General features: G+C 41.8%; 42 protein-coding genes, 1 tRNA gene and 1 pseudogene (1 of these 44 only partly in view). 32 read left to right on the top strand and 12 right to left on the bottom strand.

Going from position 1 to position 49,642, the window contains the following annotated elements; all coding sequences use genetic code 11:
- The first annotated feature begins 617 nt into the window (after window positions 1-617).
- From rpmH to ACR63N_RS14955, 8 genes are all read left to right on the top strand, one after another.
- The gene (gene rpmH / locus ACR63N_RS14990; RefSeq protein WP_007394757.1) at window positions 618-752 is read left to right on the top strand and encodes a 50S ribosomal protein L34; all 135 of its coding nucleotides are present in this window, start codon (window positions 618-620) and stop codon (window positions 750-752) included.
- A 229-nt stretch (window positions 753-981) separates the two neighbouring features.
- Window positions 982-1,362, top strand: coding sequence for a ribonuclease P protein component (gene rnpA / locus ACR63N_RS14985; RefSeq protein WP_367111127.1), 381 nt, complete (start codon window positions 982-984; stop codon window positions 1,360-1,362).
- Entirely contained in the window at window positions 1,355-1,729 is a 375-nt protein-coding gene (gene yidD / locus ACR63N_RS14980; protein ID WP_367111126.1) for a membrane protein insertion efficiency factor YidD, read from the top strand. Before rnpA ends, yidD begins: the two co-directional genes overlap by 8 nt.
- A gap of 223 nt (window positions 1,730-1,952) precedes the next feature.
- Window positions 1,953-3,635, top strand: coding sequence for a membrane protein insertase YidC (gene yidC, locus ACR63N_RS14975; protein WP_367104795.1), 1,683 nt, complete (start codon window positions 1,953-1,955; stop codon window positions 3,633-3,635).
- A gap of 209 nt (window positions 3,636-3,844) precedes the next feature.
- Window positions 3,845-5,326, top strand: a complete 1,482-nt coding sequence (gene mnmE / locus ACR63N_RS14970; protein ID WP_367104794.1) for a tRNA uridine-5-carboxymethylaminomethyl(34) synthesis GTPase MnmE — start codon at window positions 3,845-3,847, stop codon at window positions 5,324-5,326.
- Window positions 5,327-5,372: 46 nt separating this feature from the next.
- Entirely contained in the window at window positions 5,373-5,843 is a 471-nt protein-coding gene (gene nrdR, locus ACR63N_RS14965; protein ID WP_367104793.1) for a transcriptional regulator NrdR, read from the top strand.
- Window positions 5,844-5,906: 63 nt separating this feature from the next.
- A complete protein-coding gene (ribD, locus tag ACR63N_RS14960) occupies window positions 5,907-6,977 on the top strand; it encodes a bifunctional diaminohydroxyphosphoribosylaminopyrimidine deaminase/5-amino-6-(5-phosphoribosylamino)uracil reductase RibD (RefSeq protein ID WP_367104792.1) in 1,071 nt (356 codons plus the stop codon).
- A 406-nt stretch (window positions 6,978-7,383) separates the two neighbouring features.
- A complete protein-coding gene (locus tag ACR63N_RS14955) occupies window positions 7,384-8,067 on the top strand; it encodes a riboflavin synthase (RefSeq protein WP_367104791.1) in 684 nt (227 codons plus the stop codon).
- A 31-nt stretch (window positions 8,068-8,098) separates the two neighbouring features.
- On the opposite strand, the gene ACR63N_RS14950 is transcribed toward ACR63N_RS14955, so the two are convergent.
- Window positions 8,099-10,957, bottom strand: a complete 2,859-nt coding sequence (locus ACR63N_RS14950; protein ID WP_472782273.1) for a response regulator — start codon at window positions 10,955-10,957, stop codon at window positions 8,099-8,101.
- A gap of 295 nt (window positions 10,958-11,252) precedes the next feature.
- On the opposite strand from ACR63N_RS14950, the gene fmt reads away from it, so the two are divergent.
- The 10 genes from fmt to ACR63N_RS14900 all read left to right on the top strand — a co-directional run bounded on the left by fmt (window position 11,253) and on the right by ACR63N_RS14900 (window position 23,159).
- Complete coding sequence (fmt, locus tag ACR63N_RS14945; RefSeq protein ID WP_472782761.1) at window positions 11,253-12,284, top strand: methionyl-tRNA formyltransferase; 1,032 nt, start codon at window positions 11,253-11,255, stop codon at window positions 12,282-12,284.
- 54 nt (window positions 12,285-12,338) lie between these two features.
- Window positions 12,339-13,949: a transcription antitermination factor NusB gene (locus ACR63N_RS14940; protein ID WP_472782272.1), complete on the top strand. Its 1,611-nt coding sequence runs from the start codon at window positions 12,339-12,341 to the stop codon at window positions 13,947-13,949.
- 383 nt (window positions 13,950-14,332) lie between these two features.
- Window positions 14,333-15,748, top strand: a complete 1,416-nt coding sequence (gene thrC, locus ACR63N_RS14935; protein WP_472782271.1) for a threonine synthase — start codon at window positions 14,333-14,335, stop codon at window positions 15,746-15,748.
- A gap of 305 nt (window positions 15,749-16,053) precedes the next feature.
- Entirely contained in the window at window positions 16,054-17,151 is a 1,098-nt protein-coding gene (locus tag ACR63N_RS14930; protein ID WP_367109353.1) for a LysM peptidoglycan-binding domain-containing protein, read from the top strand.
- 72 nt (window positions 17,152-17,223) lie between these two features.
- Window positions 17,224-18,474 (top strand): DNA-processing protein DprA, encoded by a 1,251-nt coding sequence (dprA, locus tag ACR63N_RS14925; RefSeq protein WP_367104785.1) that lies wholly within the window; start codon window positions 17,224-17,226, stop codon window positions 18,472-18,474.
- 133 nt (window positions 18,475-18,607) lie between these two features.
- Complete coding sequence (locus ACR63N_RS14920) at window positions 18,608-19,243, top strand: L-threonylcarbamoyladenylate synthase (protein WP_367104784.1); 636 nt, start codon at window positions 18,608-18,610, stop codon at window positions 19,241-19,243.
- A gap of 202 nt (window positions 19,244-19,445) precedes the next feature.
- Window positions 19,446-19,964, top strand: a complete 519-nt coding sequence (locus ACR63N_RS14915; protein WP_367104783.1) for a GbsR/MarR family transcriptional regulator — start codon at window positions 19,446-19,448, stop codon at window positions 19,962-19,964.
- Between the two features lie 489 nt (window positions 19,965-20,453).
- On the top strand, window positions 20,454-21,434 hold the full coding sequence (locus ACR63N_RS14910) for a TIGR01777 family oxidoreductase (protein ID WP_367104782.1): 981 nt from the start codon (window positions 20,454-20,456) through the stop codon (window positions 21,432-21,434).
- 65 nt (window positions 21,435-21,499) lie between these two features.
- A complete protein-coding gene (locus ACR63N_RS14905; RefSeq protein WP_367104781.1) occupies window positions 21,500-21,973 on the top strand; it encodes a thiol-disulfide oxidoreductase DCC family protein in 474 nt (157 codons plus the stop codon).
- A gap of 97 nt (window positions 21,974-22,070) precedes the next feature.
- Window positions 22,071-23,159: a metallophosphoesterase gene (locus ACR63N_RS14900; protein ID WP_367104780.1), complete on the top strand. Its 1,089-nt coding sequence runs from the start codon at window positions 22,071-22,073 to the stop codon at window positions 23,157-23,159.
- Window positions 23,160-23,330: 171 nt separating this feature from the next.
- Here ACR63N_RS14900 and ACR63N_RS14895 read toward each other — a convergent pair whose 3' ends face one another.
- Window positions 23,331-23,513: a hypothetical protein gene (locus ACR63N_RS14895; protein WP_367111119.1), complete on the bottom strand. Its 183-nt coding sequence runs from the start codon at window positions 23,511-23,513 to the stop codon at window positions 23,331-23,333.
- Window positions 23,514-23,727: 214 nt separating this feature from the next.
- Between ACR63N_RS14895 and ACR63N_RS14890 the strand changes: the two genes are divergently transcribed.
- Window positions 23,728-24,897 (top strand): metallophosphoesterase, encoded by a 1,170-nt coding sequence (locus ACR63N_RS14890; protein ID WP_472782270.1) that lies wholly within the window; start codon window positions 23,728-23,730, stop codon window positions 24,895-24,897.
- Here ACR63N_RS14890 and ACR63N_RS14885 read toward each other — a convergent pair.
- Complete coding sequence (locus ACR63N_RS14885; protein WP_472782269.1) at window positions 24,883-26,160, bottom strand: alpha/beta hydrolase; 1,278 nt, start codon at window positions 26,158-26,160, stop codon at window positions 24,883-24,885. The genes ACR63N_RS14890 and ACR63N_RS14885 overlap by 15 nt on opposite strands.
- 243 nt (window positions 26,161-26,403) lie before the next feature.
- Between ACR63N_RS14885 and grpE the strand changes: the two genes are divergently transcribed.
- The 5 genes and pseudogenes from grpE to ACR63N_RS14860 all read left to right on the top strand — a co-directional run bounded on the left by grpE (window position 26,404) and on the right by ACR63N_RS14860 (window position 32,056).
- Window positions 26,404-27,009, top strand: a complete 606-nt coding sequence (gene grpE / locus ACR63N_RS14880) for a nucleotide exchange factor GrpE (RefSeq protein ID WP_472782268.1) — start codon at window positions 26,404-26,406, stop codon at window positions 27,007-27,009.
- A 226-nt stretch (window positions 27,010-27,235) separates the two neighbouring features.
- Complete coding sequence (gene dnaK / locus ACR63N_RS14875; protein ID WP_367104775.1) at window positions 27,236-29,173, top strand: molecular chaperone DnaK; 1,938 nt, start codon at window positions 27,236-27,238, stop codon at window positions 29,171-29,173.
- A 411-nt stretch (window positions 29,174-29,584) separates the two neighbouring features.
- A complete protein-coding gene (locus ACR63N_RS14870; protein WP_367104774.1) occupies window positions 29,585-30,151 on the top strand; it encodes a porin family protein in 567 nt (188 codons plus the stop codon).
- Window positions 30,152-30,392: 241 nt separating this feature from the next.
- Window positions 30,393-30,848, top strand: a pseudogene (locus ACR63N_RS14865) (NfeD family protein); the annotation flags it as partial.
- A 368-nt stretch (window positions 30,849-31,216) separates the two neighbouring features.
- A complete protein-coding gene (locus ACR63N_RS14860; protein WP_472782760.1) occupies window positions 31,217-32,056 on the top strand; it encodes an SPFH domain-containing protein in 840 nt (279 codons plus the stop codon).
- A 93-nt stretch (window positions 32,057-32,149) separates the two neighbouring features.
- Here the strand turns inward: ACR63N_RS14860 and hemN are convergent, their stop codons facing one another.
- A complete protein-coding gene (gene hemN, locus ACR63N_RS14855; RefSeq protein ID WP_367109351.1) occupies window positions 32,150-33,688 on the bottom strand; it encodes an oxygen-independent coproporphyrinogen III oxidase in 1,539 nt (512 codons plus the stop codon).
- 183 nt (window positions 33,689-33,871) lie between these two features.
- Complete coding sequence (locus tag ACR63N_RS14850; protein WP_472782267.1) at window positions 33,872-34,822, bottom strand: arylamine N-acetyltransferase family protein; 951 nt, start codon at window positions 34,820-34,822, stop codon at window positions 33,872-33,874.
- Between the two features lie 778 nt (window positions 34,823-35,600).
- Here ACR63N_RS14850 and ACR63N_RS14845 point away from each other — a divergent pair.
- Window positions 35,601-37,199 carry a YifB family Mg chelatase-like AAA ATPase gene (locus tag ACR63N_RS14845; RefSeq protein ID WP_472782266.1) on the top strand — a complete coding sequence of 533 codons (1,599 nt, stop codon included), beginning with the start codon at window positions 35,601-35,603 and terminating at the stop codon, window positions 37,197-37,199.
- A gap of 44 nt (window positions 37,200-37,243) precedes the next feature.
- Here ACR63N_RS14845 and ACR63N_RS14840 read toward each other — a convergent pair whose 3' ends face one another.
- The 3 genes from ACR63N_RS14840 to ACR63N_RS14830 all read right to left on the bottom strand — a co-directional run bounded on the left by ACR63N_RS14840 (window position 37,244) and on the right by ACR63N_RS14830 (window position 40,390).
- A complete protein-coding gene (locus tag ACR63N_RS14840; protein WP_472782759.1) occupies window positions 37,244-38,995 on the bottom strand; it encodes a formate--tetrahydrofolate ligase in 1,752 nt (583 codons plus the stop codon).
- Between the two features lie 80 nt (window positions 38,996-39,075).
- Window positions 39,076-39,756 carry a phosphoglycolate phosphatase gene (locus tag ACR63N_RS14835; RefSeq protein ID WP_472782265.1) on the bottom strand — a complete coding sequence of 227 codons (681 nt, stop codon included), beginning with the start codon at window positions 39,754-39,756 and terminating at the stop codon, window positions 39,076-39,078.
- Between the two features lie 133 nt (window positions 39,757-39,889).
- On the bottom strand, window positions 39,890-40,390 hold the full coding sequence (locus ACR63N_RS14830) for a DUF4385 domain-containing protein (protein WP_367104769.1): 501 nt from the start codon (window positions 40,388-40,390) through the stop codon (window positions 39,890-39,892).
- Window positions 40,391-40,569: 179 nt separating this feature from the next.
- Between ACR63N_RS14830 and ACR63N_RS14825 the strand changes: the two genes are divergently transcribed.
- Complete coding sequence (locus ACR63N_RS14825; protein WP_472782264.1) at window positions 40,570-40,923, top strand: hypothetical protein; 354 nt, start codon at window positions 40,570-40,572, stop codon at window positions 40,921-40,923.
- A 201-nt stretch (window positions 40,924-41,124) separates the two neighbouring features.
- Here the strand turns inward: ACR63N_RS14825 and ACR63N_RS14820 are convergent.
- Together ACR63N_RS14820 and ACR63N_RS14815 are read right to left on the bottom strand one after the other, a co-directional pair.
- Window positions 41,125-41,200: transfer RNA gene (locus tag ACR63N_RS14820), tRNA-Phe, on the bottom strand.
- 94 nt (window positions 41,201-41,294) lie between these two features.
- Window positions 41,295-41,885: a hypothetical protein gene (locus ACR63N_RS14815; protein WP_472782263.1), complete on the bottom strand. Its 591-nt coding sequence runs from the start codon at window positions 41,883-41,885 to the stop codon at window positions 41,295-41,297.
- 58 nt (window positions 41,886-41,943) lie between these two features.
- On the opposite strand from ACR63N_RS14815, the gene hisB reads away from it, so the two are divergent.
- The 4 genes from hisB to ACR63N_RS14795 all read left to right on the top strand — a co-directional run bounded on the left by hisB (window position 41,944) and on the right by ACR63N_RS14795 (window position 44,716).
- Window positions 41,944-42,582, top strand: a complete 639-nt coding sequence (hisB, locus tag ACR63N_RS14810; protein WP_472782262.1) for an imidazoleglycerol-phosphate dehydratase HisB — start codon at window positions 41,944-41,946, stop codon at window positions 42,580-42,582.
- Window positions 42,582-43,217 (top strand): imidazole glycerol phosphate synthase subunit HisH, encoded by a 636-nt coding sequence (hisH, locus tag ACR63N_RS14805; RefSeq protein ID WP_472782261.1) that lies wholly within the window; start codon window positions 42,582-42,584, stop codon window positions 43,215-43,217. The genes hisB and hisH overlap by 1 nt, the downstream gene beginning before the upstream one ends.
- 36 nt (window positions 43,218-43,253) lie before the next feature.
- Window positions 43,254-43,634, top strand: coding sequence for a hypothetical protein (locus ACR63N_RS14800; RefSeq protein ID WP_472782260.1), 381 nt, complete (start codon window positions 43,254-43,256; stop codon window positions 43,632-43,634).
- Between the two features lie 149 nt (window positions 43,635-43,783).
- Window positions 43,784-44,716 carry a DJ-1/PfpI family protein gene (locus ACR63N_RS14795; RefSeq protein ID WP_472782259.1) on the top strand — a complete coding sequence of 311 codons (933 nt, stop codon included), beginning with the start codon at window positions 43,784-43,786 and terminating at the stop codon, window positions 44,714-44,716.
- Between the two features lie 232 nt (window positions 44,717-44,948).
- Here the strand turns inward: ACR63N_RS14795 and ACR63N_RS14790 are convergent, their stop codons facing one another.
- Window positions 44,949-46,298 carry a valine--pyruvate transaminase gene (locus ACR63N_RS14790; RefSeq protein WP_472782258.1) on the bottom strand — a complete coding sequence of 450 codons (1,350 nt, stop codon included), beginning with the start codon at window positions 46,296-46,298 and terminating at the stop codon, window positions 44,949-44,951.
- Window positions 46,299-46,950: 652 nt separating this feature from the next.
- On the opposite strand from ACR63N_RS14790, the gene ACR63N_RS14785 reads away from it, so the two are divergent.
- On the top strand, window positions 46,951-47,367 hold the full coding sequence (locus ACR63N_RS14785; RefSeq protein ID WP_353105298.1) for a DUF6530 family protein: 417 nt from the start codon (window positions 46,951-46,953) through the stop codon (window positions 47,365-47,367).
- A gap of 56 nt (window positions 47,368-47,423) precedes the next feature.
- On the top strand, window positions 47,424-48,815 hold the full coding sequence (locus tag ACR63N_RS14780) for a PIN-like domain-containing protein (RefSeq protein WP_472782257.1): 1,392 nt from the start codon (window positions 47,424-47,426) through the stop codon (window positions 48,813-48,815).
- Between the two features lie 308 nt (window positions 48,816-49,123).
- Here the strand turns inward: ACR63N_RS14780 and ACR63N_RS14775 are convergent, their stop codons facing one another.
- Window positions 49,124-49,642, bottom strand: the 3' portion of a protein-coding gene (locus tag ACR63N_RS14775; protein WP_472782256.1) for an ABC transporter permease. 2,121 nt of this gene lie beyond the right edge of the window; 519 of the gene's 2,640 nt are visible here — the last part of the coding sequence; its start codon lies beyond the right edge, outside the window; the stop codon is at window positions 49,124-49,126.

Here is a 49,642-nt window from a genome sequence, read left to right as displayed (position 1 = left end):
GAAAAACGCAAGCCTCATTGTATTAAACAGTAAAAATCACTCAACGCTATAAACAACTATCTAGTATTACCAACTACTTAACATGGTCTAGAGTGTTTAGCGAGAATCTTTCGCTATAAGATGATTTGAACCCATCTTTAAACTGAGGCTAATTTAACATAAATACCCTGTGGATAACATCCTGTTTTTTGGGGATAAAGCTGTGGACAGTTTTGTGGATAAGTTGATATGTTGAGTTATCCATATTTCACCCACAGGTTATCCACAGGGTTACCCATAGCGTAGTATATTGATAATAAAGTATAATTTAGACTTAACCACAGATATTTAGCTCCCCAATAACAACAATACTACTATTATATTAATTATTTATTATTATGGAGTACGACAATTTCTGTGGATAACTTTTTAAAACAGCTATTAATTCTGGCAAAAAGAATGTCATTACAGTAAACCTTTCTTGTACTCTTACAAACTTGGTTCTCAATAAACCTATCGTCGAGCAAATAACTACAAAAACCGTAGCAACATAATTGATTGATTTATTGACCAACGTATGATGGAGTGATATAATCCTGCGCTATTACGAATTTAGTCCATTATTTGATAGGTGAGTTATGAAACGTACATTCCAACCAAGCGTGATCAAGCGTAAACGTACTCACGGTTTCCGTGCACGTATGGCCACAAAAAAAGGCCGTCAGGTCTTAGCACGCCGCCGCGCTAAAGGCCGTCACCGTCTTACTGTATAAAATACATAAAGACAGCTATGACCAAGCATGTTGATTATTTTTTTTTATAGATCCCAATTATTCATAAATTATAATAGTAATTGTCTTCCATCATCATGTTGTCATATATTAAAAGCGCCTCTACTGGCGCTTTTTTTGTTTCCATACTTATTGTATTTATTACCAAACACTTCTTTATCTTAACTAGCTCGTTTCATGCGCTCTTCAAGCTCCTATTTGAGGCTTCACTATGCCTAATACTATTCTCACTACCCCTACTAACCGTTTTACTAAAGAGCAGCGTCTGCTCACTCCTAAGGCATTTCGTAACGTATTTGATGCTCCAGAACGTAAACTACATCAAAGTCATTTGATGGCCTTTGTACGCAGTAATGACTCTGAACAACCACGTATAGGTATGGCAATAACTAAACGTAAAGTACCTACCGCAGTAGCTCGTAATTTAATAAAACGGCAAATAAGAGAAAACTTTCGCGTACAATCTTATAATCTACAAAATAAAGATATTGTTTTTATTGTTAAAAAACCTATTAAAGATATAGATAAAAAAGAATTAAAATTACAGATAAATAATATATTTAAAAAAATAGAAAAAAATAAAAATGAGTAGTTTAATAAAAAATATAAATAATACATTTTATATATTTTTCAAAAACACTATTTTATTTTATCAAAAAATAGTTAGCCCTATTATTCCTGCTCGTTGTCGGTATTATCCAACATGTTCAAATTATGGCATTCAAGCTTTAGCATGGCATGGAGTTTGGTCGGGAAGCTGGCTATTGTTGAAACGTATTGCTCGCTGCCATCCTTTGGGGGGTCATGGTATTGACTTCGTTCCATTACCTCTAGCCTCTTATCATTATCAGTATTTATTATCTGATAGCACAAAGCTCGGTAGGTCTCAAGGAATCGGTATCTATCGTGATAATCAGAGCTATGTGGCTTGTTTAAATATATTAATGAGCGCAAGTTAAATTTATTAGACCTTAAGTTCAAGCTGTGATCTTACAACATGTATAAGTTATCCACAGCTTATCAACACTGTTGGTATCATTTAGAGCTGTTTTTTAGTAAAATGATGAACATTTTATGTAAATGACTACTAATACTGTTATCCACTATTAGAGATAGCAGCGATTGGTGGTCATGACACATGCCTTAATTTTTCATTCCCTAATTTTAATCTAGGATAGGTTTATGCAAAAGATATTTCGGGTGATGATCATCATTGCGATGCTAATCACCGCTTATCTGCTAATTTTGGCATGGCGAGATGATTATGCCGATACACCAGTGGTTGATTCAGTACCAGAGACTTCCGTCTCCGTAGGTGCTGATATACCTTCTACCTCAGGGGCAGCTGGTGATATTCCGGTACAAACAATACCTACTGAAGCTGATGTAGCTACTACCTCGCCATCTAAAGACATAGGGCTTATTACAGTTTCGACTGATCGCTATGATGTCAAAATCAATCCAGAAGGCGGGGACATTGTCTACTCTGCGCTGAAAGAATACGATGCAACGCTTGATAGTGATGAAGCCTTTGTACTATTAGAAAACAATAGTAATCGTATTTATGTGGCCCAGTCAGGTCTAATTGGTAGAGACGGTATTGATACTGCAGAGGGCCGTGCTATATATAGCACCGCTGCCAACAACTATGTTATGGAAGAGGGCCAGCAAACCTTAACCGTACCCCTCACCTATCAAAAAGATGGCGTGAAAATCACCAAATCTTTTACCTTTACTAGTGGCGAATATCCAATTGATGTTAGCTATCAGATCCAAAACACTTCTGCCCAGCCATGGCAGGGTCAGATGTTTGCACAGTTAAAGCGTGATGACAGCAAAGATCCTGGCATGTCAGATAAAGGTGCGCTAAGTATGGCCACTTATCTTGGCGGCGCTTGGGGAACGCCTGATGATCCTTATAATAAGCTAAAATTTAAGAATTTTAGTGATGGTGAATTGACGGTTACTAGCGACGAGGGCTGGGTAGGCATCGTACAGCACTACTTTGTATCGGCATGGACACCTGATAATTTCACGGCAAACTTCTTTAGCCGCGAGACTGGAAATGATTATTTCATAGGTTTCAACAGCCAACCTATAAATGTCGCTACCAATAAGCAGGTTACTTTAAGCGCAACTTTATATAGCGGTCCTAAAGTACAATCTGAGCTCAAAGATGTGGCAGTAGGTCTTAATCAGACCGTAGATTATGGTTTGCTATGGCCAATCTCAAAGGTGTTGTTTGCGATCCTTGATGGTATTCACAATATTATCGGTAATTGGGGCTGGTCGATTATTGTTTTAACAATTTTGGTTAAATTTGCCCTGATGTGGTTCTCAAACAAGAGCTACTATTCGATGGCAAAAATGCGGGCTATCGCTCCAAGACTGGCGGCGCTCAAAGAAGAGCATGGCGACGATCGGATGAAGATGTCGCAAGAGATGATGAGTATTTACAAAGAAGAAAAGGTCAATCCAATGGCTGGTTGTTTGCCGATACTCATGCAAATGCCAATCTTCTTAGCGTTATATTGGGTATTAGTTGAGAGTGTTGAGCTGCGTCATGCCCCCTGGATCTTGTGGATTCAAGATTTATCGGCGATGGACCCTTGGTTTATCTTGCCACTGCTCATGGGCGCATCAATGTTTATTCAGCAGCAGCTAAACCCGCAGCCAGCTGATCCCATGCAAGCAAAAGTCATGAAGTTTTTACCAATCATCTTTACCGCTTTTATGTTGTTCTTCCCAGCAGGTTTGGTACTTTACTGGACAGTGAATAACTTATTTAGTATGACGCATCAATATATCGTTAATAAAAAAGTAGAAGAAGAGCAAAAGAAACGTACGGTTAAGGTGCTTAGTTAAGTATCTACTAAGTTTAGGTTTGATGTTTAAAAGAACCATCGCTATAGCGGTGGTTTTTTTTGTAGAGGCTTTGCGTTAATAAAATATATTGAAGTTAAGGGCGCTTAAGTCCCTGATAAAGATAAGAAAGATTGAAAACCACAAAAGATCGCTATTTAAAGTTTGTTTTGTCAGGCCTTGATTAGCTGTTTATAATGGAGTTTTAGCTCATGAGAGTAACTGTGGATTCTGATACTACCTTAACACCAGATGCTTCTTTGGATCTGTCGCCTTCATCTGCATTGAATAGTAGCTCTACTATTGCTGCTATTGCTACCCCGCTTGGACGTGGCGGAGTAGGGGTGATACGCTTATCGGGACCAAAATCCTACGCTATCGCTTGTCAGCTTACTGGAAAATCTGCTTTTACTCCGCGTATGGCAAGCTTTAGTCGTTTTTACCAAGACGACGGTAGCGTTATCGATGAAGGTTTGGTGCTCTATTTTAAAGCTCCGCATTCCTTTACTGGAGAGGACGTGATTGAGCTGCAAGGTCACGGCGGCATGATATTACAAAATCAGCTGCTTATGCGAGTGTTTGAGCTGGGTGCAAAGCAAGCCGTAGCAGGTGAGTTCTCCTACCGCGCTTTTGATAATGATAAATTGGATCTAGTACAAGCAGAGGCTATCGCTGACGCTATCGATGCAACCAGCAACGCAGCAGCTAGCAGTGCCATTCGCTCCTTGAGTGGCGAATTTTCAAAGAAGATCAATACCCTGCTTGAGCAGCTTATTCATTTGCGTCTACACGTTGAAGCGGCAATTGACTTTCCTGACGAAGAAGATGTTGATTTTTTATCAGATGGCATTATACAAAACAAGCTTGAACAAGCGCAGGCACAAGTTAAGCAGGTATTAGCTACAGCGAAACAAGGCCAGCTCTTACGCGATGGTATTCATGTGGTGCTGGCGGGCAGACCTAACGCTGGTAAATCAAGCTTGCTTAATCGTTTGGCGGGTCAAGAGCGCGCTATTGTCACCGAGGTTGCGGGTACTACTCGTGATACTTTGCAAGAAACTGTTGTGTTAAATGGCTTAACTTTGCACCTAACTGACACCGCAGGTCTGCGTGAAACTGAAGATACAGTTGAGCGCATGGGAATAGAGCGGGCGCGAACTGCTATTAATCAGGCCGATATGCTACTGCTAGTCTATGATGTTACTCGTGACATCGAGGGCAATGGAACCCCTTTACAACTGGCTGAACAGCTTTTTGGCAGACTGCCAGAAGCTCAGCGTCTGTTGATCATAGCCAATAAAAGTGATCTATTGGCAGCTCAAGCGACTAGTGTGAGTAGTGAGCAAATATCTTTGGTCTCTTTAATTAAAGATAATAATCAAAGCTATGAACAAGTTAATGTTTCATGTGAAACAGGTGCTGGCATTGATACCTTAATACAAACGCTATGTGACAAGGTAGGTTTTCATCCTCCAGAAAATAGCTTAATTGCACGCACGCGTCATATTGATGCGCTAAGACGTACGGCTGATTATTTGGCCGAGGCGCATGAACAACTGGTAGTATTTCAAGCAGGAGAGCTGGTGGCTGAAAGCTTAAGGCAAGCTCAGCATAGCTTAGGTGAGATCACTGGTGAATTTAGTGCTGATGACTTATTAGGTAAGATATTTGGTAGCTTTTGTATTGGTAAATAGCTTAATCCGGCCTCATATATTGATAAAAATTAATTAGGAATAAACTATGCACTGCCCTTATTGTAATGCGTCAGAGACCAAAGTTATTGATTCACGTCTTGCCGCAGAAGGGGCGCAAGTGCGGCGGCGGCGGCTTTGTAGTACCTGTCAGGAGCGCTTTACCACCTTTGAGATGGTTGAGGTGGTCATGCCGCGCATCATCAAATCAAGCGGTAAGATTGAACCGTATGACAATGAAAAATTGCGCCGCTCGGTGTTATTACCACTACAAAAACGTCCTATCACGACCGATGAGCAAGAGGCTATGATCAGCCGCATCGAAAAACGGGTACGGCATATGGGGGAGCGTGAGATCAGTAGTAAGGTTTTGGGCGAGATTATCATGAGTGAGCTTAAAACGCTTGATGATGTAGCTTATGTCCGTTTTGCTAGCGTCTATCGCGACTTTCAAGATATTGATGCGTTTCACCAAGAGATTGCTAATATTCGTCCCAATGATAAAAAGAGTGACGTTTAATTAGTACTAAATCTTTTATATCAGATTTAGGTGCATCCAAAACAAATACGGTTAATACAAAGTATGGTTGATAAAAATATGTCCAATGTCAGTTATGCTCAAAGCGCGCAAGATAACTATTTTATGATGCTAGCCATTGAGCAAGCTAAACGTGGGCAATATACTACTAGGCCTAACCCCGCCGTAGGCTGCATTATCGTACAGGCAGGAAAAATAGTGGGACAGGGTTTTCATCCAAAAGTAGGACAGCCTCATGCTGAGGTATTTGCCCTAAAAGAGGCGGGTATACAAGCGAAAGGAGCAAGCGCTTATGTTACTTTGGAGCCTTGTAGCCACACTGGACGTACACCGCCTTGTGCCCTTGCGCTTATTGGGGCTGGTATTAAACGCGTAGTGATTGCAGGTCTTGATCCTAATCCGCAAGTAGCTGGACGCGGCGTAGCTATGCTAGAAGCAGCTGGTATTGAAGTTAAGATTGGCGTATTAACTGAGCAAGCAGAATCAATAAATCGTGGCTTTTTAAAAGCGATGCGTACGCAAATGCCTTATGTACGTCTCAAGATTGCCACCAGTCTTGATGGTCGTACCGCGATGGCAGATGGAGAATCGAAGTGGATTACTGGTGTAGCTGCTCGTGAGGACGTACAAAAACTGCGCGCACAGAGCGGCGCTATTATCACCGGTAGTGAGACGGTTATAGCCGATGATCCGCAGTTGAATGTGCGTTCAACCCAGCTAGCAGTAGCGTCAGATCAAATTCCTACGCCTCTGGTCGTTATACTTGATAGGCGCAGACGCTTAGCTCATGATGTGCAATCAGATTATAACTTATGTCGCCGCAAGGACACGCTGTATTGGCATAAAGATGACTTAACTGAGCTGCTAAAAAGTTTGGTAAGTGAGCATCAATGCTATGATGTTTTAGTTGAAGCTGGGGCTAGTGTAGCAGGTAGCTTTCTTAGCCAAGAGCTAGTAGATGAGTTAATCATTTATCAAGCGCCTTGTTTTTTAGGATCGCAAGCTCGAGCTATGATTGACTTTCAGCCCTTATCTTTAGCACAGCAGCTACGCTTTAATTATCAAAGTTATGAGAGAATTGAAACAGACTTAAAGATTGTTTTGACCCCACTATAAGACAGCTAATGATAAGACAACTAATAGTATCAACAACTTATCCACAAGCGCTAATAAACGCTACTGATTGTGGATAACTATACAAATATTGGTTAGGTTTCATGTGAAACTGTGCATAACTTTGTTTCATGTGGAACTAACTATCTATCGCAACACTAGTATATTTTAAAGTAAAGCTATTAGAATCAGTAACTTAAGTTGATATGATGCAGTTTTTTAGTCTATAAGTAGAAAAGCGAATGTATTGTGGATAACTTAGGTAGGAAGTTATTATTTCGACTAATTTAAATTAAAAAACGTTACTTATCCACAGTTTATCCCCTTTATAGTACTTAAAGATTAGTAACCACATTATATGTTTCATCTACCAAAATGTTTTACCTACTAAATAACTAAAGAGGTTCATATGTTTACTGGAATTATCGAAAGTGTAGGTCATGTTAAAGCTGTGCAGCCCGTTGGCGGAGATATCCGTCTTATTATCGAGTCTAATGACTTAGATTTTGACGACGTAAAATTAGGCGACTCTATCGCTTCTAATGGTATTTGTCTGACCGTCGTAGATTTTGGTACTAATTATTACGCGGTTGATGTTTCACGTGAAACTATAGCTCGTACTGCCTTGGAGGATCTAAAAACAGGTGATATCGTAAATCTAGAAAAGGCAATGCTACCAACTACTCGTTTTGGCGGGCACATTGTAGCTGGCCATGTTGATGGCGTAGGTGTAGTGAGTAAGCTACAACAAGACGCGCGCTCGATCTATATTGAGATTGAGATCCCAAAGGAGCTAGCCCATTATACTGCCACAAAAGGGTCGATTACTCTTGATGGTATTAGCCTCACCACCAATTTGGTACGCGACAATATCGTTAGCCTAAATATCATTCCCCATACGGCCAAAGTAACTAATATTGCCAAACACTGGCTCGTAGGCAACAAGGTCAACGTTGAGGTGGATATCGTTGCCCGCTATTTGGAGCGTCTATTGACTAAAACATCAGCGGGCGCCGTAGACACTATGAACAACCTATCTTCACAAAGTATGATTACAGAGAGTTTTTTGGCAGAAAACGGTTTTATGAAGTAAATATTGTTATCTAACAACTAACCATAAAATACTATAGATCAGCGCCAATAAAACCTTTTAACATTGTTAGTAGTTTATCTAGATTTATAGGTTTTTCTAAGAATCCATTCATCCCTGCTCTATAACAGGCTTCTTGATCCTCCTTAGTGCTATTCGCTGTTAAGGCAATGATAGCAATATTATCTCCCTGCGCGCGAATAGCCTTAGTCGCCTGTATACCATCCATAACTGGCATCCGGCAATCCATCAAAATAAGGGTAATATCTTGGCGCTGAGTCTCTAGCTTCTCAAGCGCTTGTTTACCATCGACGGCTACGATGCTGTTATAACCAAGTTTATCTAACAGCTTACAGGTGATTTTCTGATTGGTTATATTGTCATCGACGACTAAAATTAACGGTTGTCCTGATCCGCTTACGGATACTTTTTCTATACTTTGCTCTATCTGTTTTTTGCTCAATGGTTTTTTATTAATGTGATCCACGTCATTCACGATATTTTTGACAGTGTCATTACGCTTTTGAGTGTTTGTTTCAGACTGAGTGAGACGTATCAACTCAGATAGCAATAAAGTGACGTCTAAAGGTTTATTTAAAAAGCTATCGAATTGATCTAATAAAGTAGAGGGAATATTACGCTCCGGCTTCATACTAAATAGAATTTTCGCCAAAGTGCTATGATTCAACAAACGATTGACTACATCATAATTGTCGTTATTGTGTGCTACGCTGGTGCCTTCTTTTGTTGATGTCTGAGTAGACATTGAAGCATGAGGAGCTATTGCTATATGGGTTTCGTAATACTCATAATCGAGTAACAATACAGAAGTCAGCTCTTCGTTATCGTAAGCTAATTGGTTATTTAGCTGATTTATACTTTTATCATCTAAACGGGTATAAATGGTAACTGGAATAGATAGATACTCGCAAATAGGCGCTATAAAGTTTGCACATAACTCGTTTTCTACAATAAAAATTAGCCGAACACGTGTCAAATGGCTATGAAAGTGGTATATCGGTTGATAAATTGGCGACTGACAAGGCAGGTAAAGCGCAAAATCGCTACCTTTATTAAACTCACTATTTAGTTGAATAAAACCACCTAATAATTGAGCAAAACTATTGGATATTGCCAGTCCTAAACCCGTACCGCCAAAATTTTGACTAATGTTTATATTGGCTTGGTTAAAATATGAGAAGAGCTTGTGTTGTTCAGTGGCTGCGATACCGATTCCAGTATCTTTAACGCTAAAACGTATCCACTGATGAGTAGAGTCTTTCTTGAAGGTCGTAGTAGCTAAAGTACGAGCAACTTTAATATCGTCTATTTTATACATTTGCTCGTAGCTAAGCGGTTCAATAACTAATGCTACGTAACCTGATGAGGTAAATTTGATCGCATTGTCTAGTAAATTAAGTAAAATCTGCCGTAAACGACTGCTCTCGGTATGAATATAGCGAGGACATTCAGGAGCAAAGAAATAGAGGAGATCAATACCTTGCCGGCGCGCGCTACCGATCATAAGATCGCTTATATTCTGACCAAGCTTAAAGATGTCGGTGGACTCGGTAATAAGATCAGACTTGCCAGCGGTAATCTTAGCAGTATCAAGCATGTCATTTAGCATGGTTAGCATAGATTGGCTAGAGTAGGTTAGGGTGGCAAGAACCTCTTGCTGCTGCGTAGATAGTTTGTGCGCATCAATCAATCCAAGCGTACCAATAATGGCGTTTAGTGGCGTACGTAGCTCATGACCTACAATAAATCGGAGCTTGGTCGACTCTTTCAATTGTGAATGCAAGTGTTGGTTCTCAAGCTGCAAGTGGTCTATTTGTTTGTTAAGTTTATGAATGTTATTGAGTAGTACCGTAAACCCATGTACTTGTCCATGGGTACCGAACCACGGGGTAATATGGAGCTGGTAGGCTTGTTTATCTACTAATCCATATACCAGTAAAGTGCGAGTCACTCGCAGGGTTGCCAACTTTTGCAGCAGCTGCTGGGTTGCTTTGTCACTACCTGTAATAAAATCCGTTAAACTATAGTTGAAGTCGCGCTGAAAAGTGGTCGTAAAAACCTGTTCAAAGCGCTGATTAAAAAAGCTGATCTGGCCTTGACGCATAACCATAAGCATAGGTAGCGGCGCTTGATTTACCAGATGCTCTAAGCGTTGGCGAAGTGTCTTAATACGACGATGGTAATTATGCAACTGATAGCTGACGCGGCTTAGCGCATGGCCTAGACGCAAAAACTCAGGTGTGGTCTCCTCACTAATAAAAGTGGGGGACGTATAGGCTTCTTTAGCAGCCGTAGTTAGACTCTCAGTATAGCGTAGCAATTGATCCCAGTTGCTACGCCGTTTGAGCATATAAAGTAGTGCCAATCCAAAGAGTAAGATAGCGCTCATAAGCGGCAACCAAAGCTGGTACGATAACCAGTTGATATCAACAGGCTGATGACGCAATACCACGTATACTTGGTGACCATTTTCAAGTTTGATTTGACCGATCAAGCCATGACTGTCTATCTGATATGAGTTGCTATTAGCACTAGGCAAGTAGTTGGTTGCAGGAAAAGTAACGTTAGTAAATTTACGTTCATCAGGCTGCGTATGTTGATGAACGTAGGTCTGGCCAGAAGGTAATATAAAAATCAGCTGATAACTTATGTCTTGAAAAAAGGGTTTAGCGAGTATCTTTTCTATGTCGCTATCGGTCGTTGCATTATGTTCAGTTACTTCATGGTTCAAGGCCCTGAAAACGAATTGACTGTGCTGTTGATTTTGGTTTTTTAATGCTAAAAACATCATAACGTAGTATAAAGAAAGCATGATCAGCAGCGTCAAAACATAGAAAATAAGCAAGCGGCTTAATGACTGAAACTGTTGCATGAGAGTGTGATCCTATACTTGCATGATAATACCATCAGCTATGGTAACAAATTTGCCTTTATCTCACACAGTTACTGTTACTACGAGCAACTAAACATAGCGACTTGCCAGCTCAAAGCATGTTAATAGTCTAAATGCCAGCCATGGCACAACGCTGTAAACTCACCTATAATGTCACGACTATTCATGCAATACGTAATATGAGGCTATGCTTATGAATGACTTGGCTTTTAACAACGATAATCTAACCAACGCATCTGACAAAGAGGCTGGCGCTGATAAAGAGCGGCTATCGATTAATAAGCTCCAACCACTACGCATAGTATTTGCTGGTACGCCTGAATTTGCCGCAACAGCGCTTAAAGCCTTAATTGAGCAACAAGACGCGCTAAATATAGAGATTGTCGCCGTTTATAGCCAGCCGGATCGTAAGTCTGGCCGTGGTCAAAAGCTAACCGCTTCTGCCGTCAAGCAAGTAGCCCTTAACTATGATATTCCTGTGGAACAGCCCGCGACCTTTAGCAAGTCGAGTACCGAGGGCATGGCAGCGCGGCAAACGCTGCGTACTTATCATCCCGATGTCATGATAGTCGCTGCTTATGGACTTATTTTGCCGATTGGGGTACTAAACATACCTACGCATGGTTGCCTAAATATTCACGCTTCACTCCTGCCACGTTGGCGCGGTGCGGCGCCCATTCATCGGGCGCTATTAGCTGGCGATAACGAGACGGGCATTACTATTATGCAGATGGATAAAGGACTCGATACTGGCGATATGCTTTATAAAGTAAAATGCCCTATCGAGAATGATGATACTGCTGCCAGCTTACATGATAAGCTAGCTGATTTGGGCGCAGCAGCCACCGCGACCGTACTACAAGACTTACCAAGCTATCAAGCAAAGGCTATTTCTCAAGACGAAAGCCAAGCTAATTACGCCGAAAAGTTAGTCAAAACTGAGGGCGAGATTAATTGGACACAGCCTGCTGCAGTGATTGAACGCCAAATTCGTGGCTTGAATCCATGGCCGGGGGCTTATACTTTTCTTGATGGTCAGCGGGTAAAGGTTTTAGCCAGTATGCCCGTCAATAATACTCAATCAACCGTAAAACCTGCTGGCACTGTCATTAGTGTTGGCCGCAAAGCGATATTAGTTGCTTGCGGTAAAAACGATGATAGCGACACTGATAATAATACTGAGGCCAGTACTTTACGGATAACCCAATTACAATTTGCCGGCGGCAAACCAGTAAGTGCTGAGCAAGTTTGTCAAGGTAATCAGCTTAATGATGGTGATGAATTTACCAGTGAATCTGACCATTAATCAGAACAAATCAATCCATACAGACGCTGTAAAGCGAATTGGAAATTAATAAATATGAGACATAAAGCTACAACGTCTAATAACCACAAAAACAATAAAAACAAACCTTCAAGCAACCTTAAAATGACCGGTAGCGTACGTATACGTGTGATTCGCACCTTGCTTGCTATTCAACAAGGTCAATCACTATCAAGTGTGCTTGACCCACTACTCAACAGTCTGCACGAAGGCGACAAAGGTTTTGCTCATGCGCTACTATTGACCACATTGCGCCAGTGGTATGCATTAGCACGCTTGCTCGATAGCTTGGCAGACAATCCTATTGATGAGATTGAAGTGCGCACCACCATTCAAGTAGGATTGGCACAGCTATTGTATTTAGAAGTCGCGGATCACGCGGCGATTCATGAAACCGTTGAGGCAGCAAAAGAGATTGAGTTTGCAAGGGCGGCTGGTCTTATCAATGCTATTCTGCGCAAAGTCGCCAAAAACCCCAATAAATTCCGCAAAAAATGTGACAAAAACCACAGTCTGCCCAATTGGCTGGCACGTCAGCTTAAACAAGATTGGAGCGAGCAGTATGATGAATTAACTCAAGGTTTACGTCAGCCTGCGCCGATGTTTTTGCGAGTAAATACTACCTTCAGCTCAACCGAGGATTATCACAAGCGTTTAGGAGATGCCGATATCAGTGCTGATTCGGTTAAGTTATCAAGTGGTTTACAATTACCTAATTCAACAGATGCTTCTAGCGCTACGATATCCACCATATCAACACCAGTACTACGCTTGGCACAAAGTACAGCGGTAAGTTTTTTACCAGAATTTGCTGAGGGCACTGTCAGTGTGCAAGATATGCACGCTCAACTTGCGGCACCGCTGATTCAATTGGCGCTAAGTAATAAGATAAAAGCTGACGATATTAACGATGAACCTACTTCTGAGCTGCACCTATTAGATGCCTGCGCAGCGCCGGGTGGTAAGCTTGCGCACTGGTTAGAGCTACTAAGTAGCGATAAAGAACAGTCATTGTTTCATGTGAAACAAAATGATTTAGATAATGATTCAGAGTTAGACCCAGCTAATAAAATTACTAATATTAAACTAACCGCTATCGATAATGAAGCGCCGCGGATTGCGCGTATTCATGAAAATTTAGCAAGATTAAATTTGGAGCAGTCGCAGCAACAAGAAGGCAATAAGAATATCAGCCTCGATATAGTTTGCGCTGATGCGACTAGGTGGCAAAAAACCCAGCAAGTTAAAGCTGACAGCGCTGAGGATTTAGCTGTATTTGACGCTATTCTACTCGACTCACCTTGTACGGCAACTGGCGTGATTCGTCGACATCCGGATATCAGTATCTTGCGTAATGAAGAAGACGTCGCGCAAACGGCATTATTACAGGCGGATATTTTGCATAATTTATGGCCACAATTAAAAGTGGGTGGTTATTTGCTGTATATCACTTGCTCAATCTTGAAGCAAGAAAATGTGGAGCAGATGCAAGACTTTTTAAAGCATCATGATGACGCTACCGCTATAGAATTTACCGATGATTGTAATTGGGGTATTAAGCAGGCGATTGGTCGTCAGTGCTTGCCGATAGATAGCGAGAGTGGTGATGGGTTCTATTATGCGTTGCTGCGAAAAACGGCTGAATAAATAGCTCTAGTCTCTAGTTTTAATGATTGAGGTTTTGGGGTAGGCTGGCGCTTTTAGCCCAGCAGCGACTTTATAAATTGTTCAATGCGTGGCTTGAAATATAACTTTATTATGGTTCCAAAGTAGGTTGGCGTGGAGCTTGCGACACCTGAGAGCTGTAAAACGAAGCACTGCTTTGTTAGGCTCGCAAGAGAAAATTCCTTAAAGGGGATTTTCTGATAGCGGTTATCTAGATGAGCTACCAATACATCTACAAAACTTACCTTAGAAACCGATAAGCCGTTTATTTAATAGAGCTCACCATCAAAAATATGCTACTCTTTTGCTATTTCTCCTTTTTGTATTTCACAGATAAATAAAACAATTCTTTGACAGGATAAACCATGAAATATATCAGTACCCGTGGTCAGACGCAGCCGATGGATTTTAGTGATGTGTTATTGATGGGGTTGGCGCCCGATGGCGGTTTGATGCTGCCTGAGTATTATCCAGAGGTGGATGCAGCGGTTTTAGAAGAATGGCGGGGGCTTAGTTATCCAGAATTAGCGTTGGCAATTATGCAGCGTTTTGCCACTGATATTCCTTATAGCGACTTAAAAGATATCGTTGAGCGCACTTATACTATTGAAGTATTTGGTGATAAAGAGATTGTGCCCGTACGCAAGCTTGAAGATGATTTATATATTCTAGGATTGTCTAACGGCCCAACTTTGGCGTTTAAAGACGTAGCGATGCAGTTTTTGGGCAATGCGTTTGAATATGTGCTCAAACAACAAGGGGCGCGTATTACCATCATAGGTGCGACTAGTGGTGATACCGGTAGCGCCGCTGAATATGCCTTGCGCGGTAAAGAGAACATCGAAGTCTTTATGCTATCGCCGCATGGCAAAATGAGCGAGTTTCAGCGCGCGCAAATGTATAGCTTGACCGATGACAATATCCACAATATCGCTATCAAGGGGATGTTTGATGATTGCCAAGATATTGTTAAAGCACTGCAACAAGATGCTGAGTTTAAAGCCGCTTATAATTTAGGTACGGTTAATTCTATTAACTGGGGACGCATCTTGGCGCAGATCGTCTATTATTTTAAAGCTTACTTTACCGTCACCACTAGCAATGATGAACAAGTCAGCTTTAGTGTGCCTTCAGGTAATTTCGGTAATATTTGCGCCGGACATATTGCACGTGAAATGGGTTTGCCGATTGGACGCTTAATCGTCGCCACCAATGAGAACGATGTTTTAAACGATTTCTTTAACAAGGGTGCCTATCAGCCACGAGCAACCGATAAGACCTATGTGACCTCCAGTCCTTCAATGGATATCTCCAAAGCCTCTAACTTTGAACGTTTCGTTTATTTGCTATTAGAAAAAGACAGTGCTCGCGTTCATGAGTTGTTTGAAGGAGTGAAGTCGGGGCAAGGTTTTGATTTATCCGATGTGATGGAGAGCGTTAATTCGCGTTATGGTTTTGCCGCCGGCAAGTCCACGCATAGCGATCGTTTGCAAACCATTAAGTCTCTTTATGAGCAATATGGTGAACTGGTGGATCCGCATACCGCTGATGGCATCAAAGTCGCTAAAGAGTTGCAGCAAGATGGTGAGGTTATCATTTGCGCAGAGACTGCTTTGCCTGTTAAATTTGCCGAGACTATCAAAGAGGCTATTGGACCAGTAGATATTAACCGTCCGGCTCATACCGAAGGTTTGGAGGATTTAGAGCAGCATGTGACAGTGCTGGATAATAATGCTGAGTTCGTTGCGGAGCAGATTCGACAACATGTGAAACCAAATTAGGAATATACCAACGTTTCATGTGAAACTATATATTATTAAGTTTATTATATTAATATAATTAATAAAAACTAGTTTATCTCAAGGCTGCTATTGACTAATACTTTAGTTGGTAGCAGCCTTTTTAATGTAAAATTTATGTAAATAAGTATCTAAATTTATACTATTATGTATATAATTGTAAAAATAGCTATTCTAATAAATAATAAATCAATTAGACGTTTTTCTGGATTCAATCTTGCAGAGATAAATTATAGAACGGTTACAAAACCTACTTGCGGTATATCTTAAAATTTGTGGACAAAACAATGAAACTAAGCCTAAATGCTATGACAAAAGGGCTATTTATCACAGCTCTTAGTAGTGTCATGTTGATAACAACTGCTTACGCTAATAATCCAGCACCAACTATCAAAGCGGATGCACCCAACCGTTATATTGTAGAAAAAGGCGATACTTTGTGGGATATCTCAGGGCGTTATCTGGATAGCCCATGGCGCTGGAAGGAGATTTGGGCGACCAATAAGCAAATTAAGAACCCCAATTTGATTTATCCCAATGACGTTCTAATTCTATGTGTGATTCAAGGCAAAACCCTTGTTGGTGTCGACACTGGTGAAGGCTGTGCAGGCGTTGAGAAACAGTTGACTGGTAGTACAGTGGCCAGTGCGGTAACCGTTACCTCGATCGCTAATAGCATTCCACCGATTCCAATGTCCGCTATTCAGCACTGGTTAGATAAGACACTCATCGTCAATCCAGAAGATTTCAACACTACTCCTTACGTTTTAGCATCCAAAAAGCGTAACCTAATTACCGCAAGTGGAGACAAGGTCTATACGAAAGGCGTGCCCCTTATCGTCGGTCAGCGTTACGGGGTCTACCGCGAAGGTGAGAAGTACGTTGAGCCTAGAACCCAAAAGGTGATCGGGCTTGAAGTGACGCAAGTAGCTACAGGCTTAGTCACTAGTGTCGAGACTAATGGCGTCAGTAGCCTACAGCTTCTTGATTCCTACGGTAAAGAAGTACGTGAAGGCGACCGAGTTTTTGTAGAGCTGGACGATTCAATCCCTCCTGTCTTTTACCCCAAGCCTGCAACTGTCAGCCGCGGCGGGATGATTGTCCGCGTCATGGATTCAATCAATTCAGCGGCGCGTGGTAGTGTGGTTGCGATTAATTTAGGCAGCATGCAAGGCGCCAAACCTGGCGACGTATTGACGGCCTATCAAAAAGGACCTTTGGTACGTGACACTATGGATAACGATATGCCAGTGCGTCTGCCCAGTGAGCCTGCTGGTATGGTAATGGTATTTAATACTTTTGACGATATCAGTTACGCTTATGTTTTAAGCTCAGAGCTGCCTTTGAGCATTGGCGATCAGCTATTACCGCCGCCTTATCTATAATGGTTTGTGCTTTATTGTATAAAGATTATCTATAAATTAGCCAAAAAAGTCCGCTAGAGAAGTGAAGCAATTATGACGGAATCTACAATGTCTTTATCACCAGAACAGCGTGCGGTTTTAGCACTATGGTATGAGGTAAATGCATCGTTATCCGCCTACTATAAACTTATAGGCTTTTTTGATAGTGCTCAGTTGGCATGGCAAGCCAAAGTGGAGACATGGCGGCAGTTAGGTATCCATCGTACCCATCTCAAACGGCACGAACAGCCAGAGCAAACAACAGCCAGTATCGATAACATCGAGCAAGCGCTAACCCAAGGCAGTTATAGCTTGCTGTTTGCCAATCAACCGGATTATCCTACGCAGCTATTACAGATCTACGATCCGCCGCCCGTTTTGTTTTATCGTGGCGATAGCGCGCGCCTGCATCAGGCGCAAATCGCTATGGTCGGTAGCCGCAAACCAACAGCGCACGCGCAAAAAACTACTTTTGATATGGCGCAGTATTTAGCACAGGCAGGTTATATTATTACTAGTGGTTTAGCGATGGGCGTTGATAAGCGCGCACATTTAGGCGCTTTGGCTCAGGCAGATCTTGAAAGCCAAGGTCGCACCGTTGGCGTCATGGGGACGGGTATTGATATTCGTTACCCTAATCATCACGATAAATTATTTGAGCAGATTGTTGATCAAGGCGGCTGTATTATCAGTGAGCTTCTACCGCATACTCAGCCGCACAAACATACCTTTCCGCGCCGTAATCGCTTGGTAGCGGGTCTTAGTTTGGCGACGATCGTCACAGAAGCAACTGTTCAGAGTGGCTCACTGATCACCGCGCGTCTGACCTCTGAGCAGGGCAAACAAGTCTTCGCTATTCCCAGCCATATTGATAACAGTAATGCTGAAGGTTGTCACCACTTAATACGTGAAGGGGCTACACTTATCTATCACCCTCAACAAGTGATAGAGGATGTTGATAATCAGTTGAGTTGGAACAATAGAAGCCATCCGGGAACAAACGTATCAACATCTAAGTCTAGTACTAATCAGCCCTTGTCTTTCAATGACTCACCTTCTAATACATTGCTTTCCAACACGTCAACTTCTAGTATATTACCTTCTAATATCAAATCTCCTCGTAGCGCAGTGATCGTACCTAAACATCTAAACGTCGTTTATGAGCAGCTTGATTGGCATGGTCAAGATTTGGATGCTTTGCTGCTCAGTACCAAACTAGCTACGCCTGAGCTGATTAGTCAATTGATGGAGCTTGAACTATTGGGCGCTATAAATGAGCAAGGCGGACGCTATTTGCGCGTTTAGTAGCTATATTTTAAACTTGCTATTCTTTTTAAACCTATGCAAACTAACTTATAACTCGTTCCTGTATAATAAATATTATTAATGGCTATTCTCTTTTAGCCTCTCAAGTTTATTATCCCAAAGCTCTTACCTTATGTCCCAATCAAAATCTTTCATTACTGATTCTATCATTCAAGCCGCTGACTGGCTGCAACAAGGACAGCTGCTCGCTTACCCGACTGAAAGCGTATGGGGTATTGGTTGTGACGCTTACGATAAAAAAGCTGTTCAGCATGTTCTCGAAATTAAACAGCGTCCGCAAGCTAAAGGGATGATCGTAGTCACTGATAGTGTGGATCGTATTACACCGCTACTAAAAAGCTTAAATCTCCAGCAGCGCCAGACAGTATTGAAAAGTTGGCATCATTTAGCTAATACACCTGTACGGCAAGCCTATACTTGGGTGTTGCCGCTAAATAAAGCACTTGCAGCCCCTATTCCTGAATGGGTGACGGGCGCGCATGCTAGTATTGCTGTACGCGTCATTGCGCATCCGCTTATTCAACAGCTATGCGCGCAGATGGTCTCACCAAATAACCCTTACGGCTTTATCGTTTCGACCAGCTGCAACCCTTCAGGTCTGCCGCCTGCAAAATCATTAATCGAGGCACAAGCATATTTCGCAGCCAGTGAGTTTGTTGAGCAAGTAGGCTACCTGCAAGGAGAGACCCTAGGTTATCAGCTACCAAGCCAAATACGTGACGCCCTGACAGGACAAATTATTCGTTAGAATCAAAGAACGGATCGAATAGTTGGTACAATGTTATTTCAATTTAATAAAGTATTTTCGCATTTCACTATTGACAGAAATAAAAGAATACCGCACTATGACTTAACAGAAGTGTAATTTAATAATTAGCTATGTCAGTAAGCAATAGTTTTGTTAGAGTAGCTAAAATTTACAAACGGAAAAGAGCGGGCGTATATCAATTATGAAATTAAATCCTGTGACCGAAAAGTTTATTCTACATTGGGGCGAGATGGGCTCTAAATGGGGGGTCAATCGTACCATGTCACAGATTCATGCTTTGCTATATATCATTGGTAAGCCACTAAATGCCGAAGAGATTACAGAGACTTTAGGCGTGGCGCGCTCTAACGTCTCAAACAGTATTAAAGAACTACAAAACTGGGGTCTGGTGCAAAAAGTATCTATATTAGGCGATCGCCGTGATCACTTTACCACCAACACTGATGTATGGGAGCTGGCACGTATTATTGTCGTTGAACGTCAAAAGCGTGAGCTTGACCCAACCGTGCAGTTCTTACAAGAGCTGATGGACAGTCCTGAATTTGAGCATGAGAATAGTGAGGTAAAAGCGCGTATTCGCGAAACCCAAGAGTTTGTCGATACGGTAACGACGTGGTCATCTGAGATGCTAAAATTACCAACCAGCGCCCTTAAAAAAGTACTTAAACTCGGTGCTAGTATTAAAAAGGTGCTGCGTTAGCCATAAATGCATTGTTTTAGAGTAAAAATTTAGCTGCATATTTCTGTTTTGACAGAAATTATTGTAAAGATATCTAGTTTATTAGTATGGTCTTATTGACGGTATAAGTTACTTAGTATTTTGGGTAATGGCTATTGCAGGTAGTAGAAAAGTAAATATAAAAGGAAGAAGTAAAATGAAAATCGACAACTTAGATAGATAAACGACATTTTTAATTGGATTTTTGGTATCGGCACTTTATAGCGTTGCTATCATTATTTATTTGGGCATCAACTCACCAATAGAGCTTGGAGTGATGCTAACAGTTATAGTCCTAGTAAGATTATTTGGTGGGATCAACGCTATTATTATATGTCCTATAGCCTTACCAAAATCCTGCAAAACCAGTTTTGACAAGCTGCCCAAAAAAGAACACGATATTTATAAAGAGTTACATTTATAAAAAGCTACGTTCGCGTAGACCGTAATAAATAACACAAGGATAGCAATATGAATATATTAATCAGCGGCGGTTCAGGGTTTTTAGGTAGTGCATTAACTAATGAGCTGCTAAAGCGTTATAAGAGTAACGATCAGGAGATACAGATTACGTGGCTGACCCGAGATAGCAGCCAGCAGCACCCTAATAATGTCAACATGATGACTTATGAGGAGCTTGCTACATCGAATGACAGTTTTGATGTCATTGTGAATTTAGCAGGGGCGGGGATCGCTGATTCGCGCTGGAGCGATGAGCGTAAACAAACCCTGCTTGCCAGCCGTATCAAGCCCACAGAGTCTCTACTAGATTTTATTGCTCGTACCAATGACAAACCTAAGCTTATGTTAAGCGGCTCAGCTATCGGTTGGTACGGTACCCAAGGGGATAAACCACTCACTGAGAGTAGTGATTATGAGACCGATTTTTCGCATAAGTTATGTGAAGAGTGGGAGCATCTGGCGCTAAAAGCGACCGACTACGAGGTACCTGTTGCTATCGTACGTACAGGCGTAGTCATCCACCCTGAAGGCGGTATGATCGGTAAGCTGTTGATGCCTTTTAAAATGGGTGTGGGTGGCCAGTTGGGCGACGGCAAACAAATTATGAGCTGGATCAGCCGTGAAGATTGGGTAGGGGCCGCGATATTTATTATTGAACAGCATTTAGCAAGAGCAGCTAATACTCAGTTAGAAAGTCAAGCGGCAGCTGACAACAATACTTTGCAGACCGCAAACGATACGCCAGCAATCGTTTATAACTTGACCGCCCCCAATCCGGTGACCAATCATACCTTTACTAAGGAGCTTGGTGCATGGCTTAATCGACCAACCTTCTTTACTTTGCCAAGCCCTTTATTGAAGCTTATGTTTGGAGAGATGTCGACCTTGCTTATTGATGGGCAAAAGGTGCTACCGCAAGCGTTGCTGGATGCTGGTTATGAATTTAAGCAGCCGACACTTAAGCAAGCGTTAGAAAATCAGAAATCATAGATATCTAGAAAAATTGTTTCATGTGAAACAGTGTTTCTTATCTTCGAATAGCTTAGGAGGCATACATGATTATACAAAGCCAAACTGGTAATCGGCTTCAAGATCATTTGGATCAACAAAGTGCGTCAATCACCATGTACTACGACGATACTTGCGTACTATGTAGTACTGAGGCGTACAATATGCACGAGCGTAATCCAACAGGTATCAAGTTGGTACCGGTAGACGAGGGGATGAACGCTCTGAAAGCTGCAGGGTTTAGCCGCACTGATGCCATGACGTATTTATGTGTGCAAGATAGCAACGACAATTGGTACACGCATATGGATGCTATTCGATTGCTGTATAAAACGGGCGGTCTAAGATGGGCGCCGCTACTGTATTTGCCAGTTATTAAACAGCTTGGCGACTTTGCTTACCCTTATGTTGCGCGCAATCGCTATCGAATCCCAAACTGGACGACCAAACTGATCTATGGCAAATCGCTTGCAAAAGCTTGTGAGAACGGCATTTGTAAAGTGGCGCCAGATAAGCGCTAAAAGAGCTTAGTGTATGAAATTTCAATGAAAACTAAGTATGAGTATTCAAGGTGTAAGAATGATGGCGTAAGATGGTGACCTTTTAAGCTGACTAAATATGGTTATGTGGTTCTTTATTGTTTTTACGCAAATGCTAGTACTCATAACTAGTACTATTTTATGGTGGCTGATCAAACCTAAACGTTCGAGCAGCAAAACGGCGCTAGTATTGGTAGTCTTTATTATTAACAATGCAGTACTGGTTTACGGACTAACTGAGTTTTGGCGTGATCGCTTTCACCTCTATTTGGTCATCGGTATCTTGCAAGGGTTTATGATATACGCATCATTAATCACGGTTTTGCTTGCTTTTATATACTACCGATTGTTCAAGCGGACTCATCGCCCTAAGCTTATACGCGCTATTGGCGTGGTCATCTATATCGGTATCGTAAGTCTAGCGGTTTTTAATGCTTATTCGCCTGTAGTCCATCACTTAACGGTTACCACCACCAAACCGCTTGATAAACCTATGAACATTGCTTTGGTATCCGATACGCATTTGGGCAAATGGTTTGGTAATCGGCAACTTGATAAACTGGTCGATCTTATCGATGCGCAAAACCCAGATACGGTGGTTATAGCAGGTGATGTGATGAATGACACCACTGTTTATTATGATAAATATAATATGCACGAGCACTTATCAAAGCTAAGTGCGCCTTTGGGAGTCTATGCTGTTTTGGGTAATCATGACTTTTTAGGCTACGAAGAGGCTATCGCTAAAGCGGTAAAAGAGGCGGGGATAACGGTGCTTGATAATGAAAGTGTGTTGCTAAACGATGCTGTGTGGCTCGTTGGCCGCTCCGATGAAAATGATCCTAATCGTCTGCCAGCTACGCAGTTGTTAGATGATGTTGATACAAATAAGCCCGTGGTTTTTTTGGAGCACCGGCCGCTCTCTTTTGAAGAGATAAGTGAACTACCTGTAGATCTACATCTAGCCGGTCATACCCACGGCGGGCAGATATTTCCATTAACGATTGTAATGAAATGGTTTAGAGTACTAGGTTATGGACCAAGAAGTATAGAAGATACTCAGTTTTTAGTGACCTCAGGCTATGGGTTTGGTCCGGTTCCGTTTCGGTTAGGTACTCGCTCTGAGATTTGGATGATTACCTTACAACCTGCTACCTCTAGAGACTAGGATTGGGCTTATATTTGGGGTTGGTGGCCCAAAAAAAGCCAACTGTAGCAGTGGCTTTTTGAGTATTTAAAAACCTTTTATAAAAACGGTTCAACATATTCTAATATAGTGCTAAAAAAACACATTATGACAGCCTTTAAACTTAAAGGTCTCTATCAAGCGTCTGTAAAACTATAATCCTGCTGTTGATTTAAAAGCTGCTTCGTCGTAGTCTTCGCTATGAGTTACGACAATAGTACCTTGTTCGATATTAACATTGACCCATTTAACACCTGATATATTATTAGTATCAGCGACCAATTTATCAGCAGCGTCTTTATTAGCAATCGAGGTTTTGTAGCTTGTTTGTGGCATTGAGATCTCCAAAATATAGGCGATGAATTGATTTAAAGCCTTAGTGAATAGCTGTTTTAGTAGCCTTGTCACTGTCATATGAACTTTAACAAAACCTTAATAGCAGTAAAAGACAGCTTATCTGTAAATTAAGCGTTTTGTCCTATTTTTGCCTTTCTACACCTGTTCAGAGCTTGATTAATATCAGCGCCAATGAGTCGACTTTAGGATATTTATGCGCTATACGTTTTTGATTATCATCATTACGCTACTACAGTTGTTCAGCGTAGGTGCAGCTTTGAGCTTACGGTGGTGGCTACAACCTTGGGATGAGACAGTACCGCTGCTATTAAATGGCGTTACCATCGGCGTATTTGTAATCAGCAATGGTTTGTTGTTACTAAGCCGGAGTAAGTTAATCGCTAATAGCTATCGCTGGGTGAGTGGCTGGATGCTGGTTATGCACTTTTTAGTACTGAGCGCTTTAGTAACCAGTTTGTTATACGCCGTTTATTGGCTGGTAATGACGTTGATGGGCGCTACTACTGAGCTTTCTGGTATGTCTGCGTTTGGACTTCGAACGTTTTTTCTATTCATATTTATAGGCTTGTTTATTTACGCCTTATACAGCGCCTATATTCCCGTTGTTCGCAGACAAACTATAAGTATTGATAAGCCTATGATAGAGGAGCTACGTGTTGCAGTAGCTAGTGATCTGCATTTAGGACGGCTGTTTGGTAACCGCGCTATAGATAAGCTGCGTTATCTTGTCGTCCAATCCAAAGCAGATATGCTGCTCATGCCTGGCGATATTATGGATGATAATACTCAGGCATTTGTAGACTACGATATGCAAAAAGATCTCATTAAACTCTGTGAGAGTTTGCCTCATGGGGTCTATGCCACTTTAGGTAATCATGATTTGTATGGTCATGAAAAGCCTATTAGCGACTCTCTACGCGGCGCAGGCGTGCATTTATTAAACGATGAAGTGTGGCGCTTTATTCACAACGAGCAGCCGATTTGGCTGGTAGGGCGCTTTGATAATCACAAACGTGCACGGGTAGCAACAAGTGAGCTGTTAGCGCAAGTCAATCCTAGCGAGCCGATTATCCTTTTAGACCATCGGCCAAGCGATATTGTAGAGCACAGCCAGATGCCTATTGACTTGCAGGTTTCAGGGCATACGCACAACGGACAGATATTCCCGGCCAATTTTATTGTAAAAGCTATCAACCGTCTGGGCTACGGTTATGAAGCAATCGGACAGGGCCATTTCGTAGTGTCCTCAGGTTATGGCTTTTGGGGTATACCGTTTCGCTTAGGCTCACGCTCTGAGATATGGCTAATCACCATTAAGAGCAATATGATCAAAAGCAGTGTCAGCTTACTAGGCGACCAGTAATTGCCGTACAAAGTGGCTAAACTCTTTAATAATATAGTCCGTCTCGCGACCTATGCCTTGATGAACACTCAGCAGATGAATAAAGCCATGCGGCGCGCCAAGGACCGTATAAGTCTTAACTTCAATATCTTTTTCCTGTAATTGCTTGGCGTAGACAAGCGCCTCGTCACGCAAAATATCTAGCTCGGCGGCAATGATATAGCTGGGACATATTTGGGCATTGTTACCATGCATGGGCGAGACCAGCGCATGCGACTGAGCTAACAGGCTTTGCTGCATATAAGCGGCGTCAAACACTTCCACATCATTGTGATCTAAAAACAAGCCTTGACCATACAGTCCCCAGCTTGGATGTTCAGCTTCGATATCAGTGACTGGATAGAGCGGCAACTGCGCCAGCGGCCGCGGCAAATCTTGTAGCATTGTAATTATTCTATCTTCATCCAACCCTAGGTTTGCCCACTGCGTAGCGTCGGGTGCAGAGAGTTGCTGGGCGACCGAAATGGCTAAGCAGCCGCCTGCGCTATCCCCTGCCAAGACGATGCGCGATGGTAATGCGCCCAAAGTATGGCAGTGCTCAGCCAGCCAAGCGTAAGCGCTCAGACAGTCCCTAAGCGCTGTTGGGGCAGGATGCTCTGGTGCCAATCGATAATCAACGCTGACCACCGACCAGCCTGTGATTGCGCAAACGCGATAACAAAACTCATGATGAGTATCAAGATCGCCAATACAAAACCCGCCTCCATGAAAGAACAACATGACGGTTTGATCAGCCGCCTGTTTATTAAAGCCTTGTATCCCACTATCGTGTTTAGACTGCTGATAACAGCGTATAGTCATATCGCCGCCGTCAGCGTCCGCTATTAACTTGTCTTGCCAATACACCTTATCACTAGTTGTGAGCTTTGACGCTCCATTAGACTGCTTCCAAACCTTTGGGTCCTGCATTGAGACCATATTTGTCGCAAATTCTTGTCGCAGTTTGGGTAGTTTCTCTAGCGTTAATGGCTGCTTAAACTTATTACTCATGGCCATTATTAAACGCAAATGCGCGTCAGCGTGAGGGTACTGATCAGCAGTTGATGCTTCTAAGGAGCGATTGATACGCTCAAGCATAGGGGCTGGCAGACGGCCAAACCCATTTAAAGTATAGTGCATAGTGTGCATTTTATCTTGCTGGCTAAGAGCAGCCGTTGCTTTTTTTCTCGCTTTGATGGTTTTGGTTATCAGAGCATTGAGGGAGGGGAGTGGTAAAATAGACATAGGTCCTCATTTTATATGTGCAGCGAATGTAGTTAAAGTAAAAATTCCTCACAGATAGGCTTGAAATCTGCACCTATCACCTTTATCAATCAGCTATTAGCCACTGTCTATAAAAAGCTTATAAAAGTAGCTGCAGAAGTACAAATAGAGCTATTAATAGAAACATATTATGAGTGAGCATAGTGTGTTTTTATTTTAAGCGCTAATTTGACAAGTCATTATTGAAATTTATAAGGAGTTATCATGAGCGAACAAGTCCCTAATCAAAAATTCGAAGAAGATGAGCAACAAGCTGTACATAGTAATATTGAGCGTGATGAGAGTGTTTTGGCAGAGACTATGAATGAATTTGATCCCAACAAAGATTCAAATGCGCAGACTACCATCAACAATGAGATCGACGTTAGTGTTTTTGAAGCTCGTATTGCAGAGTTAGAAGGCGAGGTTAAGCAGGCCAAAGAAGGTACGGCTCGTGCTAATGCCGAAGCTTATAATGCCCAGAAGCGTATGGAACAAGAAGCGGATAAGAGTAAAAAGTTTGCTTTACAAAGATTCGCTAAAGAGCTCTTAGAAGTAGTCGATAATTTAGAACGCGCTATTGAAAACGCCAATGAACAAGACCCAGTTGCTGAAGGGGTAAAATTAACCCACAAAGCACTATTAGATGTCTTAAATAAGAATGGCGTAGAGGTTATTGATCCACAAGATGAAACCTTTAATGCTGATTTTCATGAAGCTGTTGGTATTGATCCTGAAGCCAAAGCAGATACCGTAGGTACAGTACTACAAAAAGGTTATAGCTTAAATGGTCGCCTGCTGCGTCCGGCTATGGTGCGTATTGGTCAGTAAGAGTTTACAGATTAATACAAGTAGTATGGGCTAATCCTTATCAAAAATGAGGGTATTCACAAAAATTCACACAAAACAGAAAAATTGAGTATTTGTTGCCTTGAAAAAATAAAAGATAAACCGATATAAAGCAACAAGTGACCAATTAAGGTCTGATAAACAGCAATAACCACAAATATTTGCGATGTTAAATTAAAACATCGAAACAAATTAGGAGTAATAAATTATGGCTAAAGTTATTGGTATTGATTTGGGTACAACCAACTCATGCGTCGCAGTAATGGAAGGCGATAGCGTCAAAATTATTGAAAACGCTGAAGGTACCCGTACAACACCGTCAATCGTTGCCTATAAAGATGATGAAACACTCGTAGGTCAATCGGCCAAACGTCAAGCAGTTACCAACCCAAATAACACTTTGTTTGCGATCAAACGTCTGATCGGTCGTCGTTTTGATGACAAAGTGGTACAAAAAGATATTGGTATGGTGCCTTATAAAATTGTCAAAGCCGACAATGGTGATGCTTGGGTTGAGATAAATGGTAAAAAACTAGCGCCGCCGCAGGTATCTGCTGAAATTCTAACAAAAATGAAAAAAACAGCAGAAGACTATTTAGGCGAAAAAGTAACAGAAGCGGTCGTTACCGTACCTGCTTATTTCAACGATTCTCAGCGTCAAGCGACTAAAGATGCTGGTAAAATCGCTGGTCTTGACGTAAAACGTATTATTAACGAGCCAACAGCGGCAGCGCTTGCCTATGGTATGGATAAAAAGCAAGGTGATAGCACCGTTGCTGTTTATGACTTAGGTGGTGGTACTTTTGATATCTCAATCATTGAGATCGCTGATGTTGATGGCGAGCAACAATTTGAAGTATTAGCAACTAATGGGGATACTTTCTTAGGTGGTGAAGATTTTGATTCAGCTTTGATTGATTATTTAGTTGCTGAATTCAAAAAAGATCAAGACGTTAACCTAAAAGGTGATTCACTAGCTATGCAGCGTCTAAAAGAAGCTGCTGAGAAAGCGAAGATTGAATTATCAAGTGCGCAAAGTACCGAAGTAAACTTGCCGTACATCACAGCAGATAGCAATGGTCCTAAGCATTTAGTGATTACTATTAGCCGCTCAAAACTTGAGAGTCTAACTGAAGATCTAGTGAAACGTACGATGGGTCCTTGTAAGATTGCTCTTGAAGATGCTGGGCTTAAGAATAGTGACATTGATGACGTTATCTTAGTTGGTGGCCAGACCCGTATGCCACTAGTTCAAAAGCATGTACAAGACTTCTTTGGTCAAGAGCCGCGTAAAGACGTGAACCCTGACGAAGCAGTTGCAGCGGGTGCCGCTATTCAAGGCGCGGTATTGTCTGGTGACAAAACTGACGTCCTACTACTTGACGTGACCCCATTGACGCTTGGTATTGAAACGATGGGCGGTGTTATGACGCCAATCATCGAGAAAAACACGATGATTCCGACTAAGAAATCACAGGTGTTCTCAACTGCTGAAGACAACCAGCCTGCGGTAACCATTCAGGTTTATCAAGGTGAGCGTAAAATCGCTAACCAAAATAAACAGCTTGGCCGTTTTGATTTAACTGATATTCCACCAGCACCGCGCGGTCTGCCACAAATCGAGGTCACCTTTGACATCAACGCTGATGGTATCATGAACATCTCAGCGACCGATAAAGGTACCGGTAAAGCACAAAGCATTCAGATCAAAGCTGATTCTGGTTTGTCGGATGAAGAAGTTGAACAAATGGTTCGTGATGCTGAAGCGAACGCTGCCGAAGATGAGAAATTTGCTAATCTTGCGCAAGTTCGAAATGAGGCAGATGGCCGTATCCATGCAGTACAAAAAGCATTGAAAGATGCAGAAGACAAAGTTACTGACGAAGAGAAAACTTCAGTAGAAACGGCGATCTCTGATCTTGAAGCTGCGGTTAAAGAAGATGATCATGATGACATCAAAGCTAAGCTTGAAGCTTTAGATAATGCTTTCTTACCTGTTAGTCAAAAAATCTACGCTGATAGTGGTGCAGGTAGCGAGGGCATGGATCCAGGTCAGTTCCAGCAAGATACGGAATCAGCTGACGCCAGCCAAGATGATGACGTAGTTGATGCTGAGTTTACAGAAGTAGACGAAGATAGAAAATAATAGTCCGTATATTAAGATTATTTACTAAGTAACTAGCTAGTATTAAAAACGCACTCTTTGGAGTGCGTTTTTTATTGGACTGGTTTTTCGGTAAGCTAGCTTTTTGTCGAATTAATTTTTATTAAGCTATCAATATACTAACAATTTTCATTTAGCTAAGTTTATGTTCTTGATTTAGCACATACTACAAAGCAAAAAGCTATCAATGTAACAAGAAGTTTCATATATATACCTATCTACCCTTATTACTGACAATACTTGCAAATCTTAACCCCTAAGCCATCAAACACTGACATAGGATACGAAGTATTTTGTTACTATATATACATCGTTAGCAAACAAGGCGATGAAAATATAATTCTAAAACTAGTAAATAACTTGTTTGTCAAAATGTGTTCTAAGGAGATAATAATGAAAACTTTACAGAAAACTCTATTAGCATTAGCGGTTGGTTCTTTAGTAAGCGTAGGTGCCCAAGCGGCCATTACTTATGGTAATGGTTATACTGGTACTCCCTATGTCGGTGTAAAAGTTGGTCAATTCGATTTAGATACCAGCGGTGCAGATGATCCAACAGCTTACGGTATTTATGGTGGTTTCAACTTTGATCCTAATTTTGGCGTAGAAGCTGAGTATATGGGTTCAGATGATGCTGACTATTATAACGGCGAAATTGATGCCAAGACTTATGGTGTTTATGGTACTTATCGCTATTATGTCCCTAACACCGCTTTATATGGTAAAGCCAAACTAGGTGTAGCTCGTACGAAGATTGATGGTGATAGTAATGAGCTTATTACCAATGCTAATGGTGATATCGTTAGAAGATTTGATTCTGTCTCAGATAGTGATACTCGAGTAGCAGGTGGTTTAGGTCTAGGCTATGCTGTTAATCAAGATATTGGTATTGAAGCTGAATACGACATCGTTGGTAGCGATGCTGATCTATGGACAATTGGTGCTCATTTAAAATTCTAAGCACCTAGTCAATAATGTATATTATTAATAGTATATATTACAAAGCTTAATAATTAATAGAAACGACTACATCATGTGGTCGTTTTTTTATGCTTTTTATTAAAACAATAACTTTTAGGTTCTTATTTTTGGTAAGCTATAAATAACAGTATATTATTGATTTTTAAGACAATGTTATCTGAAAATCTATGCTACATTGGAATATGAGAAGAAAGGTAGAAAGGCATAAGGGGATAAGACAATGATTGAGACTATTTGGATGATTGAACCTTGGCATTGGTTGGTACTGGGCTTTTTGTTGATGATTGCTGAGATATTTATTCCAACTTTTGCAAGTCTTTGGTTTGGTGCTGCTGCTATCATTGTCGCCGCTTTAGCGTGGTTATTACCCGTTCCTGTAGTGATACAAATATTGATTTGGTTAGGGCTCTCAGTAGTATTTATGTTTGCATGGGTCAAGTACATGAAACCTTTATCGATAAATCGTACCAAAGCTGGATTGGGTGCCAGCGTCATTATCGGTGAGACTGGCATGATAGTACTTAAACCACAAGCAGATGCTTTAGGACTGGTACGCTTTAATGTACCAATTGTAGGCGCAGATGAATGGCTTTGTCGTACTAACGATGAAAGCGTTGAAGTTGGTGATCGAGTAGTTGTTACTGGTGTTAGTGGCAATGAGCTGATCGTAGCACCTACCAAACGTATCATGGCTCCCAGCTCTGCTGCTAACCGTCCTGATATTACCCCTGCGGTTGCCAAGCATAGCGTTACCAGTAAAGTTAAGGCTAGTAAATTAAACCTAGATAAACCTGACTTAGATAGAGCTCGTCTCAATAAGAAGTTTATAGATAAATAAGCAGTTAAAACCCTTGAGTGATAAGAGGTTATGCCAAAGTTTCTATTCAGTATTATCAAGTCCTGCCCAGCTCAGTAAAGTAAATTATTAGTACACAGAGTAAAAGAGATCAAATAAACAGGGCATTGCTGCAGAATAGTTAGTAATAGTCCAAGGAGAGTGTTATGAACAGTATTTTAAGTAACCTAAATAGTATCAGTATTGTCATGCTGATATTAGCAGCCTTAGTGATCTTTACCGTCTTTAAAGGCGTACGTATTGTACCGCAAGGTTACAAATGGGTGGTTCAGCGTTTAGGGAAATATAATCAAACGCTAGAACCAGGCCTGACTTTAATTATTCCTTTTATCGATAGAGTGGCATACAAAGTAACTACTAAAGACATTGTATTAGATATTCCGTCACAAGAGGTGATTACTCGCGATAACGTGGTAATAATTGCCAATGCTGTCGCTTATATTAATATCGTTCGCCCCGATAAAGCCGTTTATGGTATTGAAGATTATGAGTATGGTATTCGTAATTTAGTACAAACGTCTCTACGTTCAATCATCGGTGAGATGGACCTTGATAATGCTTTGTCTAGCCGCGATGAGATCAAAGCCCTGCTCAAGCACGCCATCTCAGAAGATATCGCAGATTGGGGTATCACCTTGAAGACGGTTGAGATTCAAGACATCAATCCTTCGCAAACCATGCAAGCATCGATGGAAGAGCAAGCAGCGGCAGAGCGTCTACGCCGAGCCACAGTTACGCGCGCCGATGGTCAAAAGCAAGCGGCTATCTTAGAGGCTGATGGTCGCCTAGAAGCCTCACGCCGTGATGCTGAAGCGCAAGTGGTACTCGCCAAGGGTTCAGAGGAGTCTATTCGTCTGATCACCGCTGCTATGGGTGATGAAGAGATGCCAATTGTCTACTTACTAGGTGAGCAGTATATTAAATCGATTCGTAAGCTAGCAGAGTCTGATAACTCAAAAATGGTGGTATTACCTGCTGATATTTTGAGCACCGTTAAAGGTATGGTGGGCGACAAGCTTAAAGTCTAATGGATATATTGTAGTTATTTAAAGCAAAAAAGACCTCAAGTGAGGTCCTTTTTGTTTTTAGATTTTGAATTGGTCTTTAAACTTTAAGATGTCCTAAATCACTTTAGAGAAGCGATTTTTATGCTTTTTATCGAGGTATTCATCAAATACCATCGCCACATTTCGTCCTAGCAAGCGCCCCTTTGGCAACACTCGAATGCCTGCGGCATCCATATCAATGAGCTTATCGTCTTGCATGGCGCCAAGCTGCCTGATCTCATCAATAAAGTAGGTGATGGCGTCGATACCGAATTTTTGATTAACGTCTTTAAAATCGATATAGTCATGACAGAGCAGATTCATAATCACATATTCACGCAAGCGATCTTTGATAGAGGTTTTGATATATCTGACCGCTGGCATAACGCTTGGATTGCTACGCGCCGCATTAATACGATCTTGATACACTTGTAGATCGGTATCATTTTGCAAAATATAACGAGTATTGCTATTGGCAATCTGACTGATCGCTGAAACTCCAAAACCTAATAAATCACAGTCGCCCATGATGGTATAACCTTGAAAATTACGATGCAGATGGCCTTCACGCTGGGCTATTGCCAGCTCATCATCAGGCTTGGCAAAGTGATCAATACCGATGTATTGATAGCCTGCCTGAGTTAAAGTATCGATGGTATCTCCTAGCATTTTGAGCTTGTCACTAGGACTTGGTAGATCTTCATCTTTAATCTGGCGCTGGGCTTTAAAGCGTTCAGGCAAATGCGCGTAGTTAAATACCGACAAACGATCAGGCGACATCTCGATAATACGGGCGACCGTTTTCTTAAAAGTCTCTGGCGTTTGATGCGGCAAACCATAAATCAGGTCGAGGTTGATAGAGTGAAACCCTAAAGCGCGTGCCTCAGTTAATACATTCTCAATCAGCTCGGCTGAATGCACACGATTGACGGCAATTTGTACCGTTTCATCTAGATCTTGTACGCCAAGACTGACCCGATTAAAACCTAAGCTACGCAGCGTTTTAAGGGTATTATCTCCCAGCTCACGTGGGTCGATCTCAATAGAATAATCGCCTTCGTCTTCTGGCAAAAAATCAAACTGTGTACCTAAAAATTCCCAAAGCTGTACCATCTCCTCATCGCTCAAAAAGGTCGGTGTCCCTCCGCCTAAATGTAGCTGTTTAACCAGCGGATTGTCTTCTCCTTTTGGATTAGATAATAGACTGCGCTTATGCTTAATCTCGCTAAAGAGATACTCTAGATAATCGCCTGAGTCGCTGTTCTTTTTAGTAATAATTTTATTACAAGCACAGTAGTAGCAAAGATGACGACAAAAAGGAATATGAAAATAGAGCGATAACGGCGCGTGCGCCTCACGACTTTTTAGTATTTTATGCTCTAAACCATCGGGTATCTCCGAGAATTCTAAAGCGGTCGGGTAGGAGGTATAGCGTGGCCCTGAGCGATTGTATTTATTGATAAGCGCTTCATCAAAGCTTGGTAGCTGTTTGCTCATTATACTACCGCGCGTACTAGCATAAGGATTGGTCGGCTGAACAACAGGACGAACCGTACTGGGCTGCTCACCAGCGTGATTATAAGGCTGCTGAGGATAGTTATGGGACTGGGTCATAGAGACAAATTCCTTATACTAAGTTTATAGGTCTATAAGAGCTAATAGTTATCATAAATTGTGGCTCATATACGTTTTTAGCTTAGTAATAATGGTTGGATATACGACCGTTATTATAACAAATCCTCAATGCTAGTGGGGTGGTCGCTCAGTTTTGTTTTCTGTTTAGAATCAATTTGCTAGCTAGGTTTTATCTAAACTGTTCCAAAAGTTCTGTAAGTGTTGACGTTCACTGCTGGTTATCTCGTCTTTGAGGTTCATAAAAAACACCTCTTTTAGCTGTACTAAAAGCTCATCGACACTAGCAAGTATTTTGGTTTGACTGGGCTTGCCCAATTCATGCTTGTGATATTTACTATTAAATAACGTATGTTTGACCCCATTTTCCTCAGCTCTTGATACCATAATCTTATCTTTAAAAGGCGATTTTGGATAAGTAGAGATATACCAGTTACCAACGATCATATCTATTTTAATCTGCGGTAATAGATCAAAGACGTAGAGCATCTGCCACTCTGATTTGACCTCGCTGCACAGAATATAGCGCTCATAATTCACTTCGGCATGAGTAAGGATCGGATTCTTAGATTGATCATCAAAGCTCTCATCTCTAATAATCTTGTAGTTGCCATGTGGGGTGGTTTGTATCTGTGCCGCCTTGTTCTCCTGAGCACTACTTTGATCTTGGTTCTGTTGATTATAAGCAAATACTAAAGGCGCAGTGGGTACCTGACCACCAAAACCGACATCGACTAAATAGTTTCGCTCCTCAATAGTCACTATGATAGCCATATGAGTACGAGCATTACGGCGCTCAATCTGGTTGTCAATAATGACAATGCCGGTCACGATACGGGCCTCGTAGCCCAAATGACGTAGTAGCGCTAAAAATAAGCCATTAAGCTCATAACAATAACCTCCTAAGCGGCGCTCTATTACTTTGTTATAGATACTAGCTTCTTCTAGGTCAACCGGCCGATCTAAAACGGTAGTTAAGCTTTGAAAAGGATACTGGGTTAAATGCGCTATTTGTAAGCGTTGTAGAGTCTCCAAATCAGGTGTAATTGTTTTATTGATTTCAGTCTCTGTAAACCCAAGCTGCCCAAGATAATGGGTGTAATTAATATCAGTCATAAAGAATCCTAATTTATCTTTTTTGTTGCAGAACAAAGAGTTACTCAACAATATAGGGTTTGTAACTCTGAAATTCTAGATCTACAAAATAGCATTTTAATCTCAACGATAAATGAGACGACGAGCGATTTTTCTATTTTAAATGAACAATTGTTATGAACCAGTCAATTAATAATGCTAATATTAGCAATTAAGTTTCGTAGTAAAGTCAATCCTAGATAGGATTGGCACACTTTATGCGCTACTAGTATTACTCTTCCTTGCGTACTGTGTCGTTGCAGCCAGAGGCTGCGCGAAATTAATACCAGCAGCACTTTGCCTATTCCAAGGTGTGTCAACTATAAAGTGCGTTGTCGATAAAAAGCTTGAGTTTTTAATAGCTAGTTTTATGGAGTATGTAGCTTTGATAAGTTGGTTGATTTTTTATCTGTTAGTCAGTCTATTCAACTATTGGATAGTATTTTGGGGCGGCGCTCACAGAATTGAAGGTTGGTTGTCTTTTATTTTGGTAGGCTGGTTTGCTTGGGACTGGAAGGCAGAACAAATAAGATTCTATGTATCCATTATGTGGTTTGTCTTTACCTTATTATTTATATATGGCTTATTTAACCAAGATTTTCGTAACGAGTATCTTTTTTACTATTTTAATTAGCTGTATTTTCTAGATGATTTTCTCTAGGTTACGATTTCTAGGTCACATTTCAAATAATAAGAGACAACATTTGCGCACTTATAATTAATACTTTATTATTAATAGACCTCTTATTAGGGAACGCTCATGTCGTTTGCGCAAGTTTATACCCGCTCCGTTGTCGGTCTCCATGCTCCAAAAGTTATTATTGAAGTGCATCTATCACAAGGCTTACCCGCTTTAACTATTGTCGGATTGCCAGAAGCAGCCGTTCGCGAAAGCAAAGATCGGGTACGCTCCGCTATTCTCAATTCAGGCTTTCAGTTTCCCAATCGCCGCTTAACCATTAATTTGGCGCCTGCTGATTTGCCAAAGGACGGCGCGCGCCTTGATTTGCCGATAGCTATCGGTATCTTGGCCGCGAGCGATCAGCTTAATCCGGAAGTATTATCGAAGTTTGAGTTTATCGGCGAGCTGGCGCTTAATGGTAATCTACGCCAAGTAACTGGTAGTCTAGCCGTAGCGCGTGCAATAAAAGCAGAAGCTTTAGCTGCTAAAACGGCGAAAGTAGCAGCAAATAACAGCGCGCAAAACCAGCAATCGCAACCACAGTTACATCCTCAGTTACATCCTCAATTACATCCTCAGTTAATAGTACCAATGGATAATGGGGCAGAGGCCAGCCGTGTTGAGGGAGTAGAAATTCTAAGTGCTGAGAGTCTAAAAGCGGTCTGTGATCACTTGCAATCGTTAGCTGATCCAAACGCTAGCGATCAGCGTTTAGCAGTGGTCATTCCCAACACTACTCAAAAGCACGTAGGTTATAAAGTTGATCTTGCTGATGTTAAAGGTCAGCACCATGCAAGGCGAGCGCTTGAGATTGCCGCAGCTGGCGGGCATTCATTGTTATTCACTGGACCACCGGGCTCTGGTAAGACCTTAATGGCGTCACGCCTGCCCACTATCTTGCCGGATTTAAGTGACGAAGATGCGCTTGAGGTCGCCAGTACTTATTCGGTCGCCGATAGCGATTATGATTATGGTACACGTCCCTTTAGGCAAGTGCATCATACTATATCTGCTGTGGCCTTGGTCGGTGGTGGTTCCCGTCCCAAACCGGGTGAGATTACCCTTGCCAATCGTGGAATTTTATTTTTAGATGAACTGCCCGAATTTGAGCGTAGCGTGCTTGAGGTATTGCGTCAGCCGTTAGAAGCTAAGCAAGTCACTATCAGCCGTGCTAACTCACAAATGACTTTTCCGGCTAATTTTCAATTGGTAGCCGCGATGAATCCGTGTCCTTGCGGCTACGATGGTGATGCCTCTAACCGTTGTCGCTGCCGACCTGAACAGATTAAGCGCTACCAAGATAAGCTCTCAGGGCCGCTACTCGACCGTATCGACTTGCATATTACCGTACCAGCGCTACCCATTAGCGATCTGCAAAACGCGCAAGTAGGTGAGGCATCCAAGCAAGTAAGAGCTCGAGTATCAGCTGCGCATCAGCGTCAATTGGCACGGCAAAGCAAAGTCAATAATGAGCTAAGTCCTAGCGAAGTTGATAGTTATGTGCCATTAGGTGAGAGTGAGCAGCAGCTACTACAAATGGCGCAGCAGCGGCTCAACTTATCAGCGCGTGGTTATCACCGCGTACTGCGAGTGGCGCGTACCATTGCTGATTTAGCAAATAGTATTGAGGTCACAAGCGCCCATGTGTCTGAGGCGCTCAGCTATCGCAGTAAGTAAGTTATCGCAGTAAGTAATTTGTTAATTTAAAATGAGTCTTTAATCTAAAATAAGCCCGTAATATTACCCGCATCATCTACATTTATACGCTCAGCTGAGGGCACTTTTGGCAAACCTGGCATCTTCATAATAGGGCCACAAATTACCACGATAAACCCGGCACCCGATGAGATACTGATATCACGCACGTGAATAGTAAAGCCCACCGGTCGTCCCAGCAGCTTGGCATCGTCGCTGAGTGAATACGGGGTTTTGGCAATACATATTGGGATTCTGTCTAACCCTAATACTTCTAACTGGCGTATCTTGGATTGGGCTTGGCTACTGATATCGATATCAGCAGCACCATAAATGCGCTGCGCCACCATACGAATTTTATAGGCGATGCTATGGTCACTATCGTAAGCTAGCTTAAAGGTACTAGGATTATGCTCCTGCTCAGCGAGTAAAGTTAACAAAGTATTGGCTAAGTCCTCCCCGCCAGCGCCGCCCTTTTCCCATACTTGCGTAATAGCAACTTCTACTCCCTTTGACGCGCAAGCCTCGCGTACCAGCTCAACCTCAGCGTCGGTATCGCTGATAAAATGGTTGATCGCGACTACCACAGGTAAGCCGTAGACTTGTTGCATATTTTCGATATGTTTAAATAGGTTTGGCAGCCCGCGTTTAAGAGCGGGTAGATTCTCTTGCGTCAGCTCATCTTTGAGCACACCGCCATTATATTTTAGCGCCCGAATAGTAGCTACGATGACCGCAGCGTCAGGTGTTAGACCTGACAGTCGGCACTTGATATCACAAAACTTTTGCGCGCCCAAATCAGCGCCAAAGCCAGCTTCTGTCAAAGTATAATCAGACAGATGCATGGCAACGCGAGTAGCAACGACTGAATTGCAGCCGTGGGCGATATTGGCAAACGGGCCGCCATGGACGATAGCAGGTGTGCCCTCAATGGTCTGTACCAAGTTGGGTTTGATAGCTTCTTTTAGTAGTGCCGCCATGGCACCGTGTGCATTAAGGTCACGAGCATAAACAGGCTGTTTGTCGCTATTAAGAGCGACTAAGATATTACCCAAACGCTGTTTTAGATCAGCAAGATCGGTAGCCAGACAAAAAATGGCCATAACCTCTGAGGCCACGGTAATATCAAAACCATCTTCACGCACTACGCCATCAGTGCGCTTGCCTAAGCCGCTAATGATATTGCGTAGCTGACGGTCATTCATGTCCATTGCGCGTCGCCAAAAGATTTGCTTGGGGTCAATATCCAAAGCATTACCTTGGTAGATATGATTATCAATTAGCGCTGCTAGTAGATTATTGGCCGCGCTAATAGCATGCAAGTCACCGGTAAAGTGCAGGTTGATATCTTCCATTGGCAGTACTTGCGCGTAACCGCCGCCAGCGGCGCCGCCTTTCATACCAAATACAGGCCCTAATGACGGCTCACGTATGGCCACGGTGGTTTTTTTACCATTGTTTTGTTGTTTGTGCAGGCGGTTTAGCGCATCAGCGAGGCCAATAGTAACGGTGGTTTTGCCTTCACCAGCTGGCGTCGGGTTAATGGCGGTCACTAAGATCAATTTACTGCGCGCGGTTTTTATAGGTTTGGCAAACACAGCAGTTGGGTCTATTTTGGCTTTATAATGGCCATAGGGTTCTATATCTTGCGCCAACAACCCCAATTGCTCGGCAATGGTATGGATAGGTTGGAGGATGGTATTTTGGGCAATAATGATATCGCTTGGCACTGCTGTATTTGCTAAGTTTATGCTAGGTGTTATATTGGCTGCAATCATATTTGATAATGTCATCTTAAAGTCTCTTTTGGTATTACTCTTTAAGTCAAACAAAGGTTGTTATGCTCAATAAGACAAAGCTAGTCTGTTAACAGATAATCAATGAGTGCAGCGAAGTTATCAAAAGTTTTAGTCGGATGAAAGTCGCGAATATCTTGTCCGTAGTTATAGCCATAGGATAGACCCAAAGTATCCATATGAGCGTTTTGTCCGGCTAAGATATCGTTCTTGGAGTCGCCAATCATCACCGCTTCGTCTGGGTGGATCGCTAGTTTCTCACAAACGTGCAACAGCGGCGCGGGATCAGGTTTTTTAGTCGGCAGACTATCGCCGCCCATCACTTCTGCAAACAAGTCCTGCCAGCCAAATGACTGCAAAATTTTAGGCACAAAGCGAATAGGTTTATTGGTCACTAGTGCGAGCGTAAAACCTGCATCGCGGAGCTGTTTAAGACCACTATCAACATCGGGGTAGGCTATAGTTTTGCTGGTTTCAATATTGCTATAAGCCTCAAGGAATATTTGCTCAGCATAATCGGCTTCTTTAGTTGTCAGATCTCCTGCTGCAACCTCAATTTTGCCTACCAAAGCGCGCTCAACCAGTACTCTTGAGCCATTACCGACCCACTTTTTTATCGTTTCAAGAGAGTAGGTAGGTAGGCCCAGCTGCTTAAGCATCGTATTGGTGGCATCAGCCAAATCAGGCACACTATCGATCAAGGTGCCATCAAAATCAAATATTAAAAGCTGTTTATCTTGCATAAATTATAGGCTCGTTATTCTAGTTTTAAGTTTAAAAACACTGTTTTTAGCTTCTCATACCTTAGCACAACAATCGTTTGAATCTAGAACCATTTTGGCTATGTTTTTCTAATATCGATTTTTCAATATTGATTTAATCAACTTCCTTATAGCGTTCGCGGTGCTCTTTTTTCATTCTCAAATAATCTTTATTTTCGCGGCACAGATCCCATTTAGCTTTAAATATCCGCGCCGATTCTGCTTTGATAGGGTCTTCCTCCTGACGCGGCAGCTCCTCACGACCATGAGCGCCGCTTTGACCTTTTTTATCATCGGGCACAGGCCCTTTGTATTTTTTACCGCCTTTGTGATTGGCGTAACGACGGGCGCGAGTATAGCCCATCTGAATAAACTTGCGTGCCATGTCCGCGCCGACAAAGTCATCATCATCTAGATAGTCTAAAAACATCTGATAAATTTTCTCGCTACTCTCGGTTGCAATATCAGGGGTCGCAAAGCGCCAGTGCGGCAATATCTCCGACTTATACGGTTCAACCAATAGCACGCCTTGTTCACCGCGGCCCACCCGATACAGTTCGGGGTGCTTACGCAAATCTAGGTTTTTATAGTCCAAATCATAATCAAACTCTCTCATAACGCTTCCCCTCGCTGACATTTATAGCTAGTATACTGAGCGCGCAGGCACAATAAACAGCACAAAAATGTTATTTGGCCGTGACAATGAAAGTTTACTATAGCTCAAAACTATCATGTCAAACATGTCAAAAAAATAGGCGCAGCTGTCAGTAAAGATGATAAACAGGATGTCTAGTAATGAATAAATTTAATATACAAAAGTCCCTACCATTCTCATTTTCCAATACTACGCTATTGACAATGTTGGGGTTGCTTCTAATCGCTATGTTAAGCATGAGTCACGCGCATAGCGCTTGGTTTGAGCGCCTGATACCAAAAGGCGAGACCTATACCGTCGAAGCCGTTGATCGCGATGTAGCGTTTGTCATCGATGACTTTATTTATGATGCACGTCAGTTTTGTTATATGGCAGTAGGCGATCGCGTAGTATTTTTTGAAGGGCGTTACGGTATTGACTACAGAGCTACGGTGTATAATTTAGATGCCAACGAGCGCTGTGAGCTATTACTGCGTGATAGAGTGGAGGGATAATTGAGCAAGTAGACATCAAAGTAGAAATCAGTACTTAGAATAGATCTTGATATAATAGTTGAGACACTTCAAAACAGGCGCATGGTAAAAGGTATGCTAGTTTTGATTAGAAGCGACTATACAGACACAAAAAAGCCCCAAGCATTGCTGTTCGAGGCTTTTCACTGTAATTCTAATATAACTAAAATGGGGTCAACGAAATGGTGGCTCGAGGCAGGATCGAACTGCCGACACACGGATTTTCAATCCGTTGCTCTACCGACTGAGCTATCGAGCCGTCTTCGTTGAGGACGCTATTAAACTAAATATAGGCGCTAGTGTCAAGTCATTTTTATCTTTTATGGCATAAATAATTAAATTCAATCATAAAGTTAATCTTTAACCCGTATTAGTTCATAGTCGCTCATAATTTGATGAATATCGCGATCAACAGGCACAAACTGACGCACGCCTTTTTTGACCTCAGCATCATAGACGAGCTTGATAAACTTGGCATCAATAGCGCGGCCTTTATTTTGCGGATGTACGGTTAAATATTGCAAGCGCCGGCTATCTGTTTGCCCGTCATCGAAGCAGCCAACTGCCGCGATAGGCTTATCATTAAACATGCCCACATACAGATACTGCCCACGTTTAAAGCCTTGCTTGATAATATTTAATACCTCTTCACCACTCGGCTGGCTATCGTCGCTATCATACAAAGCTTGCAAACGCTCCGCCAACTCATTCTTACGGGCAGGCTTTTTAATCAGCGGCGCAGTTAAATCGTTGATGGCGATGGCTTCTAAAGGCATGATAGCTCCTACTTCAAATCTTGCTATGTTGGGATAAAAGGGCGATTGATAATACTTAAAACCATATTTTAGCAGACTAGAGCAAATAAGGGCGTGCTTTAGCGTCCTGCCGTAGCCGTTATGACACCATTTTGCTATGATAAGGGCATCAATCCCTTTAGTATTCATTTAATACCTATTTAATAGTCATTATTTAGCATCCATCCTTTGTTTATAGAGAGTCGCTATGTCTGCTGATAACAATCAAACTCAAAATTTAAACCAGTACGGTCGCCCAGCGCGTATCGCTACGGTCGAGCGCAACACCGCTGAGACGCAAATCACGTGTACCGTTAATCTTGATGGCACCGGTCAAGGCAAAGTCGATACTGGCGTGCCGTTTTTGGATCATATGATTGATCAGATCAAGCGTCACGGTCTCTTTGATTTAGACATCAAATGCGTTGGCGATACCTTTATCGACGACCATCATAGCGTTGAAGATACAGGCATTACTTTGGGTCAAGCTTTTAATAAAGCCCTTGGTGATAAAAAAGGCATCCGTCGTTATGGGCACTTTTATGCGCCGCTTGATGAAGCGTTAACGCGCGCCGTCGTCGATCTCTCAGGTCGTCCTGGTTTGCATATGGACATCCCTTTTACCCGCTCGCATGTGGGTACCTTTGATGTCGATCTATTTAGCGAGTTCTTCTACGGTTTCGTCAATCATTCATGGATGACGGTGCATTTGGATAATCTTAAAGGTAAAAACAGCCATCACCAAATCGAGTCTACCTTTAAAGCCTTTGCCCGTGCCCTGCGTATGGCATGTGAGTATGATGAGCGTGCTTTGAATACCTTGCCGTCGACGAAAGAGGCGTTTTAATGACCAAAATTGCACTCTTAGATTATGGCATGGGTAACTTGCATTCGGTAAGCAAAGCGCTTGCCAACGTCGGCGCAGAGGTGTCTATCACCAATGACCCGAAAGTCGTCTCTAGCTCAGACAAAATCGTCTTCCCTGGTGTCGGTGCGATGCGTGATTGTATGATTGGTATGCACGCGGCAGGCATTGATGACGTCGTACGCGAGGCTATTTTTAACAAGCCCGTTATGGCAATTTGCGTCGGTATGCAAGCGCTGTTTGAGCAATCCTCTGAGAACGGTGGTACGGCTTGTTTGGGTATCCTACAAGGCAGCGTAGAAGCCTTTGATCCCACGTGGACAGATGAGCAAGGGGCGACGATTAAAGTGCCACATATGGGCTGGAATACGATTACGGAGATGGATCTTAATCATCCGCTATGGAATAGTATTGAGGACAATGCGCACTTTTACTTTGTGCACAGCTATTATTGTGATCCTGCTGATAAATCGCAAACCGCTGCCATTTGTGATTATGGTCAGCCGTTTTGTGCCAGTATTATTAAAGACAATCTATTCGCTACTCAGTTCCATCCTGAGAAGAGTCATACCGCAGGCTTGCAGCTGTTGAAGAACTTTGTAGAGTGGGATGTTTAAATAAATCTTATTAAGCTAGAAACCTGAGAAGAAGAATTGGACTTTAATACCTTTAAAATACATATCATTGAGTTAACGGGCCTTGCCAAAGATGCTTTGCACATCTATGTCGGTGTTGGCGTCTATTTGCTTTGTCTGCTGGTACTTCGTCCCGTCATCAAAAAGCAAAGTCTCAGAGGATTCATTGCTTTAACCGTCGTGATAGGCGTTGCTTTGTTAGGTGAGTATTTGGATAACCGTCATATCATTTTGCCAAAAGGTATCTGGGCATTGAAAGGCTCAGACATAAAAGCCAGCATTCATGATCTTATTAATACGTGCTTGCTGCCTTTTATGCTGTTTGTGGTAAATAAGTGGACAAAGGTTTTTCAGGCTACCAGCTCATCGAGTAAGATGTTAAAAAAATCACGAACTTAACAACCCAAGCTTTACAAAGCTTACGAAACATAAAAACTCTTCTCTATTTAACGTCGCTTCCTTTTGTTACTTTGGATTTATAATTTTAGTTATGCAATATAGCTGTTAAATCCACATAGATAATAAAAAACATATAAAAAGGAGCCACTATGAATATCCAAAACCTATTAGACAAAGCCAAAGATACTTTAGATAAGGCCAAAGACACCTTGGGTTTAGAGCCGCAAGAGACTGAGTCAGGCGCTTATATCCCTTCTAAGTCCTCGCTAAAGATAGCCGCACCGAACAAAACCAACTACGATAATACCAAGTACGATAATCCCTATACTGGCAATAAGAAAATTATGATGGTCTGTACCGAGCGCCAGTACATGAACATGGTCAATGATAAAAGGTTCGAGACAGGCAATCATCCGGTAGAGATGATGGTGCCGTTATTACACTTTAAAAAAGCGGGATTTGATGTCGATGTGTTTACGCCAACGGGGAAGCCTGTCAAAGTTGAGCAGTGGGCAATGCCAGAGGACGATGACGACGTCAAACAAATCTATAGCGAATATGAGTCCAAGCTTAATAACCCAAACAGCATCGCTGACTTCGTCAAAAATGATATGGCAGATAGCGATGAATATGTGGCAATCTTTATTCCCGGTGGTCACGGGGCGATGCTTGGCTTACCCGAAGATTATAATCTTGGCGAATTGTTACGTTGGGGTTATGACAAAGATTTATTCACCTTAGCGATTTGTCATGGGCCTGCGGCTTTATTGGCGGCTGACCTAAATAGCCCTGACAGCTCTGACAATGACAGCAACTCTGAGCGCGACTTTATCTTTAAAGGTTATAAAATGGTGGCGTTTCCAACCGCGATGGATAAGCAAATGCCTAAGATCGGTTATCTACCTGGACCAATGCCGTGGTATTTTGCGGAGAAGTTAGAAGATTTAGGCGTTACTATCGATAATAAACTGGCATCTGGACAGACCCATCAAGATAGAAAACTGATCTCAGGTGATGGGCCTCTAGCGGCGAATGACTTTGGTAAAATGAGTGCTAAGGCTTTGCTAAAAGAGCTTAATTAAAAACGTTTTGATATAACCATTTCTAAATAGGATGAGCACAAGCTATCTACACTAATTACGTACTGCTGGGATGAATTTTGCGCAGCCTCTGGAGTGATGAAGTCGCACAGCAAGCAAGGAAAATTTATACCAGCAGTACTTTAACAATTTTAGATTGAGTCAGCTGTATGTTTACTCCATAAAAAAACGGACTATTCATTAGTCCGTTTTTTGTTTTTAAGAGTAAAGGGTTTTACTTAGCCTTATCATATAACCCACGCACCACCTCACCAATCACCGCAATCCCTTTCTCCAAAGTGTCTTCATCCGCGGCAATACTCATACGAATACACTCATGCGCGTGTCTGTAGTCGCTAACATCAACACCCGGGAAAAAGTATTCACTCGGTACGATAAGGGTACCTTTGTCTTTTAAGATTTCATACAGCTCAGAGGTACTAATCGGCAAATCCTTAAACCATAACCACAAGAATATCGCGCCCTCGGGCTTATGAATAGCCAGCGGATAGTCGCCCAGCTCTTTTTTCAGTAGCGCAACTGCGGTTTTCGCTTGCTGCTGATAAAACGGCTTAATCTCGTTATCAGACAAGTCTTTGATAGCGTCGTTTTGAACTAAAGGCGTGGCTATAGAAGCGCCAAAACGTGTGGGCGAGAGATTGACCACCGCATTCATTGCGCTGACCGCTTCGATCACCTCAGGCGCGGCAACGATAATTCCCGTACGTACCCCCGGCAAACCAATTTTCGACAGGCTAAAACAAAGAATGGTATTGTCATCCCAATTAAGGGTAACGTCTGAGTAAATGATATTAGGGAAGGGCATGCCATAAGCGTTATCGATAATCAGTGGTACATCGTAACGCTTAGCAATCTCCGCCAAATGCGCCATTTCCTCATCGGTCAGCACGTTACCTGTCGGATTGGTCGGACGCGAACAACAAATCGCCCCAATGCGCTTCTCTTTAAGCTCTGTCAAGTTTTCCAGTGCCTCAAAATCTACTCGGTATTTAAAAAACCCTTCTTCGCCATCATGAGTAACTTCATCGATATGCGGCAACACCGCCATAAAATGCTGACCCTCCACATGCACATCGCTATAGCCGATATACTCAGGAGCGAGCGGTAGCAAAATCGACTTATCTATCGACTTATTGTCTTTATCTTGACTGGACTCATCAAGCTCATCATCAACGAAGGCCCCGCCAAACAAGTTAAACAAATAAAAAAACGCATTTTGCGAGCCATTGGTCAGCGCGATATTCTCTGACGTCAAATTCCAGTCATAATGACGATTAAAGAACCCTACCAAGGCGTCAATAAAAGCGGCATCGCCTTGCGGATTGGAGTAATTCGCCATACTACTAGTCGCCGTGCTGTTAATGTCCTCACGAAAGCTACCATCGTTACCCAGCGCTTGATAGGTCTCCAAAAACAGCTCATTGACTGCCTCAATACGTGCCGGATTACCACCGCCCAGCATATTGACTGGCTTATCGCTTTTGAGCGCATCGCCCAAATCATCCATCAATTGCGAGATGCCCGTAGGCTGAATAAACTTTTGACCAAACTTAGAGAATTTCATAGGATTACCGTGCGCTTGTCAGTATCTGACTGTTTGATTAGGTGAGTGTGCGGGTTCGCGTGGCGCTAGTATAGCAAATGCCAGCTTTGATGTGCGCCTTGTCAAGCGTTGATCGCCGTTTATCTTTCGTATATTTAACCCACGAATAAACCAAAAAACGCCCTCTATATCAATAGCGAGCGTTTTGGTTTGCGGTTTTAGAGATTGGGGCTTTGGAGCTAATCTCGCCATCCGCTTATATCTTATATGCCCACTGGCGCGGTGACTAAAGGCTGATAGTGTTCCTGTTGCCTCGATAACCCTCTCAGCTAAGTCCCCGCAAGCCTGAGGAGGGAAATAACAAAGCACTGCTTTGTCCCGACGCAAGAGAAAATCTATGATTTTCTGGGTCACATAAGTATACCCGCTATTGTCGAGGCTAAACCGCGCTTCAAGGCACTATTGATAACTGGATGAAGAATGAGTAGGTATAATTTTTGGATTAAGTTGACCTATGGCTGCTTCACATCAAATTTATTAGTTTAAGTCGCATATAATATCTGTTGACAAAAGTTCTTTTTAAAAGTATGTTTTACTAACTGATTTAGTAAATAAGTTAGTAAGTCAGTTAGTAAAATAAAATATATCTCTCATGAATATTAAGGGTCTAAATATGGATATACCTACTCATCTAAATCACAAACCAATTATAAAGCTAGAGAATTATTCAAGAATTGATGGTGCATATAGAAATGCTACAGATGTCCAAGGTTTATCGCTTGGAGTGTCGCAGTGGAGTGATGAAGATTTATCAGTAAAGGTTTGGCGTCATTCAGGTAAAAAGTGGTCTCGTATGTCTGAAGAATTGCCACTACATCGCGTTCTAGATTTAGCTAGCTTAGTTTGTTCAGCTTTGTCTTATGCTCAAAGAGACGTTTTATTAAGCGATGATAAATTCAGTATTACGACAAGTAATGATGCAGAATTAATAAATACTTTAAAACAAAAACTAAATACTGAATATGTAAAAAATAATCTAAACGAACCTCTTACACGCTTGTCACGTTTGTTAAATAACCTAGGTTATTAGTTAATTAGTAGTAATCGCGGGTTCAAATCAGTTATAAAAAAGGATAGATTAACGATATGAAAGATAAGTTTAAAAGCTTCTACCAGTTGAGTGATGAAGAGCTGAAAGCTATATGGTCTGATGAAAATACTATTTTTATATTCGATACTAATATTTTGTTAAATTTATACCAGTACTCTCAAGAAACTAGAGACGAGTTTTTCAAGGTACTGGAGGCGATTGAAAGCAGAGTTTGGATACCTTTCCATGTTGCCTTAGAATATCAAAGAAGAAGACTAGATATAATTAAGGATGAAAAGTCAGTATTTACTAAAATCAATAAAAAACTTGAAAATATAATAGGAATTGTAGAGAAGGATTTTTCTGATTTTAATCTAAAAGATAGAAACCCAGTTCTATTTGAAATGAAAGAGAAATTTAGAAAAGATATTTGTGGCTTAGTAGAGGGTTTCCAGCAAGATGTAAATATGCAGGATGATGCTCAGCCTTCTGTAAGGAGTGAAGACGAGGTAAGAGTCAAGCTAGATGAGTTGTTTATGAATAAAGTTGGAGAAGAGCCAAATGAGGAGTTCTTAAGAAAAACCTATGAAGAAGGTGAAACTAGATACAAGAAGAAAATTCCACCTGGCTATAAAGACAGTAATAAAGAGAAAAACCCTGAAGAAGCCAACTTTTTATTTAATGGTATTGAGTATCAACGTAAATTTGGAGATTTAATAATCTGGAAACAAATAGTTTCTTATTCTAAAGATTCTGATACATTAAAAAATGTAATATTTGTTACAGATGATTCAAAAGAAGATTGGTGGGAGATTATTGATTCTCGTGGTGAAAAAGTAATTGGTGCTCGACCTGAGCTTAAAAATGAAATTTATAAGGAAGCTGAAATAGAAAGTTTTAAAATGTATCACACCAATGATTTTCTTACCGATGCTGAAAAGTATTATGATATTTCCATTGATGAAACTGCTATTGATGAGGCGAAAGAGCATTTAAACTATTCCAAATATTTTGAATTAGATTTAATAGATGATTTGAATTCTGGTCAGAATATTGTAGATACGAGTAGTGCTGCTCAGAAACTTTGGAGTACTTTAAATGCTAGTCGAAATACTATAGATACTCGTAGTGAAATGCAGAAAATTTTAGATGATTTAGAAGCTAGTAAAAATATGCTAGATGGTCGTAGTGCTGCACACAAACTTTTTGATACTTTGAATACCAGTCAAACTGTTGTAGATACTCATAGCGCTGCACAGAAACTCTTTGATACTTTGAACGCTAGTCAAACTGTTATAGATACTCGTAGCGTTGCTCAGAAACTTTCAGATGCCTTGAACGCTAGTCAAAATGCTATAGATACCCGTAGCAATATCCAGAAAATTTTAAATAATCTAGATACTAATCAAAATACTATAGATAAAAAAAGAAATGATGAAGATGATTAATTATAAATTGAAGGGTGTTCTGAAAAGTATGCTGTCGATAAAAATTAAGTAGGAATTCATAATTAATTTTCTGATTCTACAAGGCTTTCAAAGCTCCAAGAGTTGTTCAAGTTTTAATTGGTATGCTTTTCGATACACCACCATGGATTTAACTAATTAAAAATAGCTCTACAATATGAGAGTAATCAAAAAATTGCTTGAATTACTCTCATATCAATTTTTAAAATTGATTCAATCGTTGAGCATTTAACCTATCTAGAAAGCTTTTCATTGACTATTACAACATTGTAAAAGTCTTAGCTCAACCACTAAACCATAGCCCGAACCCGAGCCATAATCCCGCGCCCAATCACCAATCTCACATAAATAATCGCAATACCCAGCAGTAAGGCTAGGAGCAATCCGCCACCAATAGCTAAGTTCGCCCACGGTACACTAAAACGTAAATCAAACCACTGGGTAATCGCAAACCACGAGCCAGCGCTGGCAATCGTCATCGCAAACACCGCGGCGCTAACGCCAAGTACGCCAATCTCCAAAATATTAAGCAGGTATAAATCACGCTTTTGCATACCGAGCAGGCGAAACGAGGCGCTCTCTTGCATCCGGTCTTGTGAGGTGGATAGTAAGGAGCTAATCAGTACCATAATGCCCGTAAGCAGTGCTAGCAAGGTAAAGACATAGACCAAGCGGCTCATCTGCTGCACCAGTCCTTGGATTTGCTCAGCGATAGCCGTACCATCAACCGTGGTGACCGCAGGGAATTCGCGTACCAGTTGACCTTGCACCTCAGCGATACTGTCCTCAGGGATATGCGCGGTGGCAAA

The sequence above is a fragment of the Psychrobacter sp. M4 genome (assembly GCF_055699795.1).
The sequence above is the reverse complement of the archived record's forward strand: the minus strand, read 5'-3'. Positions and strand labels throughout refer to the sequence as shown.

Bases quoted from the DNA above. Each gene is read 5' to 3' on its own strand.
- rpmH (WP_007394757.1), top strand. From the start codon at position 618: ATGAAACGTACATTCCAACCAAGCGTGATCAAGCGTAAACGTACTCAC.
- rnpA (WP_367111127.1), top strand. From the start codon at position 982: ATGCCTAATACTATTCTCACTACCCCTACTAACCGTTTTACTAAAGAG.
- yidD (WP_367111126.1), top strand. From the start codon at position 1,355: ATGAGTAGTTTAATAAAAAATATAAATAATACATTTTATATATTTTTC.
- yidC (WP_367104795.1), top strand. From the start codon at position 1,953: ATGCAAAAGATATTTCGGGTGATGATCATCATTGCGATGCTAATCACC.
- mnmE (WP_367104794.1), top strand. From the start codon at position 3,845: ATGAGAGTAACTGTGGATTCTGATACTACCTTAACACCAGATGCTTCT.
- nrdR (WP_367104793.1), top strand. From the start codon at position 5,373: ATGCACTGCCCTTATTGTAATGCGTCAGAGACCAAAGTTATTGATTCA.
- ribD (WP_367104792.1), top strand. From the start codon at position 5,907: ATGGTTGATAAAAATATGTCCAATGTCAGTTATGCTCAAAGCGCGCAA.
- ACR63N_RS14955 (WP_367104791.1), top strand. From the start codon at position 7,384: ATGTTTACTGGAATTATCGAAAGTGTAGGTCATGTTAAAGCTGTGCAG.
- ACR63N_RS14950 (WP_472782273.1), bottom strand. From the start codon at position 10,957: ATGCAACAGTTTCAGTCATTAAGCCGCTTGCTTATTTTCTATGTTTTG.
- ACR63N_RS14940 (WP_472782272.1), top strand. From the start codon at position 12,339: ATGAGACATAAAGCTACAACGTCTAATAACCACAAAAACAATAAAAAC.
- thrC (WP_472782271.1), top strand. From the start codon at position 14,333: ATGAAATATATCAGTACCCGTGGTCAGACGCAGCCGATGGATTTTAGT.
- ACR63N_RS14930 (WP_367109353.1), top strand. From the start codon at position 16,054: ATGAAACTAAGCCTAAATGCTATGACAAAAGGGCTATTTATCACAGCT.
- dprA (WP_367104785.1), top strand. From the start codon at position 17,224: ATGACGGAATCTACAATGTCTTTATCACCAGAACAGCGTGCGGTTTTA.
- ACR63N_RS14920 (WP_367104784.1), top strand. From the start codon at position 18,608: ATGTCCCAATCAAAATCTTTCATTACTGATTCTATCATTCAAGCCGCT.
- ACR63N_RS14915 (WP_367104783.1), top strand. From the start codon at position 19,446: ATGAAATTAAATCCTGTGACCGAAAAGTTTATTCTACATTGGGGCGAG.
- ACR63N_RS14910 (WP_367104782.1), top strand. From the start codon at position 20,454: ATGAATATATTAATCAGCGGCGGTTCAGGGTTTTTAGGTAGTGCATTA.
- ACR63N_RS14905 (WP_367104781.1), top strand. From the start codon at position 21,500: ATGATTATACAAAGCCAAACTGGTAATCGGCTTCAAGATCATTTGGAT.
- ACR63N_RS14900 (WP_367104780.1), top strand. From the start codon at position 22,071: ATGGTTATGTGGTTCTTTATTGTTTTTACGCAAATGCTAGTACTCATA.
- ACR63N_RS14895 (WP_367111119.1), bottom strand. From the start codon at position 23,513: ATGCCACAAACAAGCTACAAAACCTCGATTGCTAATAAAGACGCTGCT.
- ACR63N_RS14890 (WP_472782270.1), top strand. From the start codon at position 23,728: ATGCGCTATACGTTTTTGATTATCATCATTACGCTACTACAGTTGTTC.
- ACR63N_RS14885 (WP_472782269.1), bottom strand. From the start codon at position 26,160: ATGTCTATTTTACCACTCCCCTCCCTCAATGCTCTGATAACCAAAACC.
- grpE (WP_472782268.1), top strand. From the start codon at position 26,404: ATGAGCGAACAAGTCCCTAATCAAAAATTCGAAGAAGATGAGCAACAA.
- dnaK (WP_367104775.1), top strand. From the start codon at position 27,236: ATGGCTAAAGTTATTGGTATTGATTTGGGTACAACCAACTCATGCGTC.
- ACR63N_RS14870 (WP_367104774.1), top strand. From the start codon at position 29,585: ATGAAAACTTTACAGAAAACTCTATTAGCATTAGCGGTTGGTTCTTTA.
- ACR63N_RS14860 (WP_472782760.1), top strand. From the start codon at position 31,217: ATGCTGATATTAGCAGCCTTAGTGATCTTTACCGTCTTTAAAGGCGTA.
- hemN (WP_367109351.1), bottom strand. From the start codon at position 33,688: ATGACCCAGTCCCATAACTATCCTCAGCAGCCTTATAATCACGCTGGT.
- ACR63N_RS14850 (WP_472782267.1), bottom strand. From the start codon at position 34,822: ATGACTGATATTAATTACACCCATTATCTTGGGCAGCTTGGGTTTACA.
- ACR63N_RS14845 (WP_472782266.1), top strand. From the start codon at position 35,601: ATGTCGTTTGCGCAAGTTTATACCCGCTCCGTTGTCGGTCTCCATGCT.
- ACR63N_RS14840 (WP_472782759.1), bottom strand. From the start codon at position 38,995: ATGATTGCAGCCAATATAACACCTAGCATAAACTTAGCAAATACAGCA.
- ACR63N_RS14835 (WP_472782265.1), bottom strand. From the start codon at position 39,756: ATGCAAGATAAACAGCTTTTAATATTTGATTTTGATGGCACCTTGATC.
- ACR63N_RS14830 (WP_367104769.1), bottom strand. From the start codon at position 40,390: ATGAGAGAGTTTGATTATGATTTGGACTATAAAAACCTAGATTTGCGT.
- ACR63N_RS14825 (WP_472782264.1), top strand. From the start codon at position 40,570: ATGAATAAATTTAATATACAAAAGTCCCTACCATTCTCATTTTCCAAT.
- ACR63N_RS14815 (WP_472782263.1), bottom strand. From the start codon at position 41,885: ATGAATACTAAAGGGATTGATGCCCTTATCATAGCAAAATGGTGTCAT.
- hisB (WP_472782262.1), top strand. From the start codon at position 41,944: ATGTCTGCTGATAACAATCAAACTCAAAATTTAAACCAGTACGGTCGC.
- hisH (WP_472782261.1), top strand. From the start codon at position 42,582: ATGACCAAAATTGCACTCTTAGATTATGGCATGGGTAACTTGCATTCG.
- ACR63N_RS14795 (WP_472782259.1), top strand. From the start codon at position 43,784: ATGAATATCCAAAACCTATTAGACAAAGCCAAAGATACTTTAGATAAG.
- ACR63N_RS14790 (WP_472782258.1), bottom strand. From the start codon at position 46,298: ATGAAATTCTCTAAGTTTGGTCAAAAGTTTATTCAGCCTACGGGCATC.
- ACR63N_RS14785 (WP_353105298.1), top strand. From the start codon at position 46,951: ATGGATATACCTACTCATCTAAATCACAAACCAATTATAAAGCTAGAG.
- ACR63N_RS14780 (WP_472782257.1), top strand. From the start codon at position 47,424: ATGAAAGATAAGTTTAAAAGCTTCTACCAGTTGAGTGATGAAGAGCTG.